The sequence below is a fragment of the Methylobacterium tarhaniae genome, assembly GCF_001043955.1.
In the GTDB taxonomy this organism is placed as follows: Bacteria; Pseudomonadota; Alphaproteobacteria; order Rhizobiales; family Beijerinckiaceae; genus Methylobacterium; species Methylobacterium tarhaniae.
In genome coordinates, this window is sequence record NZ_LABZ01000059.1 from 1 (window position 1) to 56,920 (window position 56,920).

At 69.9% G+C, this 56,920-nt stretch carries 50 protein-coding genes (1 of these 50 cut by a window edge); 33 read left to right on the forward strand and 17 right to left on the reverse strand.

The window, feature by feature from the left end; genetic code table 11:
• Positions 1-201: 201 nt before the first annotated feature.
• Together VQ03_RS09515 and VQ03_RS09520 are read right to left on the reverse strand one after the other, a co-directional pair.
• Complete coding sequence (locus VQ03_RS09515) at positions 202-558, reverse strand: hypothetical protein (protein ID WP_048450641.1); 357 nt, start codon at positions 556-558, stop codon at positions 202-204.
• A gap of 54 nt (positions 559-612) precedes the next feature.
• A complete protein-coding gene (locus VQ03_RS09520; protein ID WP_048450642.1) occupies positions 613-1,503 on the reverse strand; it encodes a DMT family transporter in 891 nt (296 codons plus the stop codon).
• Positions 1,504-1,863: 360 nt separating this feature from the next.
• Here VQ03_RS09520 and VQ03_RS09525 point away from each other — a divergent pair, with 360 nt between their 5' ends.
• Entirely contained in the window at positions 1,864-2,745 is an 882-nt protein-coding gene (locus VQ03_RS09525; protein ID WP_048450682.1) for a YihY/virulence factor BrkB family protein, read from the forward strand.
• A gap of 23 nt (positions 2,746-2,768) precedes the next feature.
• On the opposite strand, the gene VQ03_RS09530 is transcribed toward VQ03_RS09525, so the two are convergent.
• Together VQ03_RS09530 and VQ03_RS09535 are read right to left on the reverse strand one after the other, a co-directional pair.
• Positions 2,769-4,025 (reverse strand): SfnB family sulfur acquisition oxidoreductase, encoded by a 1,257-nt coding sequence (locus VQ03_RS09530; protein ID WP_048450643.1) that lies wholly within the window; start codon positions 4,023-4,025, stop codon positions 2,769-2,771.
• A gap of 539 nt (positions 4,026-4,564) precedes the next feature.
• Positions 4,565-6,340 carry a glucan ABC transporter ATP-binding protein/ permease gene (locus VQ03_RS09535; RefSeq protein WP_048450644.1) on the reverse strand — a complete coding sequence of 592 codons (1,776 nt, stop codon included), beginning with the start codon at positions 6,338-6,340 and terminating at the stop codon, positions 4,565-4,567.
• A 277-nt stretch (positions 6,341-6,617) separates the two neighbouring features.
• On the opposite strand from VQ03_RS09535, the gene VQ03_RS09540 reads away from it, so the two are divergent.
• The 3 genes from VQ03_RS09540 (at position 6,618) to VQ03_RS09550 (ending at position 10,033) form a co-directional block, all read left to right on the forward strand.
• A complete protein-coding gene (locus VQ03_RS09540) occupies positions 6,618-7,391 on the forward strand; it encodes a motility protein A (RefSeq protein WP_048450645.1) in 774 nt (257 codons plus the stop codon).
• A gap of 42 nt (positions 7,392-7,433) precedes the next feature.
• Positions 7,434-8,267: an OmpA/MotB family protein gene (locus VQ03_RS09545; protein ID WP_048450646.1), complete on the forward strand. Its 834-nt coding sequence runs from the start codon at positions 7,434-7,436 to the stop codon at positions 8,265-8,267.
• Between the two features lie 215 nt (positions 8,268-8,482).
• Complete coding sequence (locus VQ03_RS09550) at positions 8,483-10,033, forward strand: GGDEF domain-containing protein (RefSeq protein WP_053078479.1); 1,551 nt, start codon at positions 8,483-8,485, stop codon at positions 10,031-10,033.
• A gap of 4 nt (positions 10,034-10,037) precedes the next feature.
• On the opposite strand, the gene VQ03_RS09555 is transcribed toward VQ03_RS09550, so the two are convergent.
• The gene (locus VQ03_RS09555; protein WP_425350048.1) at positions 10,038-10,562 is read right to left on the reverse strand and encodes a CAP domain-containing protein; all 525 of its coding nucleotides are present in this window, start codon (positions 10,560-10,562) and stop codon (positions 10,038-10,040) included.
• A gap of 2 nt (positions 10,563-10,564) precedes the next feature.
• Positions 10,565-13,207 carry a DUF3772 domain-containing protein gene (locus tag VQ03_RS09560; protein ID WP_048450648.1) on the reverse strand — a complete coding sequence of 881 codons (2,643 nt, stop codon included), beginning with the start codon at positions 13,205-13,207 and terminating at the stop codon, positions 10,565-10,567.
• Between the two features lie 603 nt (positions 13,208-13,810).
• Here VQ03_RS09560 and VQ03_RS09565 point away from each other — a divergent pair.
• From VQ03_RS09565 to VQ03_RS09580, 4 genes are all read left to right on the forward strand, one after another.
• Entirely contained in the window at positions 13,811-14,359 is a 549-nt protein-coding gene (locus VQ03_RS09565; RefSeq protein WP_048450649.1) for an HNH endonuclease, read from the forward strand.
• A gap of 431 nt (positions 14,360-14,790) precedes the next feature.
• A complete protein-coding gene (locus VQ03_RS09570; RefSeq protein ID WP_157064045.1) occupies positions 14,791-16,299 on the forward strand; it encodes a hypothetical protein in 1,509 nt (502 codons plus the stop codon).
• A gap of 221 nt (positions 16,300-16,520) precedes the next feature.
• The gene (locus VQ03_RS09575) at positions 16,521-16,901 is read left to right on the forward strand and encodes a hypothetical protein (protein ID WP_245292021.1); all 381 of its coding nucleotides are present in this window, start codon (positions 16,521-16,523) and stop codon (positions 16,899-16,901) included.
• Positions 16,902-17,040: 139 nt separating this feature from the next.
• On the forward strand, positions 17,041-17,736 hold the full coding sequence (locus tag VQ03_RS09580; RefSeq protein WP_048450651.1) for a DUF4142 domain-containing protein: 696 nt from the start codon (positions 17,041-17,043) through the stop codon (positions 17,734-17,736).
• A 224-nt stretch (positions 17,737-17,960) separates the two neighbouring features.
• Here VQ03_RS09580 and VQ03_RS09585 read toward each other — a convergent pair whose 3' ends face one another.
• The gene (locus VQ03_RS09585) at positions 17,961-18,569 is read right to left on the reverse strand and encodes a DUF4142 domain-containing protein (protein WP_048450652.1); all 609 of its coding nucleotides are present in this window, start codon (positions 18,567-18,569) and stop codon (positions 17,961-17,963) included.
• 257 nt (positions 18,570-18,826) lie between these two features.
• On the opposite strand from VQ03_RS09585, the gene VQ03_RS32935 reads away from it, so the two are divergent.
• The 5 genes from VQ03_RS32935 (at position 18,827) to VQ03_RS09605 (ending at position 22,515) form a co-directional block, all read left to right on the forward strand.
• The gene (locus VQ03_RS32935; RefSeq protein ID WP_157064046.1) at positions 18,827-18,979 is read left to right on the forward strand and encodes a hypothetical protein; all 153 of its coding nucleotides are present in this window, start codon (positions 18,827-18,829) and stop codon (positions 18,977-18,979) included.
• Between the two features lie 83 nt (positions 18,980-19,062).
• Complete coding sequence (locus VQ03_RS09590; RefSeq protein WP_245292022.1) at positions 19,063-19,641, forward strand: Spy/CpxP family protein refolding chaperone; 579 nt, start codon at positions 19,063-19,065, stop codon at positions 19,639-19,641.
• A 374-nt stretch (positions 19,642-20,015) separates the two neighbouring features.
• Positions 20,016-20,342, forward strand: coding sequence for a hypothetical protein (locus VQ03_RS09595; RefSeq protein ID WP_048450653.1), 327 nt, complete (start codon positions 20,016-20,018; stop codon positions 20,340-20,342).
• A 105-nt stretch (positions 20,343-20,447) separates the two neighbouring features.
• Entirely contained in the window at positions 20,448-21,335 is an 888-nt protein-coding gene (locus tag VQ03_RS09600) for a branched-chain amino acid aminotransferase (RefSeq protein WP_048450654.1), read from the forward strand.
• 76 nt (positions 21,336-21,411) lie between these two features.
• The gene (locus tag VQ03_RS09605; protein WP_048450686.1) at positions 21,412-22,515 is read left to right on the forward strand and encodes a calcium:cation antiporter; all 1,104 of its coding nucleotides are present in this window, start codon (positions 21,412-21,414) and stop codon (positions 22,513-22,515) included.
• 268 nt (positions 22,516-22,783) lie between these two features.
• Here VQ03_RS09605 and VQ03_RS09610 read toward each other — a convergent pair whose 3' ends face one another.
• Positions 22,784-23,818 (reverse strand): glutamine synthetase beta-grasp domain-containing protein, encoded by a 1,035-nt coding sequence (locus tag VQ03_RS09610; protein ID WP_048450655.1) that lies wholly within the window; start codon positions 23,816-23,818, stop codon positions 22,784-22,786.
• Between the two features lie 403 nt (positions 23,819-24,221).
• Between VQ03_RS09610 and VQ03_RS09615 the strand changes: the two genes are divergently transcribed.
• Positions 24,222-24,410, forward strand: a complete 189-nt coding sequence (locus VQ03_RS09615; protein WP_048450656.1) for a DUF2735 domain-containing protein — start codon at positions 24,222-24,224, stop codon at positions 24,408-24,410.
• A gap of 96 nt (positions 24,411-24,506) precedes the next feature.
• Here VQ03_RS09615 and VQ03_RS09620 read toward each other — a convergent pair whose 3' ends face one another.
• Complete coding sequence (locus VQ03_RS09620; protein WP_048450657.1) at positions 24,507-25,436, reverse strand: glutaminase; 930 nt, start codon at positions 25,434-25,436, stop codon at positions 24,507-24,509.
• 187 nt (positions 25,437-25,623) lie between these two features.
• Between VQ03_RS09620 and VQ03_RS09625 the strand changes: the two genes are divergently transcribed.
• The 3 genes from VQ03_RS09625 (at position 25,624) to VQ03_RS09630 (ending at position 27,545) form a co-directional block, all read left to right on the forward strand.
• Entirely contained in the window at positions 25,624-26,592 is a 969-nt protein-coding gene (locus VQ03_RS09625; protein ID WP_048450658.1) for an NAD(P)/FAD-dependent oxidoreductase, read from the forward strand.
• A 269-nt stretch (positions 26,593-26,861) separates the two neighbouring features.
• Positions 26,862-27,005, forward strand: a complete 144-nt coding sequence (locus tag VQ03_RS33705) for a hypothetical protein (RefSeq protein WP_167376070.1) — start codon at positions 26,862-26,864, stop codon at positions 27,003-27,005.
• A 42-nt stretch (positions 27,006-27,047) separates the two neighbouring features.
• A complete protein-coding gene (locus tag VQ03_RS09630) occupies positions 27,048-27,545 on the forward strand; it encodes a CinA family protein (protein ID WP_048450659.1) in 498 nt (165 codons plus the stop codon).
• Between the two features lie 58 nt (positions 27,546-27,603).
• On the opposite strand, the gene VQ03_RS09635 is transcribed toward VQ03_RS09630, so the two are convergent.
• Complete coding sequence (locus VQ03_RS09635) at positions 27,604-28,893, reverse strand: branched-chain amino acid ABC transporter substrate-binding protein (RefSeq protein WP_083467890.1); 1,290 nt, start codon at positions 28,891-28,893, stop codon at positions 27,604-27,606.
• Positions 28,894-29,421: 528 nt separating this feature from the next.
• On the opposite strand from VQ03_RS09635, the gene VQ03_RS09640 reads away from it, so the two are divergent.
• The 8 genes from VQ03_RS09640 (at position 29,422) to VQ03_RS09675 (ending at position 36,451) form a co-directional block, all read left to right on the forward strand.
• Positions 29,422-30,570: a PepSY-associated TM helix domain-containing protein gene (locus VQ03_RS09640; protein ID WP_048450660.1), complete on the forward strand. Its 1,149-nt coding sequence runs from the start codon at positions 29,422-29,424 to the stop codon at positions 30,568-30,570.
• A gap of 84 nt (positions 30,571-30,654) precedes the next feature.
• Positions 30,655-32,877 carry a phosphoribosylformylglycinamidine synthase subunit PurL gene (gene purL / locus VQ03_RS09645; protein WP_048450661.1) on the forward strand — a complete coding sequence of 741 codons (2,223 nt, stop codon included), beginning with the start codon at positions 30,655-30,657 and terminating at the stop codon, positions 32,875-32,877.
• A gap of 18 nt (positions 32,878-32,895) precedes the next feature.
• Positions 32,896-33,132 (forward strand): BolA family protein, encoded by a 237-nt coding sequence (locus VQ03_RS09650; RefSeq protein WP_048444429.1) that lies wholly within the window; start codon positions 32,896-32,898, stop codon positions 33,130-33,132.
• A 32-nt stretch (positions 33,133-33,164) separates the two neighbouring features.
• Positions 33,165-33,719: a DUF29 domain-containing protein gene (locus VQ03_RS09655; protein ID WP_245292024.1), complete on the forward strand. Its 555-nt coding sequence runs from the start codon at positions 33,165-33,167 to the stop codon at positions 33,717-33,719.
• A 23-nt stretch (positions 33,720-33,742) separates the two neighbouring features.
• Complete coding sequence (gene grxD / locus VQ03_RS09660; RefSeq protein ID WP_048450662.1) at positions 33,743-34,081, forward strand: Grx4 family monothiol glutaredoxin; 339 nt, start codon at positions 33,743-33,745, stop codon at positions 34,079-34,081.
• Between the two features lie 129 nt (positions 34,082-34,210).
• Positions 34,211-35,107 (forward strand): NAD(P)/FAD-dependent oxidoreductase, encoded by an 897-nt coding sequence (locus tag VQ03_RS09665; RefSeq protein WP_048450663.1) that lies wholly within the window; start codon positions 34,211-34,213, stop codon positions 35,105-35,107.
• Positions 35,108-35,334: 227 nt separating this feature from the next.
• Positions 35,335-35,517 (forward strand): hypothetical protein, encoded by a 183-nt coding sequence (locus VQ03_RS09670; RefSeq protein WP_048450664.1) that lies wholly within the window; start codon positions 35,335-35,337, stop codon positions 35,515-35,517.
• A gap of 742 nt (positions 35,518-36,259) precedes the next feature.
• Positions 36,260-36,451, forward strand: coding sequence for a hypothetical protein (locus tag VQ03_RS09675; protein WP_048450665.1), 192 nt, complete (start codon positions 36,260-36,262; stop codon positions 36,449-36,451).
• 6 nt (positions 36,452-36,457) lie between these two features.
• On the opposite strand, the gene VQ03_RS09680 is transcribed toward VQ03_RS09675, so the two are convergent.
• Together VQ03_RS09680 and VQ03_RS09685 are read right to left on the reverse strand one after the other, a co-directional pair.
• The gene (locus VQ03_RS09680; RefSeq protein WP_048450666.1) at positions 36,458-37,336 is read right to left on the reverse strand and encodes a coiled-coil domain-containing protein; all 879 of its coding nucleotides are present in this window, start codon (positions 37,334-37,336) and stop codon (positions 36,458-36,460) included.
• Positions 37,337-37,465: 129 nt separating this feature from the next.
• On the reverse strand, positions 37,466-38,437 hold the full coding sequence (locus tag VQ03_RS09685; protein ID WP_245292025.1) for a ring-cleaving dioxygenase: 972 nt from the start codon (positions 38,435-38,437) through the stop codon (positions 37,466-37,468).
• Between the two features lie 128 nt (positions 38,438-38,565).
• On the opposite strand from VQ03_RS09685, the gene VQ03_RS09690 reads away from it, so the two are divergent.
• The 7 genes from VQ03_RS09690 to VQ03_RS09720 all read left to right on the forward strand — a co-directional run bounded on the left by VQ03_RS09690 (position 38,566) and on the right by VQ03_RS09720 (position 50,859).
• Positions 38,566-39,513 (forward strand): LysR family transcriptional regulator, encoded by a 948-nt coding sequence (locus tag VQ03_RS09690; RefSeq protein ID WP_048450667.1) that lies wholly within the window; start codon positions 38,566-38,568, stop codon positions 39,511-39,513.
• A gap of 208 nt (positions 39,514-39,721) precedes the next feature.
• Complete coding sequence (locus VQ03_RS09695; RefSeq protein ID WP_048450668.1) at positions 39,722-40,009, forward strand: DUF6489 family protein; 288 nt, start codon at positions 39,722-39,724, stop codon at positions 40,007-40,009.
• A 203-nt stretch (positions 40,010-40,212) separates the two neighbouring features.
• The gene (aceE, locus tag VQ03_RS09700) at positions 40,213-42,870 is read left to right on the forward strand and encodes a pyruvate dehydrogenase (acetyl-transferring), homodimeric type (RefSeq protein WP_048450669.1); all 2,658 of its coding nucleotides are present in this window, start codon (positions 40,213-40,215) and stop codon (positions 42,868-42,870) included.
• A gap of 118 nt (positions 42,871-42,988) precedes the next feature.
• Positions 42,989-44,299 (forward strand): dihydrolipoyllysine-residue acetyltransferase, encoded by a 1,311-nt coding sequence (gene aceF, locus VQ03_RS09705; RefSeq protein ID WP_048450670.1) that lies wholly within the window; start codon positions 42,989-42,991, stop codon positions 44,297-44,299.
• Positions 44,300-44,330: 31 nt separating this feature from the next.
• The gene (lpdA, locus tag VQ03_RS09710; protein ID WP_048450671.1) at positions 44,331-46,157 is read left to right on the forward strand and encodes a dihydrolipoyl dehydrogenase; all 1,827 of its coding nucleotides are present in this window, start codon (positions 44,331-44,333) and stop codon (positions 46,155-46,157) included.
• Between the two features lie 399 nt (positions 46,158-46,556).
• The gene (locus tag VQ03_RS09715) at positions 46,557-48,872 is read left to right on the forward strand and encodes an NADP-dependent malic enzyme (protein WP_425350049.1); all 2,316 of its coding nucleotides are present in this window, start codon (positions 46,557-46,559) and stop codon (positions 48,870-48,872) included.
• Between the two features lie 229 nt (positions 48,873-49,101).
• Positions 49,102-50,859, forward strand: coding sequence for a methyl-accepting chemotaxis protein (locus VQ03_RS09720; RefSeq protein ID WP_048450689.1), 1,758 nt, complete (start codon positions 49,102-49,104; stop codon positions 50,857-50,859).
• A 255-nt stretch (positions 50,860-51,114) separates the two neighbouring features.
• On the opposite strand, the gene VQ03_RS32940 is transcribed toward VQ03_RS09720, so the two are convergent.
• The gene (locus VQ03_RS32940; RefSeq protein WP_157064047.1) at positions 51,115-51,378 is read right to left on the reverse strand and encodes a ferredoxin reductase domain-containing protein; all 264 of its coding nucleotides are present in this window, start codon (positions 51,376-51,378) and stop codon (positions 51,115-51,117) included.
• 47 nt (positions 51,379-51,425) lie between these two features.
• Here VQ03_RS32940 and paaZ point away from each other — a divergent pair, with 47 nt between their 5' ends.
• Positions 51,426-53,456 carry a phenylacetic acid degradation bifunctional protein PaaZ gene (paaZ, locus tag VQ03_RS09725; RefSeq protein ID WP_048450673.1) on the forward strand — a complete coding sequence of 677 codons (2,031 nt, stop codon included), beginning with the start codon at positions 51,426-51,428 and terminating at the stop codon, positions 53,454-53,456.
• A gap of 67 nt (positions 53,457-53,523) precedes the next feature.
• On the opposite strand, the gene VQ03_RS09730 is transcribed toward paaZ, so the two are convergent.
• The 4 genes from VQ03_RS09730 to VQ03_RS09745 all read right to left on the reverse strand — a co-directional run.
• Entirely contained in the window at positions 53,524-54,762 is a 1,239-nt protein-coding gene (locus VQ03_RS09730; RefSeq protein ID WP_245292027.1) for an NAD(P)/FAD-dependent oxidoreductase, read from the reverse strand.
• 10 nt (positions 54,763-54,772) lie between these two features.
• Positions 54,773-55,669: a dihydrodipicolinate synthase family protein gene (locus tag VQ03_RS09735; protein WP_048450674.1), complete on the reverse strand. Its 897-nt coding sequence runs from the start codon at positions 55,667-55,669 to the stop codon at positions 54,773-54,775.
• 132 nt (positions 55,670-55,801) lie between these two features.
• Positions 55,802-56,509: a GntR family transcriptional regulator gene (locus VQ03_RS09740; protein ID WP_048450675.1), complete on the reverse strand. Its 708-nt coding sequence runs from the start codon at positions 56,507-56,509 to the stop codon at positions 55,802-55,804.
• 60 nt (positions 56,510-56,569) lie between these two features.
• Positions 56,570-56,920, reverse strand: the 3' portion of a protein-coding gene (locus tag VQ03_RS09745; protein ID WP_048450676.1) for a cupin domain-containing protein. It continues 201 nt past the right edge of the window; 351 of the gene's 552 nt are visible here — the last part of the coding sequence; its start codon lies beyond the right edge, outside the window; it ends in the stop codon at positions 56,570-56,572.

Sequence of the window (56,920 nt, forward strand, 5' to 3'; positions counted from 1 at the left end):
CACGGTCGGATCGGGCACGGTCGGATCGGGCACGGTCGGATCGGGCACGGTCGGATCGGGCACGGCACGACTCCCTGGCGGGTTGTCCACGACAGGTTCAACGCCTGTTGCCGCGCTTCGATCCAGGACGGCCGCCAGCACTTGCAGAAGACGTGTCGGAGCTCGGACGGACCCCGTCAGGGCTCGGGAAAGCGGACCCCGTCAGGGCTCGGGAAAGAAGGACGGCGGGATGTTGTAGATCGGCAGATTGGTGTTGCGCGGCAGCCAGGCCTCGAAGACCGGCCCGTCGCGCTCGCCGTAGGAGACCGGCCGGATTGCGGAGACGCGGCGGAAACCCGCCTGGGGCTGGTGGTACCGGCGGACCTGCGTGACGACCGGCCGGCGCGCCGGCCCGTATCCCGTCGGCGCCCGATCGTCGCCGGCGCGAGATCGGCCGATGCCGGCTGGCCCCTCGCGGCCGCTCTCCGGAAACCCGTCCGCCGCCGCGGGGACGGCGAGCGCCAGGCTCGCGGCGAGCACCGCGGTCATCAGGCCGGCGGTCAGGGCGGGGCGCAGCATGCGGGCGGGTCTCCGAGGCGGAGGCAGCCTAGAGCCTCGAATCCCACCAGGGGCTTAACCGCGGCTCGCGAGGCCGACGCCCGCCACAGCCACCACCATGCCGAGGAGCTGGATCGGGGCCAGGGTCTCGCCGAACAGCCCGAAGGCCATGGCGGCCGAGACCGGCGGCACGAGGTAGAACAGGGCGGCCACGCCCGCCACCGCCCCGCGCCGGATCAGCCCGAGCAGGATCAGGATGCCGCCGACCGACAAGCCGAACACCGCCCAGGCGAGGCCGAGAAGCAGGGGCACCGAGAGATCGAACTCGCCCCGCTCCGTCAGGAGGGCGAGCGGCAGGGTGAGCAGCCCGGCGCCGACGAACTGCACGGCGGCGTTGGTGCGCAGGTCGACGGCGGCGGCCGTGCGCTTCTGCCAGAGGGTGCCGAGCGTGATGGCGATGGTGCCGCAGAAGCACACGGCCAGGGCTTCCGGCGGGATGCCGCCGGCGGCCCCGATCCTGGGCGCCATCACCAGGCCGGCGCCGACGAAGCCGACCGCGATGCCGAGCCAGCGCCGGGCCGAGACCCGCTCGCCGAGGAGCGGCCCGGCCACCGCGGCGGTGAGCAGCGGCTGCAGGCTCGCCACCAGGGCGGCGATGCCGGCCGGCAGCCCGCGATGCACCGCCCAGAACACCGCGTCGAGGTAGAGCCCGTGGATCAGGATCCCGGCCACCATCGCGTCGCGCCAGCCCTGCCAGCCGCGCGGCCATCTCGCGCCGACCGCGAAGGCGAGGCCCGTCAGCACGATCGCCGTGAGGCCGAATCGCACGGAGAGGAAGGTCAGCGGCTCGGCATGCGGCGCGATCAGCCGCGCCACGATGAAGCCCGTGGCCCAGATCAGCACGAACAGGCCGGGCGCCAGGCGGGTGGGCCAGGAGGCGTCGGAGAGAGGGAGGAGGCGGCTCATGATGCCCGCGCAACCAGCACGCGCGCAGCCGTTCCGCAACCGACACCTTGGCCGCATCACCCCGCAGCGCGTGCAGGACCGACGGGGACTGATGCCGGCCCGGCGGCCTCCGCTCGCCGTGCCCCGGAGGACGCGGCGAGCGGATTTCTGGCCGCCCGGCTTTCCAGGACGGGGGCGCGCGCTCTACCTGAGGCGACGAGTCCGGTGGCGGACGCGCCTGCCGAAGGGGAAGCCTGCCGGACGAGCGGTCGACCGGTGGGGTGATCCATCGGGGTCCACGATCGGAAGGCCCAAGATCGGTAGGCTTATCAAGACCGGTAGGCTTATGACGTCGACCAGCCCGAGAGCCCGCGCGCCGTGATCCGTCCCCGCACCGCCCTGGAGATCGCCGCCATCGCGGCGCAGCGCTTCGTCGCCCATGACGGCTGGGCGATCGCCAGCCACATCGCGCTCTCGCTCCTGACCTCGCTGTTCCCGTTCCTGATCCTGCTGACCGCGCTCGCCGGCGTGTTCGGCACCAAGTCGCTCGCCGACGAGGCCGGCAACCTCCTGTTCGAGATCTGGCCGAGCGAGGTGGCGGGGCCGATCGCCGGGGAGGTCCACCGGGTGCTGACCGAGCAGCGCGGCGGTCTCCTCACCCTCGGCGCGGTGCTGGCGCTCTACTTCTCGTCGAGCGGGGTCGAGAGCCTGCGGGTCGGGCTCAACCGGGCCTACGGGCTTCGCGAGATGCGGCCCTGGTGGCTCACGCGCCTGGAATCGATCGGCTACGTGATCTGCGCTGCCTTCGCGATGCTGGCCTTCACCTTCCTGGTGGTGCTCGGTCCCCTGGTCTGGCGCGGGCTGGTGCTGGTGGCGCCGGGACTCGAGCCGCTCGGCCTCACGATCGCGGTCGGCCGGGTGACGGTGACGGTGCTGCTGGTGGCGGCCGTGCTGGTGATCGCCCACAAGTTCATCGCCGCCGGGCGCCGGCCGGTCCACATGGTGCTGCCCGGCATCGCCGTGACCCTGGGCCTGTGGGTGCTGGCCGGCCTCGGCTTCGGGCTGTACCTCGACCGGTTCTCCAGCGCCTACGTGTCGACCTACGGGGGGCTGGCCACCGCGATGGTCTTCCTGGTCTTCGTCTACTGGCTCGCCGCGATGTTCCTGTTCGGCGGCGAGATCAACGGCACGGTGATCGCCGCCCGCCGCCGGCGCCTCCAGGCCCGGGCCCAGAGCCGCCGGGATACCGTGAAGCTGATGTAGGCGGGCGCCCGAGGGCCTCCCGGTCAGCTCCAGGCGTGGAACGGCGGATTGACCCCGTTGAGCGCATGGTTGCCGACGATGGCCACCTTCCAGCGCACCGGGTCGTGCAGCGTGTGGGTGCGGGCGTTGCGCCAGTGCCGGTCGAGGTTGTGCTCGGCCAGCGTCGAGCGGGTGCCGGACAGTTCGAACAGGGCGCTGGAGGCGGCAAGCGCGACCTCGGTGGTCAGCACCTTCGATTCGGCCACCGCGAGCTGGGCCGCCGCCACGCTCTCGGGCGTCGGCTCCGCGAGCGCCGCGTCGATGGCGAGGCCGGCCCGGTCGAGCAGCGCCTCGGCGGCGTGCTGGCGGATCGTCAGGTCGCCGATGGCGCGGATGGTGTAGGGATCATCCGAGGCCCGCTCCTGGCCGCTGTCGATCCAGGGCCGCGCCTTCTCGCGCACGAAGGCGATCGTGTCGTCGAGGGCGGCACGCCCGATTCCCGCATCGATCGCCGCCTGGATGATCTGGAAGATCGCCCCGTCGACCCGCGGCGCCGTATAGCCGCGCCAGGCCGGCACGAGACGGCTCTTCTCGACGCGCACGTCGTCGATGATCACGGTGCCGCTGGCGGTGCCGCGCTGGCCGAAGCTCGACCAGTCGTCGATCACGGTCAGCCCCGGCGCGTCGCGGTCGGCGATGGCGTACCAGGGGCGCCCCTCGTCATCGACCGCGACGATCGGCACGAGATGGGCCAGCAGCGCGCCGGTCGCGTAGAATTTTCGACCCCGGACGACGACGTGGTCACCGTGATCGGTGAAGCGCGTCTCGAACTCGGCGGCGCGCTTGCTGCCCTTCTCCGAGAAGGCGTTGCCGAAGCGGGTGCCGGAGAGCACCGCGGCGAAGAGATCCGCCTGCTGGTCCGGATCGGACACGGTGCGGATCGCCGCGACGATGCCGAGATGGTTCTGGGCGATCTGCGCGATGGACGGATCGGCCGCCGCCACGATGGCGATGACCTGCGCCAGCGTCCGGTACGACACCTCCGGCCCGCCATGGCTGCGCGGCACGTTGATCGACCACAGCCCGCTCTGCGAGAAGGCGTCGAGCTCCGCCAGCGGACGGGCGCCGGTCCGGTCGCGCTCCGAGGCGCCCTCCCGGAACCGGGCGGCGAGGGCGTGGGCGACCCGGATCGCCTCCGCGTCGTCGCGGATGACGTGGGCGGGGTCCGCCGGGCGCGCGGGGCCGGGAGCGCCCTGCGGCGCAGGCTCGGCGATGTGACTCGGATTGACGGCGATGTTCATGGGCTGGCTCCGCAATCGGTGGGCAGGATTGGCGGTTGGCGGGGATGTCCCCTCCCCGGCGCGCATGGGCAAGGGTCCGGCTCACGCGCAGGCGGGATCGCCGGTTCGTCGAGCTGACGAAGAGAGCAATGATGATCGCGATCGATGGCTTCGACTTGATCGCGTCACAGAATAGTTGCCGACGGATGCCGCTTCGTCAAACGAAGCGTTCCGCTTAGTTTCCCTGAATTCTGGAAATTCGTTCTCGCCGATCAGCGATGGTGCAAAAGCATTTTTCGGCGGCGCTACGGCAAGGCAGTGGGAGGCACGAAAGCCTGCTCGATGGCGTCAGGCCGGTTCTCTCACCCGCCATCCCATGATGAGGGCCTGTTTGGGTTGGCCGACAGATGTCGAACCCTCCACGTCATCCCGGAGCCGCGCAGCGGAACCCGGACTTTGACGAGACCCGGGATGACCCTGAGGGTGTCAGTGCTGCCAGACCCCTCGAACAGGAAAAGCCGCCGTCTTCCACGACGGCGACTTCCCCGATTTCCGATCTGTTACGCCGCCAGGGCGTAATCAGGCTCCGGCGCGGCCGCCATGAACTGGGCCCGGGCGAGGTCGGCGAAGCGGCCGCCCTCGGCCACCAGCTCGTCGAAGGTGCCGCTCTCGACGATCCGGCCCTCGTGGAAGACCAGGATGCGGTCGGCGTCGCGGATGGTCGACAGGCGGTGGGCGATCACGAAGGTGGTGCGTCCCTCCATCACCGCCTCCAGGGCGCCCTGGAGCTTGCGCTCGGTGGCGGCGTCCAGCGCGCTCGTCGCCTCGTCGAGGATGAGCACCGGCGGGTTCTTCAGGAGCGCCCGGGCGATCGAGAGCCGCTGGCGCTCGCCGCCCGACAGCGAGCGGCCGCGCTCGCCGATGACCGTGTCGAGCCCGTCGGGCTGGCGCGCCATGAATTCCGAGGCCTGGGCCCGCTCCAGGGCGTCGAGCATCTCGGCGTCGGTCGCGTCGGGACGGCCGACCTGGAGGTTCTCGCGGATCGAGCGGGCGAACAGCATCGGCTCCTGGAACACCACGCCGATGTTGTGGCGCAAGGACGAGAGGCCGACATCGCGCAGGTCCTCGCCGTCGATGCGGATCGTGCCGGAATCCGGGTCGAAGGCGCGGTGCAGGAGGCCGAGCGTCGTCGACTTGCCGGACCCCGTGGTGCCGACGAGGGCCACGGTCTCGCCGGCGCGGGCCGTGAACGACACCCCGTCGAGGGCCGGGCGGCGGCCGTCATAGGAGAAGCGCACCTCCTCGAACGACACGTCGCCGGACAGCCGCGCCACCGCCTTGGCGCCGGGCCGGTCGTGGACGGCCGGGACGGTATCGAGGATCTCGAAGAATTCCTGCATCTTCGGCGCCTGCAGGAAGACGCCGTTGACGAAGGCGACGACTTGGTCGAGCCGGGCGACCAGCATGGTGGCGAGGCTCATGAACGAGACCACGTCGCCGACGGTGGCGAGCCCGTGGCCGTGCAGCACGATGCCGGTGACGAAGATCGCCGTCATGGTCAGCGTCGCCGAGGCGCGGGTGGCGACGGAAGCGAGCGCCCACCAGGACAGGACCGGGATCTGGGCGGCGAGAAGGTCGCGGATGATGCCGTGCATCGCCTCCTTCTCGGCCTTGGCGCGGGTGAAGGACTGGATCACCGCGACGTTGCCGAGCGCGTCCGAGGCATGCGCCGCGAGGCCCGAATGGTACGCCTCGACCTTGCCCTGAAGGGATTCGGTCCGGCGCAGGACGAAGGTCGTGAGGGCGGTGAACACCACCATCAGGGCGACCAGGATCGAGCCGAGCTGCCAGTTGAGGAACAGCGTCATCGGCAGCAGCACGACGAGGGAGACGAGCGCGGCGCAATGGTCGCGGAAGAAGCCGAGCCAGGTCGCCGCCATGCCGCTGGTGCCCTCCAGCATCGCCTTCAGCACCCGGCCCGAATGGTTGGCGGAGTGGAAGGCGAGCGGCAGGTCGAGGACGTGCTCGAAGTAGTTCGCCATGGCCGACAACCGGCTGCGATGGGCGAGCCGGTCGGCGTGGAGCGCGATCAGGACCCCGGCGCCGATCGAGAACAGCCCGAAGCCGACCCAGGCGCCGACGAGGAGAAGGAGGCTCGACGTGCCGGCGCCGCCGGCCGGCAGGTGGGTGAGGCGGTCGATGATGCGGCCGAACAGCACCGGCTCGGCGAAGGCCGCCACCGCCAGGGCGACGTTGGCGGCGGCCAGAAGCGCCCCGAGGCGCAGATCGGGCCCGAGCTGGCCCATGACCCGGACGTAGAGCCTGATCAACCGCATGGACGGTAAATCCTGGTGAGATGCCCTTGTGATGCGGCCCTGGCCCTCGCCCGCCGCCTGCCCCGCGTGCGGCCTTGTTGTGGCGGCCGTTCGATCGCATGCCGCCTTCCTACGCGGACCTCGCTGAACGGCGCATGACGGCGCGGACGACAAGTTGCGCCTTTTTACCGTTCGTTGAGCCTGTTGGTCTTAACCTCCCTTGCAGGACACACGCGCCGTCCGGTGACGAGCCCCGCGACCGGGGACGCGCGACGGCGCATGAAGGGGCCGACCACAGATGGATATCGCAACCGGCGCCGGCCTCGTCGGCGGCATCGCGGTCGTGTTCACGCTCATCATGATCGACGGCGGCAATTTCGCCGCCTATTTCGACAAGCACGCGGTGATCGTGATCTTCGGCGGCGCCACCGCCGCCACGATGCTGCGCTTCCCGTTCTCGGTCATCGTCCACGGCGTGCCGATGGGCCTGCGCTACGCCTTCAACATGCGGGCGATCCGGCCGCGCGAGCTGATCGACGAGATCACGAAGGTCGCCGACGTGGTGAAGCGCCAGGGTCCGATGGCAATCGAGAACCTCGAGATCTCGGACCCGTTCCTGGCCCAGGGCATGCGCTACATCGCCGACGGCTACGACCGCGAGTTCATCCGCGACACGATGGAGCGGGACCGCGACAACTTCCTGATGCATCTCGACGAGGGCTCGAAGGTGTACCGCGCCTTCGGCGACTGCGCCCCGGCCTGGGGCATGATCGGCACCATCCTCGGCATGGTGACGATGTTCGCCAACATGTCGGACCCCTCGAAGCTCGGCCCCGCCATGGCGACCGCCCTGCTGGCCACTCTTTACGGCGCGCTCATCGCCAACATGGTCGCCCTGCCGATCGCCGACAAGCTGCACGTCAAGCTGGAGGAGGAGGACGTCTCCCGCTCCCTCATCATCGACGGGGTGCTGCTGATCCGCGATTCCAAGAGCGCCTCGCTGGTGCGCGAGATGCTGGTCGCCTACCTGCCGCACAATCACCGCGACGAGATGGCCGCCGAGGCGGCCTGACGCCCCCGACCTGAACCGATGCCATTTCGGGAGACTTGAGCGGTGGCCAAGAAGAAGCGTGGCGGGGCCCATGGCGGCCACGGCTGGTTCGTGACCTTCGCGGACCTGATGGCGCTGTTGATGAGCTTCTTCGTCATGATCGCCGCCTACTCGACGCAGGACCAGAAGAAGCTCCAGGCGGTGGCGGGCTCGATGCGCGACGCCTTCGGCACCAACCGGGAATCGCGCTTCAACGGCATCATCGCGAAGGACGGCCTGCCCTCGGCCACCAAGATGCGCGACGTCCGCGACATCCCGCCGGAGAAGGCCTCCGACCGGGCCGAGCCTCCCTCGGACGACGACGTGCTGGCCGACGGCATCCAGCGCAACGCCTACAAGGACGGCTACGGCCTCGCCATGGCGTCCCTGCGCCAGGCGCTGCAGGACCTGCCGGAGATCGCCGAGCTCTCGAAGAGCATCGTGATCGAGGTGACGGCCCGGGGCCTCGACATCTCCCTCGTCGACCAGGACAACCGCTCGATGTTCCCGGAGGGCTCGACCCGCCCGAACGACCGCACCCGGCAGGTTCTGGAGCGGATCGTGCCGACCCTGCGCCGCCTGCCCAACCGCATTGCGGTGACTGGCTACACCGCCGCCGACCGCCCGGGCCGCCGTCCCGCCGCCCCGCCCTGGGAGCTCTCGGCCGGCCGGGCGATCAGCGTGCGCGAGATCCTGGCCGGCAGCGGCCTGCCCGCCGACCGGTTCGCCTCCGTCTCCGGCAAGGCGGATACCGAGCCGCTGTTCCCGGACAACCCGTACCTGCCGGCCAACCGGCGGGTGACGGTGACGCTGCTCAACGAGGCACCGCCGACGCCGCGGGGGGCAGGATTTCCGTAGGGTCGATTGTCGTTCGGCAGCAATCTGGGTAGAGGACGCCGGCAGTCGGCGGAGACGTTCCCGGTACATGGCATGATTTCACCGAGGCGGTGATTTAATATCCGCGATGCGTTAACCTGATCGGAGGATGCTTCGAGCGGACCGAACTGCCTCGACTCGCCCGGGCCCCACAACAAGGCCTGCCCACTATCACAGGCTGTCTGTGAGTCCACCGCATGCATCTTCCGACTGCGCCCTCCTTCGGCTCTCCCGAAGCGACCGAGCCCGGGACGGGGCAGGCCCGGCGGGCCGTGCACGATTTCTGCTGGGCGGCGGCGATCATCCTGCCCTGCGCGCTGTTCTCCGCTCTGGCGACCCGGCTGCTGGGACCGCTGTCGCTGTTCTGGCCGGCGAATGCCGTCCTGCTCGGGATGCTGCTGCGGAACCCCGAACGTGCCACCGGAGCGGGATGGCTGGGAGCCTTCGTCGCCTACCTGGCGTCGGACATGGTCGCCGGCACCGGCTGGCTCGCGAATCTGTGGCTCAACGGCGCCAACATGGCCGGGGTGGTGGTGGGCTACCGGGTCGCTTGCCGCTGCCTGCCGGTCGGCGCACGCCGGCTCGACCAGCCGCGCACCATGCTGTCGCTGCTGATCGTCTGCATCGCCAGTGCGGGGACCGAGGCGGCCATCGGAGGCACGACGGGCCCGGTGCTGTTCGGGCGGCCCCTGCTGCCCAGCCTGCTCGACTGGTTCAACGGCCAGGTCGCCATCGACATCCTCCTGCTGCCGCTCTTCCTCACCGCGCCGCGGGAGGGGTCGGTGCGGCGCCTGCTGGCGGAGTTGCGGTCGTCGCGCCGGTGGACCCTGCCCGATCCCTTGCCGATCGTCGCCCTGGCCCTGTCCCTGGGCGCCGCCATCCTGCTCGGGGGACCGGGCGTGTTGGCCCTGCCGGTGCCGGCGCTGATCTGGTGTGCGCTGCGCTACGCGGTGTTTCCGACGATGGTACTGACGGCGCTCCTGAGCACCGCCCAGCTCTTCGCCATCGCCCTGGGGCTGATGCGGCTGCCGGACATCGACCTGCTCTACATCAACTCCATGCTGTCGGCGCGCCTCGGCATCGCCCTGGTGGCGCTCGGGCCCATGGCGGTGGCCATCGTCAATGCGGCGCGCAACGACCTGCTGCAGCGGCTGGACCACCTGGCCCGCTACGACCACCTGACCGGGGTGCTGCAGCGCGGGGCGTTCCTCGACGGCGCCGGCGCGATGCTGGCCGACCTCGCCGCGGCCGGGCGGCCGGCGGCAGTGCTGATGATCGACATCGACCATTTCAAGCAGATCAACGACCGGTTCGGCCATGCGCAGGGTGACCGGGTGCTGGTCGCGGTGGCCGCCGAGCTGCGGTCGGGCCTGCGCGACGACGCGATCTTGGGACGGATGGGCGGCGAGGAATTCGCTGTCCTGCTGCCCGGGAGCGGGGCGGCGGAGGCCCGGACGACTGCCGAGCATCTGCGGCTGCGGGTGGCGGCCCTGTCCTTTCCGGGCGAGGACCATGCCGGCGGAACGCACCGGCCAATCGCCGGGCCGAGCGCCAGCTTCGGCCTCTCGGCCTGCGACGCAGACCGGCCGCAGGCCCTGGACGCGCTGCTCGCGCAGGCCGACAGGGCGCTCTACGTCGCCAAGGCGGCCGGGCGTAACCGGGTGGAGAGCGCCGCGGTGCCCCGGGCTCAGGAAGACGGCGTCCGGGTGTCGCCGACAACGATCCCGAAGGCGATCCGGGCGGGCTGACGAGCTACTTAGCCACCAGCAGCGCCCAATACACCTTGTACTTCGAACCCGGCGCGTACGCCGTCGCGATGCCCATCCGGGTCGCCGTGGGATCGAGCATCACGGCATTGTGGGACGGGCTCTCGCGCCAGCCCGAGAATGCCTCGGCCAGGGTGTGGTAGCCGGCCGAGAGGTTCGCCGCCGGCTCCGGGTAGCCCATCCGCGCCGCCACCGTCTTGACGATGTCGGCCTGGCTCGGGCGGCCGGCGGCGGCCATCGCCGCGGTCTCGGTCTCGGCGAGGCGCTGCAGGCCGGGATCGAGGGCGAGCGGCGGCAATCCCTTGTTGCGGCGGTAGGTGGCGATCATGTCGCGGGCCGCGCCCGCGTCGATCTGTGCCCCCGTCGCGGCCATCGGCCAGTACAGGCTCGGTCCCGCCGCCCCGGTCGAAACCCGCGTCGCCTCGGTCGCCGAGCAGGCGGCGAGGGCGAGCGGCAGGACCAGCAAGGTCACCCCCTTGAGGGCGAGGCGCTTCAGCGCGGCGGGAGGGATGGTCACGGTACGGTCTCGGGGGTTCGGCGACGCTCGGCCTCGGGCTCGGGACGGGCCTCGCCCCGGGTCTCGGGCCGGAAGGCGGCAGGGTTCGTCATGCGGGCGATCTGCCCCATGGCGTCCTGCATCGCATCCAGCCCCTGAACCGTGACGACGCTCGATCCAGGTCCGAGATTGGGGATGAGGCCGCCTTCGGACAAGGTCTTGAACACCGCGAAGTTGAGGTCGCTCTGCACTTTCAGCTGCGAGCCGACGTCGGTGATCATCGCGATCAGCTCGAATTCGAGGAAGGGATCGCCGATCTTGCGGAACACCACCCGGGGCGGCGGCTCCTTCAGCACGTCCGGATGGGCCTTGGCGCAGCCGACGATCAGCTCGGCGGCGTGGACCGGGTCCTGGTTGCGCAGGACGCTCACGGTGATCGCGACCCGGCCGGTGCGGTCGCCGCGCACCCGGTTCTTCACCACGCCGGAGATCAGGTTCGAGTTCGGCACGATCACGGCCGAGCGGTCGAAGGTCTGGATCTCGGTCGAGCGCACGCTGATGCGGCGGACATAGCCCTCGTTGTCGCCGATCACCACGAGGTCGCCGACCCGGATCGGCCGCTCCCAGAGCAGCAGCAGGCCGGAGACGAAGTTGTTGACGATCGATTGCAGGCCGAAACCGATACCGACCGACAGGGCGCCGGCCACGATGGTGAGTTTTTCCAGGCTCAGGCCCAGGTAGGAGAAGGCCAGCGCCAGGGTGAGCAGGAAGCCGACATAGCCGCTCACCGTCGAGATCGAGTTGCGCAGGCCGGGATCGAGGTCGGTGGCCGGCAGGTAGGTGTTCTCGAGCCAGCGCTGCACCGCCTTGGTGATGACGAGGCCGAGCGTGAACAGCCCGATCGCGAGGGCGATCGTCGAGAGCGAGATCGTCACCCCGCCGACGGTGAAGCCGAAGAAGGCGGCCTGGGCCCAGGAGAAGATGTCGGTCGAATCGACGCCCCAGGAGGCGAGCAGCAGCACCGCGGCGGCGGTGAGCAGCACCACCCGGACGAAGCCGGAGATCAGCACCGCGATCTGGTTGAGCGAGCGCTTGCGCAAGCCCGTATTGGCCTGGAGCGCCGTGGCGATGCGGGAATCGTCCTGAAGGGCGGACGCGACCACCGCGTCGACGCTCGAGATCGCCAGGTAGAGGATCGCCGCGGCGATCGCGGTCCACATCAGCTGGTCGATCAGGAACGACGACAGGGCGATGTAGCCGACGAGCGCCGAGACGCCGATCGCCGCCACCACGATCCAGCCGAGGATGCGCAGGGGGCCGCCGATGCCGGCGCTCGAATCGGCCGCGATGTAGGGGCCGAGGCAGGCCTCGTCGGTCTCGGCCCGGGCCGCGAAGCGGCGCAGGCCCTCGGCGAGCACCACCGCGACCACCGCGGCGAAGACACCCTTGGTGACGATGGTGATCGGCAGGCTGAGCGAGATGCCCTCGTTCAACCCCTCGATGGTGCGGCCGACCGCGATCACCGACGCGATGGCCAGCACCAGGCGGTTCAGCCGCTCGGCGGTGGCGTCGGTCATCGCGACGAGGCGCCAGGCCGGACGGTCGGGCGAGAGGAGCGCGTCGGCCATCGCCTCGACCACCGCCACGAAGGCCAGCGAGGCGACGATCCGGTGGGCGGCCGGCATGAGGCGCCCCGGCAGGAGCTCGGTGACGTCGAGGGTGTAGCCGACGAGGAAGCTGCCGAGCACCGCCGGCACCGCCCCGACCAGGAAGACCCGCCAGGCCGCCATCACCCGGGCGTAGCGGGTCGGCTGCGCGGTCTTGGACGAGCGGTGGCCGACCCGCGGGGCGATGTGCCGTCGCCCGACATAGAGCGCCACCGACACGCCGATCGCGAGCGCGAGCAGGCACAGGTTGAGCACCGTACCCCGGCGCTGGACCTGGATCACCGAGTCGTCGAGGGAGGATTTCAGCGCCCGCAGGTCGCGGGCGTAGTCGCTCGTGGCCCGCATCCACAGGTTCGGGCTCACCAGGCCGTCGGTGCGCTCGAACAGGGCGCGGGTGAAGGCGGCCCGGCGCCGGTTGCTGATCTGGTCGGTGATCTGCTCGCTCTGCACCAGGAGCGAGCGGGCCAGCCGCAGGGTGTCGTCGATCTCGGCGACGCCGGCCTCGCGCTGGGCCCGCTCCTGCGCCACGTCGGCGCCCTCGGGCTCCTTCGGCTTCGGCCCGAGCTGGGTCAGCCGCTCCTTGGCCGCCTCGAGCCGGGGGCCGAGCTGGTCGACGACCTGGCGCAGCCGGTCGGCCACGGGCGGGATGCCCTCGCGCAGGAGGACGAGGTCCTCCTTGTTCAGCTCGCGGTGGGTCAGGGCCTGCTCGCGCTGGTCGAGGTCGGCCTTCTCGGCGTCGAGCTGGGCGCGGATCTGCTTGATCTGCTCGGAGATCGGGGTCTGCGGCGGGGGTTTGGCGGGTTCCGCCGGGGCGGCCGGCTGGCCGGCTGCGGGCTTCGCGTCGCCCTTGGCCGCGTCAACCTTGCCGGCCGGGGCCGGCGCCTGCGCGACCGTGGCCCGCTCCGGCTTCGCCACGTGTCCCTGCGCCGCCGCGAGCCCGGGGCTCAGCAGCGCCGCCGCCAGGGCGATCGTCCATCGGCGAAGCTGTCTCATGCGCAATCCTTCTCACCCGCGTGTCAGGCTCGTCTCCCGGCGCCCGGCCCGGTCATGGCGGGGCGGCCCGGCGCGGCGGCCGGTCATCCTCGCGATGGGGTCGGTTCGAGCGGCCTACCTAGGTCATCCGCCGCGAAAGGGGAAATGAGGCGGGGTGCGGGATCGCGGATCAATGGGGCGAAAATCGGTGCCGCGCCCCGGCTGCGTTCGCCGGAGGGCTCCGGCGGGATGCCTGTGGGCGGCGATTTCGTGTGAGGCGTGACGAGACGCCCCGAACCGAAACCTTCACAACCCTGTCATGCTGCTATTAGACTAAGCCCCGATGGACACGGCCATTTCGCTCTGCTGCGGGAGGATCCCGGTGATCGTCCACACTCAGCAGCCCAGACGGCGCCCGGATCGCATCCCGGCCGCGCCCCACGGCGTCCGCTCCCCGAGCGGCCGTGGCGGGCATCCGCCTTGTCCTCCGACTCTTCCCCCCACTCTCCCCGACCGGCTCGGAGGATAGGCGATGGTCCCCATCTCCTCTCCTGGCGAGCACCGCGAGGACCGGCACCGTGCCGGCTCCCCTCGCTGCGGTCGGCCCGTCGCCAGGGCAGGATGATGCTGGACCTTCAAACCCTCGTGCTCAACGCGGATTACCGGCCGCTCTCGTACAATCCGCTCTCACTGTGGTCGTGGAAGGATGCGTTCACGGCTCTCTTCCTCGACCGCGTCACCCTGGTGGCGAGCTACGACGTCGAGGCGCGCTCGCCCAGCCGCTCGTTGCGGGTGCCGAGCGTGGTGGCGCTCAAGAGCTACGTCGCCATGGCGCGCAGCCCCGCCTTCACGCGCTACAACATCTACCTGCGCGACACGTTCTCGTGCCAGTATTGCGGCCTGCGCCTGCCCTCGGGCGGCCTGACCTTCGATCACGTGGTGCCGCGCTCCCGCGGCGGCCAGTCGAGCTGGGAGAACGTGGTCGCGGCCTGCAGCCCGTGCAACCTGCGCAAGGCCAACCGCACTCCCGAGGAAGCCGAGATGCCCCTCCTCAACGAGCCGCGCCGGCCGAGCCGCCACGAACTGCACCGCCGCCAGCCGGAATTCGACCACCGCCAGTACCACCACACCTGGATCGACTACCTGTACTGGGACAGCGAGCTGGAAACCTGAGCGGGGCGGAACCCGCGGCGGCGCTCTTGCGCGAATCACGCGCGCGGCACGGCCACCTCCGAGTTCGGCCGTGCCGCGGCCGGCTCGTGCGCGTGAGCGGCGACCCCGTGTCCGAATCACGCGTCACATGCCGGCCTGAAAGTCAAAGCGATCTTCTGCGCCCCGCCGGCAGCATCGCTTCGGAAATTGTTCAATTAACTCAGATAAATAGCAGCCGCAAGGACATTGTGCTGCGTTATTTAATTTTATGATTTGCGCGTATCGGAGCACGATCTGTCAATTTTCCAATTCAATTTTAGCCAGCGCAGCAACGGTGACGACGACAGCTCCGGTGGCGAATCGCAATCATTGCCGACGACCGGGAAAAACGTCCATCGCGGTTAGATCTTAGGTTGCGGCCGCTCTTGATAGCCAAACCTAGAGTTAATAACGTGCCGCTGCCCGTGATTCCGCAGCGGAAATCCATCATGAAAGCAATTCGATTCCCTCTTGCCACGTTGATCGTCGGCGTGATGGCAACCCATCCGAGCGCAAGCGAACTCGGAAACGCGACACAGACCTTTTGCGCAGATGGGACCGGCGCACTCTGCAGCGTCCTTCCGACCGATATGTACGTGAAGAACTTCAGCGACATCGGATATCCGGTCACGTCGAACGGCCAGAAGCCGCCGGATTTCAATCAGACTTTCACGGACTACTTCGCCTGGCAGGCTTTCATCGCCCTCAACTGGCCCACCGACGGCAGTGGCAAGCCCTCGACCCAGTCGACGATCCTCACGGACACCACGTCTCCCCGCGTCTGGAGCACGTACAAGACGAAAGAGGACGTCTTCGGAACGCAGGTCGCCGGAATCGAGAATGCGAACTGCGCCTCGAATTCTAAGAATCTGAAGGTGTTCCGGACCTCGAAATTCGAGTTGACGAGCTTCGAGCAGGCATTCAAGCCGTATCCGTTGATCGACCGCTACGGCAATTTCGTCCTCTACGATGTCCGCCTGAACGATGTCGAGGTCAACTATCTGCAGAAAAACAATCTCACGACGAGCAAGGGGCAGTCGAACTTCAAGCAGGCGTACGATTTTCCACGCGGCGCAGGCAACAATCCAGGAGCAATTGAGATAAAATCTTCCTGGAGAATCATGACAGAACAGGACGACAAAACGGCATATTATACGACGCCGGCTACCATCATCGTCCCGCCGGAATACAGCGATTCGGGCAAGGAGATGTGCATCGACACGACTGTCGGGCTCGTCGGGATGCACATCGCCCAGAAATTCACCAACCCGACCCCCTTCTCTGATTTTTGGCTTTGGGCGACGTTCGAGCATGTTGCAAATGCACCCATGGCTGACGGCGCGCCGGTCTCGCAGTTGAACGACGCCTCGCCGCTATCGTCGCTCGACCCGCCGATCTGCCAGCGCAAGCCTGACACGAGCGACCCGACGCGCTACTCGTTCTACGATCCGACCTGCAAGGATTCGAACGGAGATTGTCCGATCAACACGCCACCAGCGACGAAGACGGGCAATCTTTACAAGTGGTCGGCAGTCCCGCCTTATGCGAAGACCTACATGACGACAACGTCGGCAGGTTCGTTCGGAACCCAGGTCGCACGCTGCTTCGCGATTTATGAAAGTGCGCGATCGGTGACGGGAGCCTATCAGGCGAAGCTCGGCGGATCGCCGTGGTCCAAGTACATGCTCGTCGGCGCCCAATGGGCGGCTGCCAGCGCCACCGAGGCAACCGCTTTCCGCGCCCTGATGCCGTTCCCCGCCCCGATCTATCTGTCGAACACGACCCTCGAGACGTATTTACAGGACGGGGCGGTGATGAAGCCCGAGAACGGCGCCGGGTCCTGTATCACGTGTCACAACCGGGCGACGGATACGACGAACAAGCCTTCCAACTTCAGCTTCCTGCCCGGCGCGGCCAAATAGCCGGCCGAGGAACCGGCCAAGCAACCGGCCGGATCGGCGACCGAGGGGGGGCCTGCGGGGATCGAGCCCGAGCTCGACCTCGCGATCCGGGCCGACGCGCCTGCGAGCGGATCTCCGCGCGTGGGCGCGACACTCTGGAGGGACCGGCGCGGATTGCGCTACATGCTGGGGGCTTGATCCGTCGAGGCCGCATCGCGCGGCCCGCCAGTGCCGAAAGCCGCATGCCGCATACGACCGTGACCGACGCCCCCGCGCCCGCCCGCCGACGCCGTGACTGGCCTGGGTTGTTCCTGCGCGCCGTCCTCTCGCTGCTCCTCGGCTTGCCGCTGGGCGGCGTCCTCTTCGCCCTGACGGGGCTCGGAATCGCGGTCTTCAACGACGACCCGATCCTGCAGCATCCCTGGCTTCTCGCCTTCCGCACCCTGGCGGCCGCCGTCAGCTACGTGTTCCTGGGCGGCTTCGCCTGGACGCCGGAAGGCGGCTACGAGAGCCTGCACGCCTGGTACGCCGCCGGCGTTATGCTGGCCTTCGTCCTCATGAGCCAGCCGTGGCGGCGCTGGACGCGGCGGGCACGGCCGGAGGCTTGGCCGCGCCGGGCCTGACCACGTCGCTGCGCGATATTGCCGCGGTTACGGGCCGGAGGGCGGCGGAACGGAACGTCCGCCGAGGGCGAATCTTACTCCCCCCGAGCATCCAGGCCCGCGAGAGCCGGGATGCGTGCCCTCGATCGGAGCCTCATCCATGCATCGTCGCGACGTCCTGGTCAGCATGCTGTCCGCCACCGCGGCCCTCGCGGTCACCCGCACCGCGGTCGCCCAGCCGGTTCCGCCCGGTGCCATGCCGACGCCGGTCTACCTGGCGATGGCCACCAAGGGCGGCCTCTTCCTCGAGAACACCGCGCGCGACGCCTTCGCCAAGACCGGGAACCCGCGGGTCAAGCGGTTCGCCCGGGCGGAGGTGACCGAGCAGGTGAACCTCGCCAACAAGATCGACGGAGTCACCGGCGGCGGCGTCGCGGTGCCGGTCGGCGGCCAGCCAGGAGGCATGCCGGGCCCTGGCGGGCTCGTCGGCGGCCTTGTGGCGGCGCCGCTCGCGGTCGCGGGGGGCGTGGCCGGTGCGGCGGCCGGGACCGTCGGCGGCGTGCTGGGTGTCCCGGGCAGCGGCGCTGCCCCCGGCGGGATGACCTCGGACGAGCAGAAGGCGCAGATCCTGTCGCAGCTCTCCGGCCTCCAGGGCGGTCCGCAATACGACGCCACCTTCGTCAACGCCTCGCTCCAGGGCCACCGGGAGGCGCTGATGATCCATGGCTCCTACGCCCAGAGCGGCGAGGACCCGGCCCTGCGCCGCATCGCCCAGGGGGCCCTGCCGCTGATCCGGCTGCACATCTCGCAGCTCTCCCAGATGCAACGGACGATGGGCGGCGCCGCCGAGGGCTGAGGAGACCGGGGACCATCCCGGAGGCCGCGCGGCCTCCGGAACGAAGGCGGAGACGATGGGCGCCCTCGAACGCGTGGTTCGAGGGCGCTGCTTTTCGTCTTACGAAATCCGGAAGTGATCCTCCGGATCACGTATCAGTTGTTCATCGGGTCGGCCGTCCCTCGCGAATAAAACATTTTCGCGAGGGCCTGCGGCGATTGCTACATTGGATAGCGAGTTTTTACTTAGTCCTTCAGATCCTTCTCGATGTCGGCCAGCAGCGCCAGGTGCTCGCGGATCTGGCCGCGGGCGAGCTTGGCGACGCCGAGATTCTCCCGGTCCTTGCCGGTGGAGAGGTAGGCCTCCTGGATCTTCAGGAGCGCCTGGTGGCCCTCGATCTGGCCACGGATGTACTCGAGGTCGAAGGCCTTGCCGGACTTGGCCTGTTCGAGCTTGTCCAGCATCGCCTTGCCCTTCGGGTCGAGCTGGCCGGTGACCTCGGGCTCGGCCGGCGGCTTCACCTGACCGCTCGCGGCCTGGGACGGGTCGCGCATCGCCTTGAGCACGTCGGCGATGGTCTCCTGCTCGGCGACCTCGAACCGGGCGAACTGCTTCACGTCGTCGTCGGAGGCCTTCTGAAGCGCGACGCGGCTCGCCGCCAGGGAGGCCGATCCGGCCGCCAGGGTGTCGGCGGCGTGCTTGGCCTCGGCCTCGCCCATCCGGGCGCCGGTATTGCCGGTGGCCGCGGCGGTCGGGCCGCCCTGCAGTTGCTGCTGCTGCGCGATCGCCATGGTGACGAAGGACGGGATCGCCACGGCCGAGGCGATGGCGGTCAGTGCGAGACGACGATGCATGGCGGATACCTTGACTCTTCGCGACAGGGGCGCCGTGGCGCAAGCACTAACGCCGCCGTGAAAGCGGGGGTTTCAGCGTCGCCTTTGGTGAATCGGGGGGAGCGCCGCGAAGGGGGGTGCGGACCCCTCCCCTGCGCCGATCGCGCCCCGGACTTACGACCATCGGTGAGGTTCCGCCGGTCGCCGTGAACGTGTCGTCTGCCTACGGCAAGGCCTGTCGTCGGCGGGGCGGCCGTCGCGGGATACGGAGACGGAAGATGACCACGATCTTCTTCGGACCGCTCCGCGCGGCCCAGAGCGCCAGACCGGACGGCGCGAGGCCGGACAGCGTCAAGCCGGTCGCGTCGGTCTGCTGCTCCGCGATCGTCGTCTGCCACTTCGCCGACCGGCGCCGCGTGACGAAACCGTAATCCTCCCGTGAGGCCGGTGCCATCCGGCGGCGCGCACTCTGCTTCTTCGGCGGCCCGTCAGGCGGCCGCACGAGGACCGTGTCATGCGACGCACTCTCACCATCGGGGCCGCTCCCGCCCTCGGGGTTCTGGCGGGGATCATGAGCGCCGGGCTGCCCGGTATCGCCCTGGCGCAGGCGCCGGATGCGACACGGCCGGTTCAGGTTGCCCGCGTTCAGGTCGCCCATGTTCAGGTCGCTCATGCGGGCGACACGGCGGGCGGACCCGGAGGCCGGCATCGCCTGAGCCCGGAGGACGCCCAGGCCTTCACCGATGCGCGCGTCGCCGCCCTGCATGCCGGCCTGAAGCTCACTCCCGACCAGGAGAAGCTGTGGCCGCCGGTCGAGGACGCGATGCGCAACCTCGCCAAGGTCCGGCGCGACCAGCGCGAGGCCCGGCGAGGGCGCGACCGCGATCCCGTGGCCGAGACCGCGCCGGACGCGATCCGGACCCGGGCGGACGCGCTGGCGGCGCGCTCGGATGCCCTGCGCAAGCTCGCCGACGCCTCGCAGCCGCTCTACGCCACCCTCGACCAGGCGCAGAAGCAGCGCGCCGCGATGCTGAGCCGACCGATGGGACGGCACCACCATCGGGGCATGCACCGGCACCACCGCGACGACTGAGCCACTCCGGCCGCTCGCCCGGGTCGCCGTCGCGTCCGCGCGACGTCGCCTGGGCGGGGAGCATGGCGCCAGCTTCCGTCCCCTCCCCTCTCCCGATCTCGCATTCTCCCGTTCCCGCCACCCCCGGCCCCTGTTGCGGGCGACACCGCCGCGCGGGGCCGCTCGCAACATTTCGCGCAATCTGCACGCAATCCGGTCATGCGATACCGGATGTCGCGGTGAAGCTCGGCAGCCATCGGCACCACTGCCGGGACCCGCGAGGAAACGCGCCGCGGCGGGCCTTCGCCGCCGATCGGTCTTTCGGGCCCGTCGGCGCGACGACCGAACCGAAGAGCAGCCATGACAGACTGACCGGCAACCAGCGGGAGAGGCAGATGGACAACGTCATCCGTCCGGATTTCCAGCGTGCGGCCAAGACCCGGGGCGATCACCCCAGGAAGGCTCGCACCGGGGCCCGGGTGCAATACGTCAAGTCCTACGGCGAGGTCGGGCACCACGCGGTGTCCCTGGTGCGCGACCGCTCGGCCCCCGAGGGCGACGTCTACAAGGTCGTGATCGACACCCTCGGCGGCCAGATGGGGCCGGTCGGCGTCGAGCCCGCCACCCCCGACGGCATGTTCGATGCCGACCTCGTCGGCATGGCGGTGATCCGCACTCTCGAGCTGCTGGCCCGACGCTCCGGCGATTTCGACGTCGCCTGACACGCCGCCGGATCAACCCTCTCCCTCGCTGGCCGAAGGTCTCCCGCGTGGACAGCCGGCGCCGGCCGGCCCCATCATGCGGGAATCGACGGGCGGGAGCGGGCGATGGCCGGGACGAGCAGGACCTCCGAAGAGAGCAAGACCCTGGAAGAAACCTGGACCTATTTCGAGGGCGCCTGGCACCCGGGCAACGTGCGGATGATGGGGCCGCGCACCCACGCGGCCTGGCTCGCCTCGATGGTGTTCGACGGGGCCCGGGCTTTCGAGGGCGTGACCCCGGACCTCGACCTGCACCTCGCCCGGATCAACCGCTCGGCCGCCGCCTTCGGCCTCGAGCCGGTGGTGGCGCAAGGCACCTGGGCCGAGCTGGTGCAGGACGGGCTCCGGCGCTTCGCGCCCGGTGCCGCGCTCTACATCCGGCCGATGTACTGGGCGGAAGCGGGCCTGGGCGGCGCGGTGCGGTTCGACCCGGCCTCGACCAACTGGTGCCTGTGCCTCTACGAGGCGCCGATGCCGCCGCCGACGGGCTTCACCGCCACGCTGTCGCCGTTCCGGCGCCCGACCCCGGATTCCGCCCCCCTCGACGCCAAGGCCGGCTGCCTCTACCCGAACAGCGCCCGGGCGATCGCGGAGGCCGCCGCCCGCGGCTTCGGCAACGCCCTGATGCGGGACGCGCTGGGCAACGTCGCCGAGTTCGCCACCGCCAACGTGCTGATGGCCCGGGGCGGCGTGGTCTACACGCCCGTCCCGAACGGCACCTTCCTGGCCGGCATCACCCGCGGCCGGGTGATCGCGCTCCTGCGCGAGGCCGGCGTGACGGTGGTGGAGAAGACGCTCACCGTCGACGACCTGACGGGCGCCGACGAGATCTTCTCCGTCGGCAACTTCGCCAAGGTCGTGCCGGTCACCGCCCTCGACGACCGGACCTTCGCCCCCGGCCCGCTGTTCCGGAAGGCGCGCGAGCTCTACTGGGCCTTCGCCCACCGGGGCTGACGCGCCTTTCCTCTGGGTCGCCCCTTGCTCCTCTGACCGCCCCTTGAGAGAAGCGGGGCGGTTCGGGGAAACGGGGATCGTGATGATCGTGCGGTTGGTGGTCGCGTGGGCGACGGTGGCGGCCTTCGCGGCGTTCGGCGGAGGCTGGCTCGGCGGGCTCGCGACGCCGCTGGCGGCGGCCGGTCTGTTCACCTGGCTCTTCGCGGTCATCCTGTGGTCGGCCTTCGGGGTGGTGCACGAGGCCGAGGAACTGGCCGACCGCCTCGGCGAGCCCTACGGCACCCTGATCCTGACCCTGTCGATCGTGATCATCGAGGTGGCGCTCGTCGCCGCCGTGATGCTCGGCGCCAAGGCCGCCCCGACCCTCGGGCGCGACACGATGTTCGCCGTCATCATGATCGTGATGAACGGCCTCGTCGGCGTCGGGCTGATCCTCGGCGGCCTGCGCCACCACCGCCAGAACTACAACCTCGACGGGGCCGGGGCCTACCTGGCCGCGATCATCCCGCTCACCACCATCGCGTTGATCATCCCGAACTTCACCCTCTCGACCCCGGACGGCTCGCTCACGGTGGTGCAGGCGGCGGCGTTCTCGATCCTGACGGTGGTGCTCTACGGCATCTTCCTGCTGCTGCAGACCGGCCGGCACAGCGACTTCTTCACCGACCTCGTCAAGCCGGGCGCGCTCACGCCGGAGAAGGCCGCCCCCCACCCGGATGCGGGAACCGGGGCGATCCTGCGCCATGCCGGCCTGCTCGTCGTCAGCCTGCTGCCGATCGTGCTCCTGTCGAAGAGCCTGGCGGCGATCCTCGACCACGGCATCGCGGCCCTCGGCGCGCCCTCGGCGCTGGGCGGCGTCATCATCGCCGCCATCGTGTTCACGCCGGAGGGCATCAGCGCCCTCAAGGCGATCCGGCGCGACCAGCTCCAGCGGGCGATCAACCTCTGCCTCGGCGCGGTGACCTCGACGGTCGGCCTCACCGTGCCGGCGGTGCTCGCCATCGGCCTCATCTCGGGCCAGAAGGTCGTGCTCGGCCTGCCCCCGGCCCAGATGGCGGTGCTCGCCATGACGCTGCTGCTCAGCGTCATCACCTTCTCGCGCCAGGGCACGACGGTGCTGGAGGGTGCGGTGCATCTGGTGGTGTTCCTGACCTACCTGACGCTGATCTTCAGCCCGTGAAAGAACCGATGCGCCTTGGTCTTTTCCCTCTCGCGACCTCATCCTGAGGTGCGACCGTCAGAGAGCCTCGAAGGAGGGCTCCAGATAGCGCGGAGAGCTCTGGAGCCTTCCTTTGAGGTCGGCCGATCTTCGATCGTACGCGATCTCCGATCGCCGACACCTCGGGACGAGGTCGCGACGAGGAAGGATCGTAGAAGCAACCCAACAACAAGAAGCGGCGCGGGCCCTCCGGCCCGCGCCGCTCATGCTCTCACCGATCCGACGGGGCTCAGGCCGCGGCCGAGACCTCGGTCGGGACGGTCGAGATGGTCTTCAGGATCTGCGAGGCGATCTGGTAGGGGTCGCCCATCGAGTTCGGGCGGCGATCCTCGAGGTAGCCCTTGTAGCCGTTGTTGACGAAGCTGTGGGGCACGCGGATCGAGGCGCCGCGGTCGGCCACGCCCCAGCTGAAGGTGTGGATCGAGGCGGTCTCGTGCTTGCCGGTCAGCCGCATGTGGTTGTCCGGGCCGTAGACGGCGATGTGGTCCTCACGGGCATCCGCGAAGGCCTTCATCAGCGCCTCGAAATACCCCTTGCCGCCGACGTCCCGCATGAACGCGGTCGAGAAGTTGGCGTGCATGCCCGAGCCGTTCCAGTCGGTGTCGCCGAGCGGCTTGCAATGGTACTCGATGTCGATCTCGTACTTCTCGCAGAGGCGCTGCATCAGGTAGCGCGCCATCCACATCTCGTCGGCGGCCTTCTTGGAGCCCTTGCCGAAAATCTGGAACTCCCACTGGCCCTTCGCCACCTCGGCGTTGATGCCCTCGTGGTTGATGCCGGCGGCGAGGCAGAGATCGAGATGCTCCTCGACGATCTGGCGGGCGACCGAGCCGACGTTGGAATAGCCGACGCCGGTATAGTACGGGCCCTGCGGCGCCGGGTAGCCGGTCTCGGGGAAGCCGAGCGGGCGGCCGTTCTTGTAGAAGAAGTATTCCTGCTCGAAGCCGAACCAGGCGCCTTCGTCATCCAGGATGGTGGCGCGCTTGTTCGACGGGTGCGGGGTCGTGCCGTCCGGCATCATCACTTCGCACAGGACGAGGACGCCGTTGGTACGGGCCGGGTCGGGGAAGTGGCGGACGGGCTTGAGCACGCAATCCGAGGAGCTGCCCTCGGCCTGCTTGGTCGAGCTGCCGTCGAAGCCCCAGAGCGGGAGCTGCTCGAGGGTCGGGAAGCTGTCGAAGGCCTTGATCTGGGTCTTGCCGCGAAGGTTCGGGGTCGGCGCATAGCCATCGAGCCAAATATACTCGAGCTTGTATTTGGTCATCTCGCGTCTCTCTTCAGGTTCCGATGGAGCCCGTGATTCCTCGTCGGCGTCCATCACCCGCCAGCGGCATCCCATCGCTTGCACGTCCCGTGCCAAACCCGGATGGAGGGTGGAACGACCGGCGGGCCGGGGCGTTTCCTGCCGCTCATGCCGGGCGGGACGGCCCTGCGGAACGACGCCACGGGGGCGTGGCGGCTTTTCTGCCCGGTTGCGCGCCAGGGCGCCAGGACGCCCAAGAGCGCGCCACACCCGACAAACCAGGCCGCGACGCAAGCGCAGGCATGCACGAATTGTAGCCAATCGCTGATTTTTTCGTGGTCAAGCCGCGCATTCCCCGGGCACACTTCGTTACGATCTCAGAGGCCGCGGCGGCGACGCCCGGCCCTCACGGGAGGCCCACTCGATGAGCACCACCGGCCCGCGCACCACGGCGAAGATCTACGCATTCCCGGCCGGCGGCCGCAGCCGCGGCGGCCGCAACGACTGGACGGCTCCGTCGCCGGCAGCGCGCGAGCGCGGCCCGGAGATCATGCCGGCGAGCGGCGGCTACCACGACGAGGCGATCCGCGAGGAGCGCGCGCGCAAGCCGTAAGGCCGGGCGGCCCCTGGCGGGGCAGCGCTTGGTCCGAGGCGAAGCCCCTGGCGGGGCAGCGCTTGGTCCGAGGCGAAGCCCCTGGCGGGGCAGCGCCTACTCGCCGAAGATCGACCAGCCGAGGCGTTTCGTCAGGCGCTCCAGGGCGATGCGCCCGAGATGGGAATTGCCGGCGGCGTCGAGGCCCGGCGCCCAGACCGCGATCGAGGCCTTGCCGGGCGCCACCGCCAGGATGCCGCCGCCGACGCCGCTCTTGCCCGGCAGGCCGACCCGGTAGGCGAACTCGCCCGAGCCGTCGTAATGGCCGCAGGTCAGCATCACGGCGTTGATGCGCTTCGCCCGCTCGGCCTGCACCACCGACAGGCCGGTGCTGGGATCGCGGCCGGAATGGGCGAGGAACCGCCCGGCCACCGCGAGCTGCCGGCAGGTCATGCTGATGGCGCAGTGGTGGAAGTAGACGCCGAGCGTGTACTCGACCGGATTGTCGATCACTCCGAAGGACTTCATGTAGTTGGCGAGCGCCACGTTGCGAAAGCCGGTGCGCTGCTCGGAGGCTGCCACCGCCTCGTCGATGGTGATCGAGGTGTCCTGCGCCAGGTACTGCATGAAGCGCAGGATCTCGCCGAGCGCCTCGCGCGGCTGGTGGCGCGACAGGATCAGGTCGGTGACGGCGATCGCCCCGGCATTGATGAACGGGTTGCGCGGGATGCCGCGCTCGTATTCGAGCTGCACGACCGAGTTGAACGGGCTGCCCGAGGGCTCGCGCCCGACCCGCCGCCACAGCTTGTCGCCGACCATGCCGAGCGCCAGCGTCAGGGTGAAGACCTTCGAGATGCTCTGGATCGAGAACGGCACGTCGCAATCGCCGGCCGCCGCGACCGTGCCGTCGGCGCCGATCACCGCGAGGCCGAAATGGCCGGGATCGACCCGGGCGAGTTCCGGGATGTAGCGCGCCACCTCGCCGCGGTCGCTCCGCTGGCGCATCTCGTCGACGATCTCGCTCACGACGGTTTCGAGGTTCGGCACGGATCGGGAATCCCGGAAAGGAGGAGAAGCGCGGCCTTAATCCTGCAAGTTCGAGGCCTCAAGCTGTCGGCGGACAGTTCCGGCATCCCGGCGAGAGATTTTGCGCGATTGACTGGCACCGTCGTGGATCGTCGTGCGTTGACGTAACGGCCGCCCGGGATGCGGCCGGGTCACGCGAGAGGCAGGATTGGACCGGGACGGAACCATCGCGATCATCGGGGCAGGCATCGCCGGTGCCGCTGCGGCGCGCCGGTTGAGCGAGGCGGGCCGGCGCGCCGTCGTGCTCGACAAGGGCCGCGGCCCCGGCGGCCGGATGGCGACGCGGCGCGGCCCGGATTCCCTGCGCTTCGACCATGGCGCCCAGTACTTCACCGCCCGCGACCCGCTTTTCGCCGCCCTGGTGGAGGGCTGGACGGCGCGGGGTGTGGCGGCCGCCTGGGGTGAGCCGAGCGGGGGCAGGCCGGGCCGGCACGTCGGAACGCCCGGCATGTCCGCGCCGGTGCGCGACCTCCTCGACGGCCTCGACGTGCGATGCGGCCGCGCCGTCGGCCGCCTCGTCCGGGACGGGCGCGACTGGCGGCTGGCGGAGGCCGACGGCGCGGCCCTGGCCGAGGACGCCGCCTTCTCGGCCGTGCTGCTCACCTGCCCGTCGCCCCAGAGCCTCGCCCTGCTGGCGGGCGCCGGCCACGACCTGCCGGGGGTGGCCGAGGTGCGCTACGCCCCGTGCTGGACGCTGATGCTGGCCCATGACGGCCCACCGCTCCGCGACGGGCCGGTGCGGGAGGACCGGGACCCCGACGCGACGATCGCCTGGATCGCCGAGAACGGCAGCAAGCCCGGGCGCCAGGGCGGCGGCACGCTGGTGGCGCACGCCTCCCCGTCCTGGTCGCGCGCCCACCTCGAATGCGAGGCGGAGGACGTCGCCGGACGCCTGGTCTCGGCCTTGCGGGACCTGATGCCGCTCGGAGACATCCGCCACCGCGCCGCCCATCGCTGGCGCTATGCCGCGGTCGAGCGGGCCGTGGGCGAGCCTTGCCTGTTCGTGCCGGGAAGCGGCCTCGGCTTTGCCGGCGACGGCTGCCTCGGGCCGCGGGTGGAGTTCGCCTATCTGAGCGGCCTCGCCCTCGCCGAGCGGGTGCTCGCGGAGGCGGCGTGATAGCGAGGACGACCGCCAAGGTGCGGGAGCACACGGCGGACGGCGTCCGGGCAGGGCTAGCCTGATGCCACATCAGGACCATCGTTCCGCCCAAAGGCGGTGCGACACCTCTCCTGACCGGGGTGCCCGCATCCCTCAAAGCCGGCGCCGCCGGCCCTCGAAGGTCGGAAGCTCCGGCCTCGCCCAAGCCACAGGGAGCCCATGTCCCGAGCCCAGGAGGCGCGTAGCCTCCGCGGTTCACCTCTGATCCTTCATGTCGGGTGAGTACAATGTCTGATGCGTCCCTTTTCCTCCATATCGGCTTGTCGCTGAGCTTCGTGGGCCTCGTCGGCCTCGGGATCGGCCGGGCTCTCGACGCCTGGGTGCGGCTGGCGCCGACCGGCGCCGATGACGAGGGCGCGCTGGCGGACTAGGCCCCGGCCGGATAGGCTCATCCTGAGGCAGGAGGACGGCGCTTGCGCGAGCTGATGGAGAGGGCCGGCCGCATCGCCGCCCGGCTGACGGCCCGGCGGGAGACCGTCGCGGTGGCCGAATCCTCCGCCGGCGGCCTCGTCTCCGCGGCCCTGCTGGCGGTTCCGGGCGCCTCCGCCTACTTCCTCGGCGGCGCAGTGGTCTATACCGGGGAGGCGCGGCGCGCCCTGATCGGGCTCGACGAGGCCGGGATGGCCGGCCTGCGCAGCGCCAGCGAACCCTATGCCGAGCGCGTCGCCGGACTCGTGCGCGAGCGCCACGGCGCAGCCTGGGGCCTGTGCGAGACCGGCGCCGCGGGCCCGGGCGGCAACCGCTACGGCGACGCCGCCGGCCATAGCTGCCTCGCCATCGCCGGCCCGGTCACCCGCCGCCTGACCCTCGAGACCGGCGACAACGACCGCGCCGCCAACATGGAGGCCTTCGCGGCCGCCATGCTGGACGCCTTCCTGGACGCGCTGGAGGAGGCGGACCGGGCCCCCTGAGGAGCCCGCTCCAAGAATCCCGCTCCAAGAAGCCCTTGTGGAAAGAAGCCCTCGCCGATCAGCTCGGCCGGTCCATCCGGCAGGTGGTCGGCAGCAGCGTGTCCTTGGTCTCCACCCGGCCGACCATCTTCCAGCCCCAGCCGGTGCCCTCCTCGTCGAAGCGCATCCCGGGCTCCATCGGACCGAAGGAGTGGACGAACATCGTCTGGAAGTACTGGTGGTCGTCGGGCCGGACGTAGCCCTCGCTGCCGACATGCGGCTTGAGGCGGGCCTGCTCGAGTTTGGGCGCCACCTTGCGCGCCTCGGACGAGCCGGCCTCCTGCATCGCGGTGAGCAGCGCGTTCATCGCGTTGAAGGCGCGCGGATAGGTCGAGCCGATGCCGGTGCGGGCCCGGAATGCGGCCTCGAATTCCTGCGTCGCGGCATCGCCCTCGTTGGCGGCACCCTGCGAGACCTCGAACACCCGGTGGGCGAGCCCGGTCTGGCGCACCACCGTCGGCCCGCCAGTCCCGCCGGCATAGTAGGTGTAGAAGCCCGCCTGGAGACCGGCCTCCGCGGCGGCCTTGAGCAGCAGGTTGATGTCCTGGGCCCAGTTGCCGGTGATGACCGAATCCGCCCCCGAGGCGCGGATCTTGGTGACGTAGGGCGCGAAGTCGTTGACCTTCTGCAGCGGGGTCACCTCGTCGCCGACGATCTCGATATCGGGCCGCTTCGCCTTCAGCATCGCCCGGGCCTGCGACCGCACCGACTGGCCGAACGAGTAATCCTGATTGATCAGGTATACCTTCTTGATCTCCGGCCGCGTCTTCATGAAGTTCGTCAGCGCCTCCATCTTGATGTCCGAATTGGCATCGAAGCGGAAGTGCCAGTAGTTGCACTTCTCGTTGGTCAGCGACGGATCGACGGCGGAGTAATTGATGTAGATGACCTGGCGGTTCGGATTGCGCTCGTTGTGCTTGGCGACGAAGTCGGTGAGCGCCGCGGCGGCCGAGGAGCCGTTGCCCTGGACCAGCACCCGGGCGCCGGCATCGATGCCCTTCTGGGCGGCGATCAGGGTCTCCTGCGGATTGACCTTGTTGTCGTAGGCCAGCACCTCGAAGCGAAACTGTTTCTGGCGGGCGTTCAGCACCTCGGCCATGTACTGGAAGTGGCGCAGGCCCGCCTCGCCGGTCGGCGCGCCGCCGCCCGAGAGCGGATCGATGAAGGCGATCTTCACGGTCTCCTGTGCGGCGACCGGGCCCGAGAGGGCCAGGGTCGCGGCGGCGCTGCCGAGCGCCAGGATCGCGGACGGACCAGACAGGGACACGGCGACGACGGCGCCACGCAGCGCCTCGCGGATGGACGTCATGCTTCCTCTCCTCTCGGCCGCGTTCGTCTCAGGTCCCATCCGGGCCGGCGCCGCGTTGCCGCCCAGGAGAGTCCGGTTGCGAGTGGAGGCTCGTCAAGCCGAAATCGGCATCGTCCCTCATCCTCGTCCCACATGTGGGACCAAATCGGACTCCGTTCGACTTCTTTACCCAAGAGATCCTCTGTTCTGCCTCATCCCGAAGCACGAATCCCTCGTCGAACGCCTCGCCTCTCGCGATGAGACCGCAGATCTGACAATCGAAACTGCGATCGAAGCGGATCATTCATAAATCATATGTCGCAATACAACTATGGTGACGCCATTTGATGATGAATCAACTCACTCTGAAATGATTGTAAACAAATCCACGCCGTCGGATCGGCCCGCGATCGTTGACACCCTCTTGGGCCGGAGCATAAGCGTCGCGGTGGCGCGAGATTTTTCGGCACGGCGCGACCCGGGAATACGGACCATGCTTCAGCCCGACACGGCGCCTGGGATCGCCCCGGCCCACCCGGAGACCCACCGGTGAGGAACGTGCTGTTCCAGGTCCACTGGTTCCTCGGCCTCACCGCCGGCCTCGTCCTGATGGTGGTCGGGGCGACCGGAGGCGTGCTCAGCCTCGAGGAGGAGATCACCGGCCTTCTCAGCCCCGGCATCGTCACCGTCCCGGCCCGGGAGGCGCCGCGCCTGACACCGGATGCGCTGATCGCCCGGCTCAGGGACGACGCGCCGGGGCAGCGCGTGAAACGGCTCGTCCTGAGCGGGGCACCGGACCGGGCGGTGCAGGTTCACCTCACCGGTGACGGCTCGGGCCGGGGCAGCGACACCTATGTCGATCCCTATGACGGGCGGATCCTCGGGCCGGCCCGCGGCGAGGACGTCTTCGGCTTCGTGCGGCGGCTGCATCGCTGGCTGGTCCTGCCCGGGGACGGCGATGGCTGGGGCCGCACCATCACCGGCGCCTCGGCCCTGGCCCTGGTCTATCTCGCGCTCTCGGGCCTCTACCTGCGCTGGCCCAAGGGCCGCCGCGACTGGCGGATCTGGCTGAAGCCGGCGCTGAACCGCCGCGGCCGGGCGCTCTACTGGTCGCTGCACGCGGTCGTCGGCACCTGGGTGCTGGTGCTCTACCTGGTGATGGCGCTGACCGGCCTGTGGTGGTCCTACGGCTGGTACCGCGACGGGGCGACGCTCCTGCTCACCGGCCGCCCTCCCGCCGCGCCCGCCCGGGATATGGGACCGCGGGACAGGGGGACTCGCGAGGGCGCGCCGGTCCGCCTCGATCCCGCCTTCGCGGCCTTCACGGCGGCGACGAACGGGCGCTACGCCACCGCCTCCCTGGTGCCCGCCCGCGAGGGCGAGACGATCCGCATCCGCGCGGTGGCGCCGGACGCCGACCACTTCCAGGCCCGCGACGAGTGGCGCTTCCACCCCGACGGCACCCTCGCCTCCCGCGACCTCTACGCCGGGCGACCGCTGGGTGCGCGGCTGACCGGCAGCATGCTGGCCCTGCACCAGGGGCACTTCTTCGGTCCCGTCGGCTGGATCACGTTCATGCTCGCGGCGCTCGCCATGCCGCTCTTCGGCGTGACGGGGCTTCTCCTCTATCTCGGCCGGCGCCGAAGCCGGCGGCGCCACGCGGCCGCGACGGTTCCGGCAGCCCGACAGGCGGCCTGACGCCCGCTCGCGAGTTGCCTTTCGGTCCCATCAGGCATTAAGCGCACGGGCAGCAGGGCCGCCCGACCGGCGAGAGGATGCCGCATGATCCGCAACGACGTCTCCATCACGCCCGAACTCGTGCGCCAGCACGGCCTGACCGAGGACGAGTACCAGCGCTTCGTCGGGCTGATCGGGCGCGAGCCGACCATCACCGAGCTCGGCATCGTCTCGGCGATGTGGAACGAGCACTGCTCGTACAAGTCCTCGCGCCTCCACCTGAAGACGCTGCCGACCAAGGCGCCGTGGGTGATCCAGGGCCCGGGCGAGAATGCCGGCGTCATCGACATCGGCGACGGCCTCGCCTGCGTGTTCAAGATGGAGAGCCACAACCACCCGAGCTTCATCGAGCCCTATCAGGGCGCGGCGACCGGGGTCGGCGGCATCCTGCGCGACGTCTTCACAATGGGCGCGCGGCCGGTCGCGGCGCTCAACGCGCTGCGCTTCGGCTCGCCGGACCATCCGCGCACGCCACACCTCGTCTCGGGCGTGGTCGCGGGCATCGGCGGCTACGGCAATTCCTTCGGCGTGCCGACGGTCGGCGGGGCGGTGGGCTTCCACACCCGCTACGACGGCAACATCCTGGTCAACGCGATGGCGGTCGGCCTCGCGAAGACCGATTCGATCTTCTACGCCGCCGCCACGGGTGTGGGTAACCCGATCGTCTATCTCGGCTCGAAGACCGGCCGCGACGGCATCCACGGCGCCACCATGGCGTCCGCCGCCTTCGACGCCTCGTCGGAGGAGAAGCGCCCGACCGTGCAGGTCGGCGACCCCTTCGCCGAGAAGCTCCTGCTCGAGGCCTGCCTGGAGCTGATGCAGTCGGGCGCCGTGATCGCGATCCAGGACATGGGCGCGGCGGGGCTGACCTGCTCGGCGGTCGAGATGGGCGCCAAGGGCAATCTCGGCGTCGAGCTGAACCTCGACGCGGTGCCGACCCGCGAGCCCGGCATGACCGCCTACGAGATGATGCTGTCGGAGAGCCAGGAGCGCATGCTCATGGTGCTCAAGCCCGGCATGGAGAAGGAGGCCGAAGCCATCTTCGTGAAGTGGGGCCTCGACTTCGCGATCATCGGCCACACCACCGACACCCTCCGCTTCGTCATCAAGCATGGCGGCGAGACGGTGGCCGACCTGCCGATCAAGGAACTCGGCGACGAGGCCCCGCTCTACGACCGGCCGCACCGCCAGAACGCCTATCAGCCCGAGCTGAAGGCCGAGGATGTCGCGGCGCCGATGCGCAACGTCGATGCGCTGGCCAAGCTCGTCGGCTCGCCGGACCTGTGCTCGAAGCGCTGGGTCTACGAGCAGTACGACCACTTCATCCTCGGCAACACCGTGCAGAAGCCCGGCGGCGACGCCGCGGTGGTGCGGGTCGAGGACGGGCCGAAGGGCCTGGCGCTGACCACCGACGTCACCCCGCGCTACTGCGAGGCCGATCCGGTCGAGGGCGGCAAGCAGGCGGTGGCCGAGGCCTGGCGCAACATCACGGCGGTGGGCGGCCGTCCGCTGGCCATCACCGACAACCTCAATTTCGGCAACCCCGAGAAGCCGGAGGTGATGGGCCAGTTCGTCGGCTGCATCCAGGGCATCGGCGAGGCCTGCCGTGCCCTCGACTTCCCGGTCGTGTCCGGCAACGTCTCGCTCTACAACGAGACCGAGGGCGTCGGCATCCTACCGACCCCGTCGATCGGCGGCGTCGGGGTGATCGACAATGTCGAGACGATCGCCACCGTCGCCTTCAAGCGCGACGGCGACGCCCTGGTGCTGATCGGCGCCACCAAGGGCTGGCTCGGCCAGTCGGCCTATCTCGCCACGGTCTGCGGCCGCGAGGAGGGGGCGCCGCCCCCGGTCGATCTCGCCGCCGAGAAGCGCAACGGCGACTTCGTGCGCGGCCTCATCACCTCGGGGATCGTCGACACCGTCCACGACCTCTCCGATGGCGGCCTCGCCGTGGCCGTCGCCGAGATGGCGCTCGCCGGCAATATCGGCGCCGTTCTCCCGGAATGCCCGCTGCCGGTGGCGTGCCACGCCTACCTGTTCGGCGAGGACCAGGGCCGCTACCTCCTGGCGGTGGAGCCCGACGCGGTCGCCGACCTGCTCTACAGCGCCAGCGCGCAGGGCATCGACGCGGCGGTGATCGGCGTGACCGGCGCCGATTCGCTGACCCTGCCGGGCGACGAGATCATCGCCCTCGACGACCTGCGCAAGGCTCATGAGGGCTGGCTGCCGACCTACATGGCCGGTCCGACCGCCGACGCGGCCTAAGGAACAGGAGACGACCCGATGCCGATGGATGCCCGCGAGATCGAGGCGATGATCCGGGAGGCCCTGCCCGACGCCACGATCGAGATCCGCGACCTCGCCGGCGACGGCGACCACTATGCCGCCACCGTCGTGTCGGCGGCGTTCAAGGGCAAGTCGCGGGTGCAGCAGCACCAGATGGTCTATGGCGCGCTCCAGGGGCGCATGGGCGGCGTGCTGCACGCCCTTGCCCTGACCACGGGCGTGCCGCAGGATTGACGCCCTGATCGACGCCCTTGGGGGGCCGCCGCATGGACGAGATCCGTACGGATCAGCCGAGCCTCTACGACGAGGACGTCGTCGCCTGGGCGGAGCAGCAGGCGGCAGCCCTCCGCGCCCTCGGGGCGCGGCCTGACCTCTCGACCGTCCTCGACTGGGACAACATCATCGAGGAGGTCGAGTCGGTAGGGCGGTCGGAGATCAGCACGGTCGAGCGCGCGCTCCGCCTCGTGCTCGTCCACCTGATCAAGCACCTCTCGGCACCGCATCAGCCCCCGGCACAGCACTGGCGCTCGGAAATCGTGGCGTTCCAGATCACCGGGCGAGTCAGCTACCGCCCCTCGATGCGGCGGAAGATCAACCTCGACAAGGTCTGGCGCGATGCGGTCGTCCAGGCAGAGGCGGGCAGGCCTGCCCGAGACGTCGCCCTTCACGCTGGACGACCTCGCCGCCGAGAGCTTCGACATCGATCGCAGCCTGATACAACTCGCCGCGTCGCTCGCCTCCACGCGGCCGGCGCGGCGCCGGCGCTGAAAATGCCGCCGGATCGTCCGCCTTGGACATTCCGGCGGGCCATCCTTACATGACACCCGGAACGAGGACCGTAGCCATGACCGACGTCACCAGCCGCATCGAGACCGAGATCAAGTCCCAGGACGTGGTCGTGTTCATGAAGGGCACGCCGCAATTCCCGATGTGCGGCTTCTCGGGCCAGGTGGCCCAGATCCTCAACTACCTCGGCGTGCCGTTCAAGGGCGTGAACGTGCTCGAGGACATGGAGATCCGCGAGGGCATCAAGGCCTATTCGCAGTGGCCGACCATCCCGCAGGTCTACGTCAAGGGCGAGTTCGTCGGCGGCTGCGACATCACCCGCGAGATGTTCCAGTCCGGCGAGCTGCAGCAGCTCCTCTCCGAGAAGGGCATCGCCACCAACACCGCCGCGGCCTGATCCCGTAGACCCACGGCACCGGACGGACGAGGAAGGGCGCGCGAGCGCCCTTTTTCGTTGGCGGTGCGGCGAAACCCGCGCAGCATCCGACGCGTCTACACCGCAAGTGGCTGCTCTCGGGACGGCGACATGCGGGACGTGATCATCGTGGGCGGCGGGCCGGCGGGCCTGTCGGCGGCGCTCATCCTCGGGCGGTGCCGGCGCCGGGTGCTGCTGATCGATGCCGGCCACCCGCGCAACGCGGTGACGCCGCGCATGCACGGCTTCCTCGGCCGCGACGGCCACGCGCCCGGCTCCTTACGCGAGGAGGGAAGGCGGGAGCTTGCCGCCTACGACACGGTCGAGATCTGGGACGGGCGCGTCGTCGACGCGGTGCGGGCGCCGGACGGCTTCCGGGTGGTGATGGACGACCAGCGCCGGGCCGATGCCCGCCGGATGATCCTCGCCACCGGCCTGCGCACCGACCTGCCCGCCGTCGAGGGGTTTTCGGAGTTCTGGGGCCACGGCGTCCACCACTGCCCCTATTGCGACGGCTACGAGAACCGCGACCGGCCGCTCGCGGTCTACGGCCCGGGCGAATCGGCCAAGGGCCTGGCCCTCGAACTCACCGCCTGGAGCCGCGACCTGATCCTGTGCACCGATGGTCCCTGCGACCTCGCCGAAGCGGAGCAGGACCGCCTCGCCCGCCACGGCATCCGGATCGAGGAGCGCGCGGTCGCCCGGCTCGAGGGCGAGGATGGGCGGTTCTGCCGGGTGCGTCTGCGCGACGGGCAAGCCCTGGAATGCGGCGCGCTGTTCTTCACCACCGGGCCCTGCATCCCCTCCCCTCTCGTCGAGCGGCTCGGCTGCGACCTGTCGCGCAAGGGCACGGTCCCGACGGGCGACTACGAGGAGACCAACGTACCGGGGCTCTACGTGGCCGGCGACGCCTCGCGGCGGGTCCAGCTCGCCATCGTGGCGGCCGCCGAAGGGGCGATGGCCGCCTTCGCCATCAACACCGAACTGCTGCGCGAGGACACGCGCTGATTCGCCCGCCGATTCGCCCGAAGCGCCCCCGCCAGCATAGGGCAGGACATATTTCCGCCGATCGCCGCCGGATCACGTCTGCGCAAATAACTCGGCAACAGCAGGGGCTTGGCCGGCCAGGAGGCACATCCTGCCGACCTGGCTGAGCCGATAATCGTCCTGTCAAGACTTTATCGCATGGTGAAGGTTTGTTAGCCTTTATTCCAACGATCACGGGAGGGGCACCCATGATAGCGTTGGCGCAGGCATGGCGAGCCGGGCTGACCCGGCGCACGCAGCGCGCGGTCCTGAGCCGCGATGCCACCTTGCGGCAGACCGAGGCGGAGCCGCCCGAACATCACGAGCTCACCGTGCGGGAACTGATTCGCATGGCTCAATCCGCCCGTGCCGCGGCCGAATCGCGGGGCTGACGCCGGCGGCACCGTTCGGCGTGCCGGAAGGAGGCCCGGAGAGAAGCGAGAGGTGCGAGTTCACCCTCTCGTCGAGGCGGCAGGTCTGCCGGGACATACCCTGCAACGAGACCGGCGCAGATCGTCTTCCTGGCCAGTCTATCGCGGGCCGCTCCGCCATACACCGGCAAGCTTGCAAGTCGAACCGGCCAGTCGTCGTGCATCCAGTCTGAAGAGCCTGGCCCTCTCTGCCTCCGGACGCTTCCGCGCATGACAGCGGAACCGACTACGGCCGCTCCGGGTTGAATTGGCGAATAGGTCAGTCGCGGCCTCCGAGACTCGCTCGCTTCTCCGCGACGATGGTTTCGTCGTCGTCCGATGCGCGTTGGAGACCGGCTCCGGGCGCATCGCACCGGTTCCGACGACGAGCGGGTGAGATTTCGGGCGTGCGGTTTCGCGGGCGATTCGGTATTCGCCATCCGCTGAGTCACCCCGTCACCCCGATTCGCCGCAACGCTTGGCGGATCATCATGCGCTGCACAATGCCCGGCGTGCGTTAGCACACGCCGACCATGTGCGCGCCCCGCTAGAACCTCCGGCACTGTTGCGAGATGCGGCTACCGTCTTTCGGCGGTAGGCCGAAACTTTTTCTTGCACGGTGACGCGCGGTACGGAACGGTACAAGTTCTTCGCCGTTACTGGTTCTCTAGCGTGAGTTTGCGTACCCCCCATCAGCCACGGGCCGCGCGCCCGGGGGATCATCATGCCCGATTTCGAGTCACGGAACCTCGACGACGCCGAGAGCCTCGCCCGCCTCGCCGAGCTTCTTCATCCCACGAAGGCCGCCCGGACCGAGGCCAAGGCCCGCGGGCGGCGGCGTGCCGCGGCCGGCTTCCTCCCGACGCAGGCCCCGGCGCCGGCCGGCCAGCCGGTCCCGAATCTCCAGCACGCCTGAGCGCCGTCACCAGGCCTGCGGGGTGATCAGCCCCTTGGTGGTGACGACGACCCAGCTCCGTCCGCGGCGCTCGATCGCCTCGACCCGGCCGGCCCCCGGCAACGTGTCGCCCGGACCGACCTCCACGAGGCGGCGGTTGCGGTTCTCGATCATCGCCATCCCGTCATAGACGTCGCGCAGCACCCACCCCTCGACGGTGCCCGGCTTCGCCGCGGGCTTGTCGGGCAGGCTGCCGGTCAGGGCCGGCTCCGCCGCCGCGACGTGCTTCGGGGCGACCACGGGGGCGACGGGCGCCGGCGCGGCCGGCGCCGCGGCGACCGGGATCGTGCCCTGGCGCTTCTCCGCCTTGTCGAGCTTGTCCGTCAGCGCCGCGAGACGGATCGCCTGCTCGCGGTCGGCATGGTCCTGCCGCTCGGCCAGGGCGGTGAGGCGCTCGGTCAGCGCCGCGACCTTGCCGGAAAGCTCGCCGTCCTGGCGCTGCAGGCGCTCGAGGCGCTCGGAGATCTGGCCCAGGCGGGCTCCGGCCTCGGCGCGGCCCTTGTCGACGGAATCGTGGGCCTGGATCGTGCGGTCGCGCAGGAGCGACAGGTCGGTGGCGAGACGGGCGGACTCGGCGGTGCCGGCCTCGACCTTGGCGCCGAGGCGCGCCCATTCGGCCTGCGGGATGCCGGGCCCGCCACCCTGGACGGCGCCCATCAGCGCCACCGTGGCGCCGCCGGCCAGCGCGCCGATGCAGCCGGCGCAGAGAAGGCCCGCCAGCGTCGTCGTCTTCAGCTTCAGCAGCCCGGACAGGCCCGCGAACCCGCTCCTGGCCGGAGCGGGCGCCTGGGTCGGCGCCGCACCGTTCGGGGCCGGCGCGCCGGCGACGTCGTTCTGATCCACCATGACCCGAGCTTCCCAGAAATCCAGGAAGGTTTGAGTAACCATGTTTGCTTAATCGATGGTTACCGGGCCGATGGCGTCACGCCGCACGGAGGAGGCCCGGGCCTTCCCGGCCCGGGCCCGCATGTCCGGTCATGCCAGCGCCGGCAGCACCCGCTCGATCTCGGCCCTGTGCGGCTCGAGGAAGGCCGGCAGCTTCAAGGCCTCGCCGAGGGCCTCCGCCGGCTCGTCGGCGGCGAAGCCCGGCGCGTCGGTGGCGATCTCGAACAGCACGCCGCCGGGCTCCCGGAAGTAGACCGAGCGGAAGTAGTTGCGGTCGCGCTGCTCCGTCACCTGCAGGCCGAGCGCCCCGGCCCGCTCCGCCATCGCTTCCTGCGCCGCGTCGTCGACCGCCCGGAAGGCGACGTGGTGGACCGAGCCGCCGCCCGAGCGGCCCGGCAGGAAGTCACCGACCTCCCGGAGCGTGACGGATGCACCGAGCCCGGCGCTGCCCTGGTAGCGGGTGAGCGAGCCCTCCCGTCCCGTCTCGGCGAACCCGAACACCTCGGTGAGCACCCGCGCCGTGGGGGCGGCCTCGCGCAGCATCAGGGTCACGCCGTGGAAGCCGCGGACCGCGTGCTCGGCCGGCACATCGGCTCCGCCCCAGGCCGGCTCGGCCTCGGCGCCGGCGACGCCCACCAGGGCGAGCCGCATCCCGTCGGGATCGCGGAACGGCAGCACCGTCTCGCCGAAGACCTTGGCGGGGGCCTCGAAGGCGATGCCGGCCGCGACCAGCCGGTGCGTCCAGTAGCCGATCGAGCCCGCCGGCACCCGGAACGCCGTCTCCTCGGTCTGCCCGACCCCGACCCGCCCCGGAGCGACGTGCTCCCAGGGAAAGAAGGTCAGGATCGTGCCGGGCGCGCCGCCCGCATCGCCGTAATACAGGTGGTAGGTGCCGGGATCGTCGAAGTTGACGGTCTTCTTGACGAGCCGCAGCCCGAGGACCCGGGTGTAGAAATCGACGTTGCGGCGCGCCGGGCCCGAGATGGCGGTGACGTGGTGCAGACCGGCGGAAGCGGTGGTGGTGGTCGTCGTCATGGTGGTCGTCGTCATGGTGGTCGTCATGGCCGAGAACTCCCGGTAGGCGGGCCGGCGGGGAAAGCCGTCGGGATCGCCGCGATGGAGGCAATCTAGGGATTGCCCCGGCGGCCAGAAATAGAAACAATCGAAACCCATCGTTTCTGGATGCGATCATGCCGCTGCCCGATTTCGAGGCCTGGGCCATCTTCGCCCGAGTGGCGCAGACCGCCTCGTTCTCCCGCGCCGCCACCGAGCTCGGCCTGTCGAAGGCCACGGTCTCGAAGGCGGTGAGCCGGCTCGAGCGGCGCCTCGGCGCGGCCCTCCTGCACCGCACGTCACGGCGCCTCGCCCTCACCGAGGCCGGGCGCCTCGCCCTCGACGGTGCCGCCCGCATCCTCGCCGCCGGCGAGGCGGCGGAGGCCGAGGCCCTGGCGCAATCGGCCTCGCCGCGGGGCCTGGTGCGCCTCGCCGCCCCGATGTCGTTCGGGCTGGCCCATGTGGCGCCGCTCCTGCCCGACTTCCTCGCCGAGCATCCCGAGGTCGCCGTCGACCTGCACTTGAGCGACGCGCAGGTCGACCTCGTCGGCGACGGCTTCGACCTGGGGCTCCGCATCGCGGCTCTGGCCGATTCGAGCCTGCGCCTGCGCCGCCTCTGCGCCGTCGGCCGCTCCCTGGTGGCGGCGCCGGCCTATCTCGACCGCGCCGGGCGGCCGACGCATCCGCGCGACCTCGCCGGTCATGCCTGCCTCGGCTACGCCTACCTGCCGAACCCGGAGCGCTGGCACTTCCACGACGCGACCGGCGCGGACATCACCGTGACGCCGGCCGGGCGGCTCAGGGCGAACAACGCCGACGCGCTGACGCCGGCTTTGCGCGCCGGCCTCGGCCTCGCGGTGCAGCCGGATTTCCTGGTCTGGGACGACCTGCGCGCCGGACGGCTGGAACGGGCGATGCCCGGCTGGTCGCCGCCGCCGGTCGGCCTCAACCTGCTGATGCCGCCGGGCGCCGCCCGGCCGGCCCGGGTCACCGCCCTGGTGGCGTTCCTCGAGCGGCGGCTCGCCACGGCGCCATGGGCGTCCGAATCCTTCGCCGGTCCGGGTTACAGAAGCGCCGGCCCGTAACAATGTGGCTTTACAAGGCCCGCGGAATCGCCGAGGGGGCGCATACGACCTTCGTCGTAGGACCGTAGGCGGCCGCGCCATGCGCGGCCTCTCCCGTTTTGTTAGACTAGGTCCTTGATTTCACCGCATTTTTTGCACCCGGCTCGGGTTCCCACACGGGTCAAAAGGTGCTCTAAGCTCGGTGCGGGGGCCGAGAAGGAAGAATGCGATGAAGTTCCGCGTCGAGGTCGATTGCACCCCGGTCGAGGCACGCCAGTTCGTGGGTCTTCCCAACGTGGAGCCGCTTCAGGCGGCGGTGATGGCCGAGGTCGAGCGGCGCATGATGGCCGAGATGGACCGCTTCTCACCCGATGCGATCATGCGCAGCTGGTTCACCGTCTTTCCCCAGGGAGCGGACCAGATGCAGAACATGTTCCTCAAGATGTTCCAGCAGGGCTTCGGAGCGTCCCCGTCCCCGCCGGCCAAGACCGAATCGCGTAACCCGTCGGAGTCCTGACGTTTTCGCCGGGCCGGGGACGGTTCCGGGTTTCCGCACCGCAACGACGCGGATGATGCGGATGCTCAGAACCGCAGCCAATGCTGGATGAGCTAAATCCTTGCAATATCAGATGAGTTGCGAAAGCATGGCGGTGGCACGAACGATGCTGACGTCTGCGCCAACTCGACCCGCCGTTCGAGTGTGACCTTAGGGAGGACAACGTGGAACGCAGTCGCGATCTCGACCCGGTCGAGACCCAGGAGTGGCTCGACTCGCTCGACGGCGTGCTGGAGGTTGAGGGCCCGGAGCGGGCGCACTTCCTCATCGAGCAGGTCATCGAGGGCGCCCGCAAGAAGGGCGCGCCGGTTCCGTACTCGGCCAACACCGCGTACCTGAACACGATTCCGGTCGACAAGCAGGATCCCCATCCGGGCGACCGGGTGATCGAGCACCGCATCCGCTCGGCGATCCGCTGGAACGCGATCGCGATCATCCTGCGCAACAACAAGGATTCGTCCGAGCTGGGCGGCCACATCGCCAGCTTCCAGTCGGCGGCGACCCTCTACGACACCGGCTTCATGCATTTCTGGCACGGTGCCGAGGGCGACCGTGGCGGCGACCTGATCTACGTCCAGGGCCATTCCTCGCCGGGCATCTACGCCCGCGCCTACCTGGAGGGGCGCCTGACCGAGGAGCAGATGCTGAGCTTCCGCCAGGAAGTCGGCGGCAAGGGCCTCTCGTCCTATCCGCATCCCTGGCTGATGCCGGATTTCTGGCAGTTCCCGACCGTCTCGATGGGCTTGGGGCCCCTGATGGCGATCTACCAGGCCCGGTACCTGCGCTACCTGCACCATCGCGGCCTCGCCAACACCGACGGCCGCAAGGTCTGGGCCTTCATGGGCGACGGCGAGATGGACGAGCCCGAGTCCCTCGGCGCGATCTCGCTGGCGGCGCGCGAGAAGCTCGACAACCTGGTCTTCGTCATCAACTGCAACCTGCAGCGCCTCGACGGCCCGGTGCGCGGCAACGGCAAGATCGTCCAGGAACTCGAGGCCAACTTCCGCGGCGCCGGCTGGAACGTCATCAAGGTGCTGTGGGGTTCGGGCTGGGACCAGCTGCTCGCCCGCGACACCACCGGCATGCTGGCGCGCCTGATGGAGGAGTGCGTCGACGGCGAGTACCAGGACTTCAAGTCGAAGAACGGCGCCTATATCCGCGAGCACTTCTTCGGCAAGTACCCGGAGACCGCGGCGCTCGTGAAGGACTGGAGCGACGACGACATCTGGCGCCTGACCCGCGGCGGCCACGACCCGAGCAAGGTCTTCGCGGCCTATTCGGCGGCCGTGAAGCACAAGGGCCAGCCGACCCTCATCCTCGCCAAGACCGTCAAGGGCTACGGCATGGGCGAGGCGGGTGAAGCGCAGAACATCACCCACCAGCAGAAGAAGATGGGCGAGGCGGTTCTCAAGCAGTTCCGCGACCGCTTCCAGATCGACCTCAACGACGAACAGATCGCCGAGATCCCGTTCATCCGCTTCCCCGAGGGGTCGCCGGAGCACGAGTACCTGATGGCCCGGCGCAAGGCGCTGGGCGGCCCGCTGCCGGCCCGGCGCCAGACGTCGCAAGCCTTGCAGGTGCCGCCGCTCGACGCCTTCTCGGCCCAGCTGAAGGAGACCGCGGGCCGCGAGATCTCCACCACCATGGCCTTCGTGCGGGTGCTCAACACCCTCCTGCGCGACAAGAACATCGGCAACCGCATCGTGCCGATCGTGCCCGACGAGAGCCGGACCTTCGGCATGGAGGGCATGTTCCGGCAGTTCGGCATCTTCAGCCAGGTCGGCCAGCTCTACCGGCCGGAAGATGCCAACCAGCTGATGTATTACCGTGAGGACGAGAAGGGCCAGATGCTCCAGGAGGGCATCAACGAGGCAGGCGCGATGTCGTCCTGGATCGCGGCCGCGACCTCGTACTCGCATTCCGACGCGCCGACGATCCCGTTCTACATCTACTACTCGATGTTCGGGTTCCAGCGCATCGGCGACCTGGCCTGGGCCGCCGGCGACATGCGCGCCCGCGGCTTCATGATCGGCGGCACCGCCGGCCGCACGACCCTCAACGGCGAGGGCCTGCAGCACGAGGACGGCCACAGCCACCTGATCTCGGCCACCATCCCGAACTGCGTCTCCTACGACCCGACCTTCTCCTACGAGGTGGCGGTGATCGTGCAGGACGGCCTGCGCCGGATGTATGCCGAGCAGGAGGACGTGTTCTACTACATCACGGTGATGAACGAGAACTACGAGCATCCCGGCATGCCCGAAGGGGCCGAGGCCGGGATCCTCAAGGGGATGTACCTGTTCCGCGAAGGCAAGGCCGGCGCCAAGAACCGCGTCCAGCTGATGGGCTCGGGCACGATCCTGCGCGAGGTCATCGCCGGGGCCGAGCTGCTCGAGCAGGATTTCGGCATCGCCGCCGACATCTGGTCCTGCCCGAGCTTCACGGAACTCCGCCGCGAGGCGATGGCGGTGGAGCGCTGGAACCTGCTCCACCCGACCGAGACGCAGAAGAAGTCCTATGTCGAGACCTGCCTCGAAGGCCGCCAGGGCCCGGTGATCGCGGCGACCGACTACATGCGTCTCTTCGCCGACCAGATCCGCCCCTACGTCCCGGGCCGCTACAAGGTCCTCGGCACCGACGGCTTCGGCCGCTCGGATTACCGGGTGCGCCTGCGCGAGTTCTTCGAGGTCAACCGCTACTGGGTCGCCGTCGCGGCGCTCAAGAGCCTGGCCGAGGAGGGCGCCGTGCCGGCCGCCAAGGTCGCCGAGGCGATCGCCAAGTACGGGCTGAACCCGGAGAAGCCGGCCCCCTGGACGGTCTGAGCCCACGAAACCCGCGTGGCCGCTCCCCCCCGCGCAAGCGGGAGGGGAAGGCCTCGTGCGGCCCGGACAGGCCATCTGCATAAAGACGACTTAATCAAATCGATTGGGAGAGTGCGCAGTGTCGATCGAGGTCAAGATCCCGGATATCGGTGATTTCAAGGACATCCCGATCATCGAGATCCTGGTGAAGGAAGGCGACACCATCGGGGCCGAGGACCCGATCGTCTCGCTCGAATCCGACAAGGCGACGATGGAGGTGCCGTCCCCGTCGGCCGGCGTGATCGAGAAGATCCTGGTCAAGGTCGGCGACAAGGTGAGCGAGGGCAGCGCGGTCCTGCTGCTGAAGGGCGAGGGCGAGGCCAAGGCGCCGGCCGCCGCCTCCGCGGCGACCCCGAGCGCCGGCGCGGCGCCGTCCGCCGACACCGCCGCCCTGATGCCGCAGCAGGAGCCGGATCCGGCCAAGCCCGCCGCTCCCCCGGTCCCGGCGGCGCCCGCCTCGTCCGCGCCCGACTTCTCGAACGTCCATGCCAGCCCCGCCGTGCGGCGCCTCGCCCGCGAGCTCGGCGTCGATCTCACCGCCATCAAGGGCTCCGGCGAGAAGGGCCGGATCACCAAGGAGGACGTGAAGGGCTCGCTGGTGCGCTCCGCCGCCCCCGCGGCCTCGGCCGGCGCCGTCGCGCCGACCGGCGGCATGGGCATCCCGGAGATCCCGGCGGTCGATTTCTCGAAGTTCGGCCCGACCGAGGTCAAGCCGCTGCCGCGGATCAAGAAGATCTCCGGCCCGCACCTGCACCGCGCCTGGCTCAACGTGCCGCTCGTCACCCATTCGGACGAGTCGGACATCACCGAGACCGACGCCTACCGCAAGGAACTCGACACCGCCGGCAAGGACAAGGGCTACCGCGTCACCCTGCTGTCGTTCCTGATCAAGGCCGCGGTCTCGGCTCTGCGTCAGCATCCGGAGTTCAATTCGTCGCTGAACCCCGAGAAGGACGCGCTGATCCTCAAGAAGTACTACAACATCGGCGTCGCCGTCGACACGCCGGACGGCCTCGTCGTCCCGGTGGTCAAGGATGCCGACCGCAAGGGCATCGTTGAGATCAGCCAGGAGCTGGGCTCGCTGTCGAAGAAGGCCCGCGACGGCAAGCTGGGCAGCGGCGACATGCAGGGCGCCACCTTCACGATCTCGTCGCTCGGCGGCATCGGCGGCACCGGCTTCACGCCGCTCGTCAACGCCCCCGAGGTCGCGATCCTGGGCGTGGTGCGCTCCAAGATGGCGCCGGTCTGGAACGGCTCCGAGTTCAAGCCGCGGCTGATGCTGCCGCTCTCGGTCTCCTACGACCACCGCGTGATCGACGGCGCGCTCGCGGCGCGCTTCACCCGCCACCTCGCCCACGTCCTCGAGGACGTCCGGCGCCTCGTCGTCTGACGATGGCTAAGAGCAACAGCGAGGCGATCCGATGAGCAACGAAGTCCGTCTGCCGGACATCGGCGACTTCAAGAACGTCCCGGTGATCGAGGTGCTGGTCAAGGCCGGCGACACGATCGCGGTCGACGACACCATCGTCGTCCTGGAATCCGACAAGGCGACCATGGACGTCCCCTCCTCCGTGGCCGGCAAGGTCGTGGAGGTGAAGGTCAAGCCCGGCGACAAGGTCACGGAAGGCGACCTGCTCCTGGTGCTGGAGGGCGCCGCGGCGGCGAGCACCGCGAAGCCCGCTTCCGCCGAGAAGGCGGCCCCGGCAGCGGCCGGCGGCTCGCCGCTCGCGGCGGGTGCGGGCCAGGCCGGCTACGGCTCGCCCGCCACCGCCGGCGGGACGGGGGCCTCCGCGGCCCCGGCCCCGAAGGGCGCGGCCCCCGTCTCCGGCGAGGAGATGCGGGCCGAGGTGCTGGTGCTCGGCGCCGGCCCCGGCGGCTACACGGCGGCGTTCCGCGCCGCCGATCTCGGCAAGAAGGTCGTGCTGGTCGAGCGCTGGTCGAGCCTCGGCGGGGTGTGCCTCAATGTCGGCTGCATCCCCTCGAAGGCCCTGCTCCACGCCGCCAAGGTGATCGACGAGAGCCAGGCCATGGCCTCGCACGGCATCAGCTTCGCGGCGCCCCAGATCGACATCGATCAGTTGCGGAGCTGGAAGGAAGGCGTGGTCAAGCGCCTGACCGGCGGCCTCGGGGGTCTCGCCAAGCAGCGCAAGGTGACGGTGGTGACCGGCACCGCCCGCTTCGTCAGCCCGCACCAGATCGAGGTCGAGCACGAAGGCACCAAGACGGTCATCGGCTTCGACAACGCGATCATCGCGGCCGGGTCCGAGCCGATCAAGATGCCGTTCATCCCGCACGACGACCCGCGGGTGATCGACTCGACCGGCGCGCTGGAGCTGGACGGGGTGCCGAAGCGCCTCCTCGTCATCGGCGGCGGCATCATCGGCCTCGAGATGGCGACGGTCTACCACGCCCTCGGGTCCAAGGTGACCATCGTCGAGCTGATGGACCAGATCATCCCCGGCGCCGACAAGGACATCGTCACCCCGCTCTTCAAGCGGATCTCGAAGCAGTACGAGGCGATCCACCTCAAGGCCAAGGTCACGGCGGTCGAGGCGCTGCCCGAAGGCCTCAAGGTGACGTTCGAGGGCGGCTCGGCGCCGGCGACCGACACCTTCGACAAGATCCTGGTCTCGGTCGGCCGCCGTCCCAACGGCAAGCTGATCAACGCCGAGGCCGCCGGCGTCGCGGTGGACGAGCGGGGCTTCATCCCGGTCGACAAGCAGATGCGCACGACGGCACCGCACATCTTCGCCATCGGCGACGTGGTCGGCCAGCCGATGCTCGCCCACAAGGCGGTGCACGAGGGCAAGGTCGCGGCGGAAGCCGCCGCCGGCAAGAACTCGTTCTTCGACGCCAAGGTGATCCCGTCGGTGGCCTATACCGATCCGGAGGTGGCCTGGGTCGGCCTCTCGGAAACCGAGGCCAAGGCCAAGGGCATCAAGGTCGGCAAGGGCGTCTTTCCCTGGGCGGCGAGCGGCCGCTCGCTGTCGCTCGGGCGCGACGAGGGCCTGACCAAGGTGCTGTTCGACGAGGAGTCGAACCGCATCGTCGGCTGCGGCATCGTCGGCCCCTCGGCCGGCGACCTGATCGCCGAAGCCGCGCTCGCCATCGAGATGGGGGCGGATGCCGAGGATATCGGTCTCACCATCCACCCGCACCCGACCCTGTCGGAGACGGTCGGCATGGCGGCCGAGGCCTTCGAAGGCACGATCACCGACCTCTACATGCCGAAGAAGAAGGCGCATTGAGGCAGGTCTGCAAGGTGGGGCGGCGGCGACGCTGCCGCTCCGCTTCTGGATATCCTCACGGAGAGTGAGCATTCCCCCTCCCCCCTCTGCGGGGGAGGGTGCCCCACGGAGTGGGGCGGGAGAGGGGCAGCGCGACGGTGCTTCAGATGGCGCCCGTCATGAAGCGCGCGACCTCTCCGGAAACGCCGTCCCCTCTCCCGCCTCGCATCCGCGAGGCACCCTCCCCCGCAGAGGGGGGAGGGGAAGCTTGCGCTTCAGTTCAATTTCGTCTGTGTCACGCCGACCTGTTTGACAGGTCTGTACTTCGGAGTTTCCCGCAAATTTCAGCGGGATCAGACCCAAACCTTGAGCGTTGCCCTTCCGAACGGCGCCCCCGAATGGCGCCGGCCGGGAGACGGCTTGCGCGCGCCGCCATCCCACACATCAGGAGGACACCCCATGGACGAGCAACTGGAAAAGGCTGCCCTCGACTATCACCGCTTCCCGACGCCAGGTAAGATCGCGGTGCTGCCGACCAAGGACATGAGCACGCAGCGCGATCTCGCGCTGGCCTATTCGCCGGGCGTCGCCGCCGCCTGCCTCGCCATCGAGAAGGACCCGGCCCAGGCCGCCGAACTGACCTCCCGCGGCAACCTCGTGGCGGTGATCTCGAACGGCACCGCGGTGCTGGGCCTCGGCAATATCGGCGCGCTCGCCGGCAAGCCGGTGATGGAGGGCAAGGGCTGCCTGTTCCGCAAGTTCGCCGGCATCGACGTGTTCGACATCGAGATCGACGAGACCGATCCGGACAAGCTCGTCGACATCATCGCGAGCCTGGAGCCGACCTTCGGGGGCATCAACCTCGAGGACATCAAGGCGCCGGAATGCTTCGAGATCGAGACCCGCCTGCGTGAGCGGATGAAGATCCCGGTCTTCCACGACGACCAGCACGGCACCGCGATCATCGCCGCCGCCGCGATCCTCAACGGCCTCGAAGTCGTGGGCAAGAAGATCGGCGAGGTACGCGTCGTCTGCTCGGGCGCGGGTGCTGCCGCCATCGCCTGCCTCAACCTGCTGGTCAGCCTCGGCCTCGACAAGACGAAGGTGCTGGTCACCGACAGCCGCGGCGTGATCTACCAGGGCCGCAACAACCTCGACGCCCAGAAGGCGCAATACGCGCAGGTCACCGAGGCCCGCACGCTGGCCGATGCGGTGCCGGGCGCCGACATCTTCCTCGGCCTCTCGGCCGCCGGCGCGCTGACGCCCGAGATGGTCAAGGGCATGGCCGACAAGCCCCTGATCCTGGCGCTCGCCAACCCCGAGCCGGAGATCCGGCCCGAAGCCGCCAAGGCCGTGCGCCCCGACGCGATCATCGCCACCGGCCGCTCGGATTATCCGAACCAGGTCAACAACGTCCTGTGCTTCCCGTTCATCTTCCGGGGCGCGCTCGATGTCGGCGCCACGACGATCAACGAGGAGATGAAGCTCGCCGCCGTCCGGGCCATCGCCGAGTTGGCGCGGGCCGAGCAGTCGGACGTGGTCACGGCGGCCTACGGCACGCAGGACATCGCCTTCGGGCCCGATTACCTGATCCCGCGCCCGTTCGACCCGCGGCTGATCACCAAGGTGGCGCCGGCGGTGGCGCTCGCCGCCACCGAGAGCGGCGTCGCGACGAAGCCGATGCTCGACGTCGAGGCCTATCGGCGGTCGCTGGAGCGTTTGGTCTACACCTCCGGCACGGTGATGCAGCCGGTCTTCGCCGCGGCCACCGAGGCGAGCCGCACCCGCATCGCCTACGCCGAGGGCGAGGACGACCGGGTCCTGCGCGCCGCTCAAGTGGTGGTCGACGAGGGGCTGGCCCGGCCGGTCCTGGTCGGCCGCCGCGAGGTGATCGCCGACAAGATGAAGGCTCTGGGGCTTCGCATCGAGGTCGGCCGCGACGTCGACGTTCAGGACCTCGACGACGAGGACTTCCAGGCCGAGGCCGCGCAGGGCTACTACGCCAAGCGCAAGCGCCACGGCCTGTCGCGCGAGGTCGCCCTGGCGGAGGCGCGCCGCAACCCGACGCTCGTCGGCGCGATGCTGCTCGCCCTCGGCAAGGTCGACGGCCTCCTCTGCGGCGGCACCGGCTCCTACCACAGCCACCTGCGCCACGTGCGCGAGGTGATCGGCATGGCGCCGGGGGTGAAGGCGCTCACCGCCATGAGCCTCTTGCAGCTGCCGCGGCACACGCTGTTCATCTGCGACCCCTACATCCACCTCGATCCGGGCGCGGAGGAACTGGCCGACATGACGCTCTTGGCCGCCGCCGAGATGCGCCGCTTCGGCCAGACTCCGCGGGTGGCGCTCGTCTCGCATTCGAGCTTCGGCACCGCCCGCAACCCGTCCGCCGAGAAGATGCGCCGCGCGCTCTCGCTCATCACCGAGCAGGCGCCGGACCTCGAGGTCGAGGGCGAGATGCAGGCCGACGCGGCGCTGAGCCGGCCGCTGATGGAACGGGTGTTCCCGGAATCGCGCCTCACCGGCGAGGCCAACCTGCTGGTGATGCCGAACCTGGATGCGGCCAACATCACCCTGAACGCGCTCAAGGTGGTGGCGGGCCAGGGCATCAGCGTCGGGCCGATCCTGCTCGGCGCCGCCGCCCCGGTCCACATCCTCACCCACACCACCACCGTGCGCGGCATCGTCAACATGACGGCGCTGACCGCCGTGGCAGCCGCCGCCCGGGGGGCGTAAGCGCGACACCGGCCGCCGGGTGATCCGGCGGCCGGCCTCCACGCCGCAAGGGCAGGAGCGCAGAACGCGCGGCGCGACCCAGGGTTCCCGGCAAAATTCCGTTTCCCGATATTTTCTTCTTGGGCGTGACGCAGTATTCCTCAGGCATCATTCTTCGCGATGTCGTTGCTGCGCAAGGATTCTTAACGCACCTCGGGCAAGCATGACGCTCCGTCCCGAGGGGAGCATCATGAGCCTTGCCCGCAAGTTCGTTGGTCTGTGTGTCGTCAGCCTGGTATCGAGCGCATTGTTGGCAGGCTCGGTCGTGCTCTACCGGCAGGCGGACGGGCAGATCAAAACGGCCAACGAGAACCGCCTCGCCTCGATGCTGCTGGCCGACGAGTTACGCCAAGCGTCCGACGACCTGACGCGGTTGGGGCGGACCTATATTGCCACCGGCAAGGCCGCCTACAAGCAGCAATACAAGGACATCATCGACATCCGCGCCGGCCGCAAAGCCCGCCCGGTCGATTACCATCGCATCTACTGGGATTACGTGGCCGCCGGCGATTCCAAGCCGCGCCCGGACGGCGAGACCATCTCGGTGGACGCGCTGATGGACCGTCTCGGCGTGACGGCGGCGGAGAAGGAGAAGCTGGCCGAATCGGTTCGCAACTCCAACGACCTCGTCAAGGTGGCGAACGCCGCGATGGCGCTCGCCGAGAGCGGCGAGCCGGGGGCCCGGGAGGAGGCGATCCGGCTCGTCCACACCGACGAGTACCACGTCGCCAAAGCCAAGATCATGAAGCCGATCGACGACTTCTACGTCATGCTGGATGCGCGCACCCAGCAGGCGGTCGACGACGGCGAGTCGCGGGCGTCGCTGGCCTTCGCGCTGGTCCTCGGCCTGCTCGCCGTCACGATCGGTTCGGTCGTCGCCCTGGCCTGGTTCGCCTACAACGCGCTGGTGCGCGGCTACGCTTCGGTCGGCGCCGCGATGGGCCGGATCGCCGCCGGCGACTACGCCGCCGAAGTGCCGGGTACCGAGCGGCGCGACGAGGTCGGCGACATGGCCCGCAGCCTGGAGGCGTTCAAGACCAACCTCGCCGCCGACCTGGAGGCTCGCCACGCCCGGGAGAGCGAGGAGCGCCGGGTGGTCCGCAGGGCGCAGACGGCGGCCCTGGCGCACGATTTCGAGGAGGCGGTGGGCGGCATCGTCCGGACCGTCGCCGCCTCTGCGACTGAGTTGCGGGCCACCGCACAAGGGATGTCGCAGCTGGCCGGCAGCACCGCCGATCGCTCCGCCACCGTGACCCAGGCGGCGCAGGATGCCTCGGCCAACGTCGCCACCGTGGCGGCGGCGGCCGAGGAGCTGAGCGCGTCCGTCGAGGAGATTGCCCGCCAGGTCTCGGATTCGGCCGCCCTCGCGAAGGCCAGCGTGACGGAGGCCTCGAAGACCGCCGAGCTGGTCGAGACCCTGAGCCAGGCCGCGACCCGGGTCGGGGACGTGGTGGCGATGATCAACGGCATCGCCGGCCAGACCAACCTGCTGGCCTTGAACGCCACCATCGAGGCGGCGCGGGCCGGCGAGGCGGGCCGCGGCTTCGCGGTCGTCGCGGCGGAAGTCAAGCAGCTCGCCAACCAGACCGCCAAGGCGACCGAGGAGATCGCGAGCCAAATCGGCGACATCCAGGGCGCGACGCGCAAGGCCGTCGATGCGATCGGCGGGATCGCGTCGCGGATCGGCGACCTCAGCGGCATCTCGACGGCGATCTCCGCGGCGGTCGAGGAGCAGGGCGCCGCGACCCGGGAGATCGTCCGCACCATCAGCCAGGCCGCCAACGGCACCGGCGCGGTGACGGCGACGATCACCGGCGTGGCCGACGCGGCGGGCGAGACCGGCCAGGCGGCCGGACGGGTGCTGAGCGTCGCCTCGTCGGTCTCGCAGGAGACGGAGCACCTGAGCACCGAGGTGACGCGGTTCCTGGAGCGGATCCGGGCGGCGTGACGCAGCGCACGCGTCGCGGCCAATCAAACCGGGTACGATCACGAGATTGAATCTCATCCCGGTGCTCGCCGTCAGCGAAAACCCGGAATTCATCACCGCTGACCGTTCAGGATGACGCATTCGGCGTTCTGCTTGACCTGAAGCGTCGGCGATGATGGATTCGGGGCTCCGCTACGCGGCCCCGGGATCACGCTGAGGCTGTCAATTCTGTCGGCGAGGCTCGAAGAGGCCCTCGCACCTGATCGACATCCACCGTCACCCGGCCAGAGGTCGGCCGGGCTTGGCAGGTGAGGACGGCTCGCTCGGCGTGAAACGCCCGACATGGACGGGTTCGCGCGGCAGGCCGAGCGTCGCGAGCGCGCCCTCCACGTCGTCGATCATCGCGCGCGGGCCGCAGACGAAGGCGCGGTCGACGAGGCCGGCCGGCACCATGGTGTGCAGGAAGAGCGCCGCCGTCTCGCCATCGAGTCCGCATGGATGGCGGGGCTGCCCCCGACCTGTCGAGATGCGCTTGACCAACCGACCGGTCGGTTAATAATGAACGACCAAGAGAACGGGAGGACGCCATGCGGCTGGAGAGCTTCATCCAAGGACGCTGGATCGCGCCGGGGGGAGACTGGACGGGCATCCGCAGCGCCGTGACCGGCGCGGTGGTGGCGGAGGTGGGAAGCGGCGGCCTCTCCATGGGAGAGGTGCTGGACCATGCCCGCCGGGTCGGCGGCCCGGCCCTGCGGCGCCTCACCTTCCACCAGCGCGCCGAGATGCTGAAGCGGCTCGCCGCCTACCTCAACGAACGCCGGGACGGGCTCTACGCCCTGTCGCACCAGACCGGCGCGACCCGCGGCGACAACCTGATCGACATCGACGGCGGCATCGGCACCCTGTTCGTCTACGCCTCGAAGGGCCGGCGGGAATTGCCGAATGCGACGTTCCTGATCGACGGGGCGGTGGAACCCCTGTCGCGGGGCGGCAGCTTCGTCGGGCGCCACGTGCTGACCGCACGGACGGGTTGCGCGGTCCACATCAACGCCTTCAACTTCCCGTGCTGGGGGCTCCTCGAAAAGCTGGCGCCCGCGATCCTCGCCGGCGTGCCGGTGGTGACGAAGCCCGCCACGGTCACGGCTTACGTCGCGCATGCCCTGGTGCGGCTGATCGCCGAATCCGGCATCCTGCCCGACGGCGCCCTGCAATGCGTGATCGGCCCGACCGGCGACCTATTCGATCACCTCACGGGGCAGGACGTGGTGTCGTTCACCGGCTCGGCCGAGACGGCGCAGATGCTCCAGCGTCATCCCGTCATCGCCCGCGAGGCGGTGCATTTCGTGGCCGAGCGCGACTCGCTCAACGCCGCGATCCTCGGGCCCGATGCCGGGCCGGGAACGCCGGAATTCGACCTCTACATCAAGGAGGTCGCCAAGGAGATGACCGTCAAGGCGGGGCAGAAATGCACGGCGATCCGCCGGGCGCTCGCGCCGCGCCAGCATGTGCCGGCGGTGATCGAGGCGCTTCGGCAGCGCCTCGCCCGGGTGCGGATCGGCGATCCCGCCCGCGACGACGTGCGGATGGGGCCGGTGGTCGGCCTGTCGCAGCGCCGCGACGTGCTGGCCCGGGTCGAGGCCCTGCGGGCGGAGGCCGAGCTGGTCTTCGGCGATCCGGCGCGGATCACCGTCGAAGGGGCGGATCCGGAGACGGGCGCCTTCCTGCCGCCGCTGCTCCTCCACTGCGCCGACCCGCTCCGGGCCCGGCAGGTGCATGCGCTGGAGGCCTTCGGCCCGGTCTGCACTGTGATGGGCTATGACGGGCTGGAGGACGCAGCCTTGCTCGCCAATCGCGGCGAGGGCAGCCTCGTCGCCTCGCTCTACACGCACGACGCGGCAGCGGCGACGGAGCTGGTCTTCGGGGTCGGCGCCTATCACGGCCGCCTCGTCGTCATCGACCGCGACTGTGCCAAGGAGCAGACCGGCCACGGCTCGCCGATGCCGCACATGATGCATGGCGGGCCCGGCCGGGCCGGCGGCGGCGAGGAACTGGGCGGCGTGCGTGCCCTCCACCACTACATGCAGCGCACCGCCCTCCAGGGCTCGCCGGCGATGCTGAGCCGGATCACCGGGAGCTGGATCAAGGGCGCGCCGGAGGACATTCGCCCCGAGCACCCGTTCCGCTGCCACTTCGAGGATCTGGAGATCGGCCGCAGCTTCCACTCGGCCGAGCGGGTGATCACGCTCGAGGATATCGAGCACTTCGCCGAATTCACCGGCGACACCTTCTACGCCCATATGAGCGAGGAGGCGACGAAGGGCCACCCGTTCTTCCCCGGCCGGGTGGCGCATGGCTACCTGCTCCTGTCCTTCGCGGCGGGCCTGTTCGTCGATCCGGATCCGGGCCCGGTGCTGGCCAATTACGGGCTCGACAGCTTGCGCTTCCTCAAGCCGATCCAGCCCGGCGAGGCGATCCGCGTGCGGCTCACCGCCAAGGAGAAGTCGCCGCGCAATGCCCAATACGGCGAGGTGCGGTGGGACGTGGAGATCCGGACGGCGGCGGGGGAGATCGCGGCGACGTACGAGCTGCTGACGATGAACGCGATGCGGGGGGTGTGAGGGAGCCTCGCGGGGCACCCTCCCCCGCAAAGGGGGAGGGTTCAGGCGGCACGGGCCTTGGCGCGTCTCACCCGAACCGCCCCGCCCGCAACGCCGCCGCCACCTCCGGCCTGCGCCCCGCCAGCAGATCCGCCACGATCCGCCCGGTCCCGGCGCTCTGCGTCAGCCCGAGATGCCCGTGGCCGAAGGCGTAGATCACCCGCGGGCTCGCCCGCGACGGGCCGATCACCGGCAGGCTGTCGGGGAGCGAGGGGCGGAAGCCCATCCACTGCCGCCCCCCGTCCGTTCGCAGTCCCGGCAGGAAGGCGGCGGCCTTGCGCAGCATCGCGTCGGCGCGGGCGAAGTTGGGCGGGCGGTGGAGGCCGCCGAACTCGACGGCGCCGCCGACCCGGATCCCGGTCGAAAGCGGCGTCACCACGAAGCCGTGGCCGCCGAAGGTGAGCTGGCGGCGCAGATCGAAGGCACCGGGTGGAAGCGTGGTGTTGTAGCCGCGCTCGGTGTCGAGGGGCACCCGGTCGCCGAGGCGGCGGGCCAGCCCCCGCGACCAGGCGCCGGCGGCGAGCACGCAGGCATCGCAGGTCAGCGCCGTCCCGTCGGCGAGGGTCAGGCGCACGCCCTCGCCCTGGGGCGCGATGTCCCTCACCTCGCCGCGGGTGAGCGCAGCGCCCCGGGCCGTCACGTCGGCGTGGAGCGCCAGGGCGAAACGGTGCGGATCGTCCACGCTCATCCAGTTCGGCGTGAAGGTGCCGGCCACGAAGCGGGGCGACAGGCCGGGCTGCAATTCGGCAAGCCGCGCGCCGCGGACATGCTCGAAGGCGATGCCCTCCCGCTCCCGCGCGGCCCAGCCGGGCGCGGAAGCCGCGAATTCCGCCTCGCTCTCGTAGAGTTCGAGGTTGCCGTTGCGGCGCAGCCGTTCGGCGAGGCCGGCCGACTCCACCATCGCCTCCATGGCCTGGGCGGCGAGCCGCATCAGGCCGGACTGGACCTCGGTCGCGTGGCGGTGACGGTCGGGCAGGCTGGCGCGCCAGAAGCGCAGCAGCCAGGGGGCGATGTGCGGCAGGTAGGCCGGCGGCAGCGCCAGGGGCCCGAGGGGATCGAGCATCCAGCGCGGTGCCTTGCGCAGGATGCCCGGCGAGGCGAGCGGCAGCACGTCGGTGAAGGCAAGGGCCCCGGCATTGCCGAAGCTCGCGCCCTCGGCGACGCCGCCGCGCTCGACGAGCCGCACCCGCCAGCCCTCGGCGAGGAGATGATGGGCACAGGCGAGGCCGACGATGCCGGCCCCGACGATCACGACCTCGCGGGGCAAGGTGGCTCCTTTACGCAGCGAGCTTGAGGGACGGGCGGCGCTCGAGCGCCGTGCGGATGATCGCCTCGACGGCGGCGCGGCGCTCGCCCGAGAGGGGCTTCCTCGGCATCCGGACATGCTCGGTCGAGCCGATCGCCAGCGCCTCGGCGAGCTTGATGTTCTGGACCAGGAAGGTCGAGACGTCGAGGTCGAGGAGCGGGCGGAACCAGCGGTAGATCTCGAGCGCCTCGGCCGTGCGGCCGGCCTTCATCAGCCGGTAGATCGCCACGGTCTCCTCCGGGAAGGCGACGACCAGGCCGGCGACCCAGCCGACCGCGCCGACGCTCAGCGCCTCGAAGGCGAGGTTGTCGACGCCGGTCAGCACCGCGAAGCGATCGCCGAAATGGTTGATGATCTCGGTGGTGCGGCGGATGTCGTCGGAGGATTCCTTGATGGCGACGAAGTGCTTGTCGCCGGCCAGACGCTCCATGATCCGCGGCGTCACGTCGACCCGGTAGGCGACGCGGTTGGAATAGATCATCACCGGCAGGTCACCCGCCGCCGCGACGGCGCTCAGGGTCGCGACGGTCTCGTCCTCGTCGGTGTGGTAGATCGGGCTCGGCACCACCATCAGGCCGGAGGCGCCGGCCTTGGCCGCACGGGCTGCGAGCGCGCAGGCCTCGCGGGTGCCGGCCTCCGAGACGGTGAGCAGCACCGGCTTGCCACCGGCGACCGACCGGGCGGTCTTCAGCACCTCGAGCCGCTCGTCGGGCGACAGCATCGGGCCCTCGCCGAGGGAGCCGCAGACGATGAGGCCGTCGCAGCCGGCCTGCATCTGGAGGGCGAAGCAGCGCTCCATCTCGGCATGGTCGAGGTCACCCTCGGCGGTGAACTTGGTGGTGACGGCGGGAAGGACGCCTGTCCACATCGGGTTGGTCTCCTCTCCAGGCTTCTTCGAATCGCGGGACCGGCGGACGCTCGGTCACGGATCCGCCGCGCCCGGGACGATCAGCCCCCTCGCGGCTCTTGATTCGTAGATTGTATAAAATATGCGATCGGATCAAGCGGCGGATGCGGCCGAGCGGCGATAAATCTCGATGAGGGAGTGCCCGGCATGCTCGACATGGACCCGCAGGAGGTTGGCCGCCGCCACGATCTCGCCCGCCTCGCACAGGTCGAGGATGGTGGTGTGCTCCATGTCGGCGCGGGCGACCTCGCCGGTGACGGAGAGCTGCAGCCGGGTCGGGCGGTCGCAATCCTGGAGCAGGCCGGCGATGATCGACAGCGAGCGCGGCCGGCCGGCATGGCGCAGGAGACCGAGATGGAAGCGCCGGTTCAAGTCGCCCCAGAGCTCGATCCGCCCCGCCTTGAGGGCGGCGCCGTACTCGTCGCGCAGGGAGCGCAACTCCGAGAAGTCCTCGGGCGTGAGATGGCGGGCCGAGAGGATCAGCAATTGCGGCTCGAGGAAGACGCGGAGCTGAAACACGTCCTCGATCTCCTCGACCGAGAGTCCCGAGACCACGGCGCCGCGATGCGGCACGATCTTGACGAGGCCGCCGGCTTCGAGCTGCAGCAAAGCCTCGCGGATCGGGATCCGGCTGATGCCGAATTCCTCCGCCAGGGCGTCCTGGCGCAGCTGGAATCCCGGTGCGAGGGCGCCCGAGAGGATGCGCTGGCGCAGGGCCTCGGCCACCGCCGCCGAGACGGTGCGGTGGCCGAGGCTCCCGGGGACGGACCGGGTTCCGCCTGCGCCTGCCGTCACGGCCATGCCTCACCCTCCACACTCATTCGGGCGCATATTGTATACGACAGTGGGCGTCCAGGCGACTCAGAAGGTCGGCGGGGTGCAGGCGCTCACCACCTCGCAGGGATGCGGCCCGACGCAGCGGAAGCGGTGCGGCCGGCGGCTGGAGAAGTAGTAGGCGTCGCCCGGCCCGAGCACCCGGCGCTCGTCGTCCACCGTCACTTCGAGCTTTCCCGAGAGCACGATGCCGCCCTCCTCGCCGTCATGGACCAGGGGAACGCGGCCGGTATCGGCGCCGGGCTCGTAGCGCTCCTTCAGCAGTTGCAGCGCGCGGCCGAACAGGGTGTCGCCGACCTGCCGGTAGGAGATCCGGCCCTTGCCGATCTCGACCAGTTCCTCGCTGGCATAGAACGCCTTCTCGGTCCGCTCCGGCGC

What these genes read in the sequence shown, in the direction of transcription:
- VQ03_RS09515 (WP_048450641.1), bottom strand. Translation starts at nt 558, where the DNA reads ATGCTGCGCCCCGCCCTGACCGCCGGCCTGATGACCGCGGTGCTCGCC.
- VQ03_RS09520 (WP_048450642.1), bottom strand. Translation starts at nt 1,503, where the DNA reads ATGAGCCGCCTCCTCCCTCTCTCCGACGCCTCCTGGCCCACCCGCCTG.
- VQ03_RS09530 (WP_048450643.1), bottom strand. Translation starts at nt 4,025, where the DNA reads ATGAACATCGCCGTCAATCCGAGTCACATCGCCGAGCCTGCGCCGCAG.
- VQ03_RS09535 (WP_048450644.1), bottom strand. Translation starts at nt 6,340, where the DNA reads ATGCGGTTGATCAGGCTCTACGTCCGGGTCATGGGCCAGCTCGGGCCC.
- VQ03_RS09540 (WP_048450645.1), top strand. Translation starts at nt 6,618, where the DNA reads ATGGATATCGCAACCGGCGCCGGCCTCGTCGGCGGCATCGCGGTCGTG.
- VQ03_RS09550 (WP_053078479.1), top strand. Translation starts at nt 8,483, where the DNA reads ATGCATCTTCCGACTGCGCCCTCCTTCGGCTCTCCCGAAGCGACCGAG.
- VQ03_RS09560 (WP_048450648.1), bottom strand. Translation starts at nt 13,207, where the DNA reads ATGAGACAGCTTCGCCGATGGACGATCGCCCTGGCGGCGGCGCTGCTG.
- VQ03_RS09565 (WP_048450649.1), top strand. Translation starts at nt 13,811, where the DNA reads ATGCTGGACCTTCAAACCCTCGTGCTCAACGCGGATTACCGGCCGCTC.
- VQ03_RS09575 (WP_245292021.1), top strand. Translation starts at nt 16,521, where the DNA reads ATGCCGCATACGACCGTGACCGACGCCCCCGCGCCCGCCCGCCGACGC.
- VQ03_RS09580 (WP_048450651.1), top strand. Translation starts at nt 17,041, where the DNA reads ATGCATCGTCGCGACGTCCTGGTCAGCATGCTGTCCGCCACCGCGGCC.
- VQ03_RS09585 (WP_048450652.1), bottom strand. Translation starts at nt 18,569, where the DNA reads ATGCATCGTCGTCTCGCACTGACCGCCATCGCCTCGGCCGTGGCGATC.
- VQ03_RS32935 (WP_157064046.1), top strand. Translation starts at nt 18,827, where the DNA reads ATGACCACGATCTTCTTCGGACCGCTCCGCGCGGCCCAGAGCGCCAGA.
- VQ03_RS09590 (WP_245292022.1), top strand. Translation starts at nt 19,063, where the DNA reads ATGCGACGCACTCTCACCATCGGGGCCGCTCCCGCCCTCGGGGTTCTG.
- VQ03_RS09595 (WP_048450653.1), top strand. Translation starts at nt 20,016, where the DNA reads ATGGACAACGTCATCCGTCCGGATTTCCAGCGTGCGGCCAAGACCCGG.
- VQ03_RS09600 (WP_048450654.1), top strand. Translation starts at nt 20,448, where the DNA reads ATGGCCGGGACGAGCAGGACCTCCGAAGAGAGCAAGACCCTGGAAGAA.
- VQ03_RS09610 (WP_048450655.1), bottom strand. Translation starts at nt 23,818, where the DNA reads ATGACCAAATACAAGCTCGAGTATATTTGGCTCGATGGCTATGCGCCG.
- VQ03_RS09615 (WP_048450656.1), top strand. Translation starts at nt 24,222, where the DNA reads ATGAGCACCACCGGCCCGCGCACCACGGCGAAGATCTACGCATTCCCG.
- VQ03_RS33705 (WP_167376070.1), top strand. Translation starts at nt 26,862, where the DNA reads ATGTCTGATGCGTCCCTTTTCCTCCATATCGGCTTGTCGCTGAGCTTC.
- VQ03_RS09635 (WP_083467890.1), bottom strand. Translation starts at nt 28,893, where the DNA reads ATGACGTCCATCCGCGAGGCGCTGCGTGGCGCCGTCGTCGCCGTGTCC.
- purL (WP_048450661.1), top strand. Translation starts at nt 30,655, where the DNA reads ATGATCCGCAACGACGTCTCCATCACGCCCGAACTCGTGCGCCAGCAC.
- VQ03_RS09650 (WP_048444429.1), top strand. Translation starts at nt 32,896, where the DNA reads ATGCCGATGGATGCCCGCGAGATCGAGGCGATGATCCGGGAGGCCCTG.
- VQ03_RS09655 (WP_245292024.1), top strand. Translation starts at nt 33,165, where the DNA reads ATGGACGAGATCCGTACGGATCAGCCGAGCCTCTACGACGAGGACGTC.
- grxD (WP_048450662.1), top strand. Translation starts at nt 33,743, where the DNA reads ATGACCGACGTCACCAGCCGCATCGAGACCGAGATCAAGTCCCAGGAC.
- VQ03_RS09665 (WP_048450663.1), top strand. Translation starts at nt 34,211, where the DNA reads ATGCGGGACGTGATCATCGTGGGCGGCGGGCCGGCGGGCCTGTCGGCG.
- VQ03_RS09670 (WP_048450664.1), top strand. Translation starts at nt 35,335, where the DNA reads ATGATAGCGTTGGCGCAGGCATGGCGAGCCGGGCTGACCCGGCGCACG.
- VQ03_RS09675 (WP_048450665.1), top strand. Translation starts at nt 36,260, where the DNA reads ATGCCCGATTTCGAGTCACGGAACCTCGACGACGCCGAGAGCCTCGCC.
- VQ03_RS09680 (WP_048450666.1), bottom strand. Translation starts at nt 37,336, where the DNA reads ATGGTGGATCAGAACGACGTCGCCGGCGCGCCGGCCCCGAACGGTGCG.
- VQ03_RS09685 (WP_245292025.1), bottom strand. Translation starts at nt 38,437, where the DNA reads ATGACGACCACCATGACGACGACCACCATGACGACGACCACCACCACC.
- VQ03_RS09690 (WP_048450667.1), top strand. Translation starts at nt 38,566, where the DNA reads ATGCCGCTGCCCGATTTCGAGGCCTGGGCCATCTTCGCCCGAGTGGCG.
- VQ03_RS09695 (WP_048450668.1), top strand. Translation starts at nt 39,722, where the DNA reads ATGAAGTTCCGCGTCGAGGTCGATTGCACCCCGGTCGAGGCACGCCAG.
- lpdA (WP_048450671.1), top strand. Translation starts at nt 44,331, where the DNA reads ATGAGCAACGAAGTCCGTCTGCCGGACATCGGCGACTTCAAGAACGTC.
- VQ03_RS09720 (WP_048450689.1), top strand. Translation starts at nt 49,102, where the DNA reads ATGAGCCTTGCCCGCAAGTTCGTTGGTCTGTGTGTCGTCAGCCTGGTA.
- paaZ (WP_048450673.1), top strand. Translation starts at nt 51,426, where the DNA reads ATGCGGCTGGAGAGCTTCATCCAAGGACGCTGGATCGCGCCGGGGGGA.
- VQ03_RS09735 (WP_048450674.1), bottom strand. Translation starts at nt 55,669, where the DNA reads ATGTGGACAGGCGTCCTTCCCGCCGTCACCACCAAGTTCACCGCCGAG.
- VQ03_RS09740 (WP_048450675.1), bottom strand. Translation starts at nt 56,509, where the DNA reads ATGGCCGTGACGGCAGGCGCAGGCGGAACCCGGTCCGTCCCCGGGAGC.